General features: G+C 37.3%; 79 protein-coding genes and 1 tRNA gene (2 of these 80 only partly in view). 11 read left to right on the top strand and 69 right to left on the bottom strand.

All coding sequences use genetic code 11. The features are described from left to right. The 3 genes from ACFYKT_RS16860 to ACFYKT_RS16850 all read right to left on the bottom strand — a co-directional run. Window positions 1–396: the start of a methyl-accepting chemotaxis protein gene (locus ACFYKT_RS16860; RefSeq protein WP_389221997.1), read on the bottom strand. It extends 1,407 nt beyond the left edge of the window; 396 of the gene's 1,803 nt are visible here — the first part of the coding sequence; its start codon is at window positions 394–396; the stop codon falls past the left edge of the window. A gap of 334 nt (window positions 397–730) precedes the next feature. Then, on the bottom strand, window positions 731–3,025 hold the full coding sequence (locus ACFYKT_RS16855) for a thiamine pyrophosphate-dependent enzyme (RefSeq protein ID WP_389221995.1): 2,295 nt from the start codon (window positions 3,023–3,025) through the stop codon (window positions 731–733). Beyond that, complete coding sequence (locus ACFYKT_RS16850) at window positions 3,025–4,038, bottom strand: 2-oxoacid:acceptor oxidoreductase family protein (protein ID WP_389221993.1); 1,014 nt, start codon at window positions 4,036–4,038, stop codon at window positions 3,025–3,027. The genes ACFYKT_RS16855 and ACFYKT_RS16850 overlap by 1 nt, the downstream gene beginning before the upstream one ends. A 354-nt stretch (window positions 4,039–4,392) precedes the next feature. Between ACFYKT_RS16850 and ACFYKT_RS16845 the strand changes: the two genes are divergently transcribed. Further along, window positions 4,393–5,433 (top strand): acyltransferase family protein, encoded by a 1,041-nt coding sequence (locus ACFYKT_RS16845; RefSeq protein ID WP_389221991.1) that lies wholly within the window; start codon window positions 4,393–4,395, stop codon window positions 5,431–5,433. 85 nt (window positions 5,434–5,518) lie between these two features. Further along, window positions 5,519–5,592 (top strand) — tRNA-Arg (locus ACFYKT_RS16840). 120 nt (window positions 5,593–5,712) lie between these two features. Here ACFYKT_RS16840 and ACFYKT_RS16835 read toward each other — a convergent pair. From ACFYKT_RS16835 to ACFYKT_RS16825, 3 genes are read right to left on the bottom strand one after another with little or no spacing between them, the layout of a single operon-like run. After that, window positions 5,713–6,132, bottom strand: coding sequence for a hypothetical protein (locus ACFYKT_RS16835; protein ID WP_389221989.1), 420 nt, complete (start codon window positions 6,130–6,132; stop codon window positions 5,713–5,715). Next, window positions 6,129–6,698, bottom strand: a complete 570-nt coding sequence (locus tag ACFYKT_RS16830; protein ID WP_389221987.1) for a replication-relaxation family protein — start codon at window positions 6,696–6,698, stop codon at window positions 6,129–6,131. The genes ACFYKT_RS16835 and ACFYKT_RS16830 overlap by 4 nt, the downstream gene beginning before the upstream one ends. Continuing rightward, window positions 6,646–7,917: an FtsK/SpoIIIE domain-containing protein gene (locus ACFYKT_RS16825; RefSeq protein WP_389221985.1), complete on the bottom strand. Its 1,272-nt coding sequence runs from the start codon at window positions 7,915–7,917 to the stop codon at window positions 6,646–6,648. Before ACFYKT_RS16825 ends, ACFYKT_RS16830 begins: the two co-directional genes overlap by 53 nt. Window positions 7,918–8,181: 264 nt before the next feature. On the opposite strand from ACFYKT_RS16825, the gene ACFYKT_RS16820 reads away from it, so the two are divergent. Then, window positions 8,182–8,379 carry a helix-turn-helix transcriptional regulator gene (locus ACFYKT_RS16820; RefSeq protein WP_389221983.1) on the top strand — a complete coding sequence of 66 codons (198 nt, stop codon included), beginning with the start codon at window positions 8,182–8,184 and terminating at the stop codon, window positions 8,377–8,379. Window positions 8,380–8,391: 12 nt separating this feature from the next. Here ACFYKT_RS16820 and ACFYKT_RS16815 read toward each other — a convergent pair whose 3' ends face one another. Then, window positions 8,392–8,694, bottom strand: coding sequence for a DUF4359 domain-containing protein (locus ACFYKT_RS16815; protein WP_389221981.1), 303 nt, complete (start codon window positions 8,692–8,694; stop codon window positions 8,392–8,394). A 77-nt stretch (window positions 8,695–8,771) separates the two neighbouring features. On the opposite strand from ACFYKT_RS16815, the gene ACFYKT_RS16810 reads away from it, so the two are divergent. Further along, window positions 8,772–8,921: a hypothetical protein gene (locus ACFYKT_RS16810; RefSeq protein ID WP_389221979.1), complete on the top strand. Its 150-nt coding sequence runs from the start codon at window positions 8,772–8,774 to the stop codon at window positions 8,919–8,921. 22 nt (window positions 8,922–8,943) lie between these two features. On the opposite strand, the gene ACFYKT_RS16805 is transcribed toward ACFYKT_RS16810, so the two are convergent. Then, entirely contained in the window at window positions 8,944–9,183 is a 240-nt protein-coding gene (locus tag ACFYKT_RS16805) for a YolD-like family protein (RefSeq protein ID WP_389221977.1), read from the bottom strand. A gap of 2 nt (window positions 9,184–9,185) precedes the next feature. Then, window positions 9,186–9,404 (bottom strand): hypothetical protein, encoded by a 219-nt coding sequence (locus tag ACFYKT_RS16800; protein ID WP_389221975.1) that lies wholly within the window; start codon window positions 9,402–9,404, stop codon window positions 9,186–9,188. Window positions 9,405–9,509: 105 nt separating this feature from the next. On the opposite strand from ACFYKT_RS16800, the gene ACFYKT_RS16795 reads away from it, so the two are divergent. From ACFYKT_RS16795 to ACFYKT_RS16775, 5 genes are all read left to right on the top strand, one after another. Then, window positions 9,510–9,839, top strand: coding sequence for a YolD-like family protein (locus ACFYKT_RS16795; RefSeq protein ID WP_389221973.1), 330 nt, complete (start codon window positions 9,510–9,512; stop codon window positions 9,837–9,839). Window positions 9,840–9,850: 11 nt separating this feature from the next. Then, complete coding sequence (locus ACFYKT_RS16790) at window positions 9,851–11,116, top strand: Y-family DNA polymerase (protein WP_389221971.1); 1,266 nt, start codon at window positions 9,851–9,853, stop codon at window positions 11,114–11,116. 412 nt (window positions 11,117–11,528) lie between these two features. Further along, entirely contained in the window at window positions 11,529–14,132 is a 2,604-nt protein-coding gene (locus tag ACFYKT_RS16785; RefSeq protein WP_389221969.1) for a lipase/acyltransferase domain-containing protein, read from the top strand. A gap of 29 nt (window positions 14,133–14,161) precedes the next feature. Beyond that, complete coding sequence (locus ACFYKT_RS16780) at window positions 14,162–14,710, top strand: hypothetical protein (protein ID WP_389221968.1); 549 nt, start codon at window positions 14,162–14,164, stop codon at window positions 14,708–14,710. A 105-nt stretch (window positions 14,711–14,815) separates the two neighbouring features. Next, window positions 14,816–15,091 carry a hypothetical protein gene (locus ACFYKT_RS16775; RefSeq protein WP_389221966.1) on the top strand — a complete coding sequence of 92 codons (276 nt, stop codon included), beginning with the start codon at window positions 14,816–14,818 and terminating at the stop codon, window positions 15,089–15,091. A gap of 253 nt (window positions 15,092–15,344) precedes the next feature. Here the strand turns inward: ACFYKT_RS16775 and ACFYKT_RS16770 are convergent, their stop codons facing one another. From ACFYKT_RS16770 to ACFYKT_RS16745, 6 genes are all read right to left on the bottom strand, one after another. Continuing rightward, window positions 15,345–16,076: an N-acetylmuramoyl-L-alanine amidase gene (locus ACFYKT_RS16770; protein ID WP_389221964.1), complete on the bottom strand. Its 732-nt coding sequence runs from the start codon at window positions 16,074–16,076 to the stop codon at window positions 15,345–15,347. Then, a complete protein-coding gene (locus tag ACFYKT_RS16765; protein ID WP_389221962.1) occupies window positions 16,076–16,483 on the bottom strand; it encodes a phage holin family protein in 408 nt (135 codons plus the stop codon). The genes ACFYKT_RS16770 and ACFYKT_RS16765 overlap by 1 nt, the downstream gene beginning before the upstream one ends. A gap of 105 nt (window positions 16,484–16,588) precedes the next feature. Beyond that, on the bottom strand, window positions 16,589–16,777 hold the full coding sequence (locus ACFYKT_RS16760) for a hypothetical protein (protein ID WP_389221960.1): 189 nt from the start codon (window positions 16,775–16,777) through the stop codon (window positions 16,589–16,591). A 12-nt stretch (window positions 16,778–16,789) separates the two neighbouring features. Next, window positions 16,790–17,638, bottom strand: coding sequence for a hypothetical protein (locus ACFYKT_RS16755; protein WP_389221958.1), 849 nt, complete (start codon window positions 17,636–17,638; stop codon window positions 16,790–16,792). After that, the gene (locus ACFYKT_RS16750; protein ID WP_389221956.1) at window positions 17,638–19,473 is read right to left on the bottom strand and encodes a phage tail spike protein; all 1,836 of its coding nucleotides are present in this window, start codon (window positions 19,471–19,473) and stop codon (window positions 17,638–17,640) included. Before ACFYKT_RS16750 ends, ACFYKT_RS16755 begins: the two co-directional genes overlap by 1 nt. Window positions 19,474–19,510: 37 nt before the next feature. Further along, window positions 19,511–20,503: a tyrosine-type recombinase/integrase gene (locus tag ACFYKT_RS16745; RefSeq protein ID WP_389221954.1), complete on the bottom strand. Its 993-nt coding sequence runs from the start codon at window positions 20,501–20,503 to the stop codon at window positions 19,511–19,513. Between the two features lie 122 nt (window positions 20,504–20,625). On the opposite strand from ACFYKT_RS16745, the gene ACFYKT_RS16740 reads away from it, so the two are divergent. After that, a complete protein-coding gene (locus ACFYKT_RS16740) occupies window positions 20,626–20,838 on the top strand; it encodes a helix-turn-helix domain-containing protein (RefSeq protein ID WP_389221952.1) in 213 nt (70 codons plus the stop codon). Between the two features lie 104 nt (window positions 20,839–20,942). Here the strand turns inward: ACFYKT_RS16740 and ACFYKT_RS16735 are convergent, their stop codons facing one another. The 23 genes from ACFYKT_RS16735 to ACFYKT_RS16625 all read right to left on the bottom strand — a co-directional run bounded on the left by ACFYKT_RS16735 (window position 20,943) and on the right by ACFYKT_RS16625 (window position 39,997). Continuing rightward, window positions 20,943–21,095 (bottom strand): hypothetical protein, encoded by a 153-nt coding sequence (locus ACFYKT_RS16735; protein ID WP_389221950.1) that lies wholly within the window; start codon window positions 21,093–21,095, stop codon window positions 20,943–20,945. After that, window positions 21,096–21,245, bottom strand: a complete 150-nt coding sequence (locus ACFYKT_RS16730; protein WP_389221948.1) for a hypothetical protein — start codon at window positions 21,243–21,245, stop codon at window positions 21,096–21,098. Window positions 21,246–21,255: 10 nt separating this feature from the next. Beyond that, window positions 21,256–23,628: a hypothetical protein gene (locus tag ACFYKT_RS16725; protein WP_389221946.1), complete on the bottom strand. Its 2,373-nt coding sequence runs from the start codon at window positions 23,626–23,628 to the stop codon at window positions 21,256–21,258. Between the two features lie 12 nt (window positions 23,629–23,640). Beyond that, window positions 23,641–25,107: a distal tail protein Dit gene (locus tag ACFYKT_RS16720; RefSeq protein WP_389221944.1), complete on the bottom strand. Its 1,467-nt coding sequence runs from the start codon at window positions 25,105–25,107 to the stop codon at window positions 23,641–23,643. A gap of 1 nt (window position 25,108) precedes the next feature. Continuing rightward, window positions 25,109–28,132: a phage tail tape measure protein gene (locus ACFYKT_RS16715; protein ID WP_389221942.1), complete on the bottom strand. Its 3,024-nt coding sequence runs from the start codon at window positions 28,130–28,132 to the stop codon at window positions 25,109–25,111. A 24-nt stretch (window positions 28,133–28,156) separates the two neighbouring features. Beyond that, window positions 28,157–28,372, bottom strand: a complete 216-nt coding sequence (locus tag ACFYKT_RS16710; protein WP_389221941.1) for a hypothetical protein — start codon at window positions 28,370–28,372, stop codon at window positions 28,157–28,159. 104 nt (window positions 28,373–28,476) lie between these two features. Beyond that, complete coding sequence (locus ACFYKT_RS16705) at window positions 28,477–28,866, bottom strand: hypothetical protein (RefSeq protein ID WP_389221939.1); 390 nt, start codon at window positions 28,864–28,866, stop codon at window positions 28,477–28,479. 49 nt (window positions 28,867–28,915) lie between these two features. Then, window positions 28,916–29,452, bottom strand: a complete 537-nt coding sequence (locus ACFYKT_RS16700) for a hypothetical protein (RefSeq protein WP_389221937.1) — start codon at window positions 29,450–29,452, stop codon at window positions 28,916–28,918. Beyond that, window positions 29,452–29,868: a minor capsid protein gene (locus tag ACFYKT_RS16695; protein WP_389221935.1), complete on the bottom strand. Its 417-nt coding sequence runs from the start codon at window positions 29,866–29,868 to the stop codon at window positions 29,452–29,454. Before ACFYKT_RS16695 ends, ACFYKT_RS16700 begins: the two co-directional genes overlap by 1 nt. Window positions 29,869–29,882: 14 nt before the next feature. Beyond that, complete coding sequence (locus tag ACFYKT_RS16690; RefSeq protein ID WP_389221933.1) at window positions 29,883–30,332, bottom strand: HK97 gp10 family phage protein; 450 nt, start codon at window positions 30,330–30,332, stop codon at window positions 29,883–29,885. After that, the gene (locus tag ACFYKT_RS16685) at window positions 30,325–30,660 is read right to left on the bottom strand and encodes a hypothetical protein (RefSeq protein WP_389221931.1); all 336 of its coding nucleotides are present in this window, start codon (window positions 30,658–30,660) and stop codon (window positions 30,325–30,327) included. The genes ACFYKT_RS16690 and ACFYKT_RS16685 overlap by 8 nt, the downstream gene beginning before the upstream one ends. Beyond that, on the bottom strand, window positions 30,657–31,025 hold the full coding sequence (locus tag ACFYKT_RS16680) for a hypothetical protein (RefSeq protein WP_389221929.1): 369 nt from the start codon (window positions 31,023–31,025) through the stop codon (window positions 30,657–30,659). The genes ACFYKT_RS16685 and ACFYKT_RS16680 overlap by 4 nt, the downstream gene beginning before the upstream one ends. A gap of 10 nt (window positions 31,026–31,035) precedes the next feature. Further along, on the bottom strand, window positions 31,036–31,293 hold the full coding sequence (locus tag ACFYKT_RS16675; RefSeq protein ID WP_389221927.1) for a DUF7210 family protein: 258 nt from the start codon (window positions 31,291–31,293) through the stop codon (window positions 31,036–31,038). Between the two features lie 61 nt (window positions 31,294–31,354). Then, on the bottom strand, window positions 31,355–32,434 hold the full coding sequence (locus tag ACFYKT_RS16670; protein WP_389221925.1) for a major capsid protein: 1,080 nt from the start codon (window positions 32,432–32,434) through the stop codon (window positions 31,355–31,357). Window positions 32,435–32,495: 61 nt separating this feature from the next. Then, window positions 32,496–32,867 carry a head decoration protein gene (locus ACFYKT_RS16665; RefSeq protein ID WP_389221923.1) on the bottom strand — a complete coding sequence of 124 codons (372 nt, stop codon included), beginning with the start codon at window positions 32,865–32,867 and terminating at the stop codon, window positions 32,496–32,498. Between the two features lie 31 nt (window positions 32,868–32,898). After that, on the bottom strand, window positions 32,899–33,609 hold the full coding sequence (locus ACFYKT_RS16660; RefSeq protein ID WP_389221921.1) for a scaffolding protein: 711 nt from the start codon (window positions 33,607–33,609) through the stop codon (window positions 32,899–32,901). Window positions 33,610–33,718: 109 nt separating this feature from the next. Further along, the gene (locus tag ACFYKT_RS16655) at window positions 33,719–34,750 is read right to left on the bottom strand and encodes a phage minor capsid protein (RefSeq protein ID WP_389221919.1); all 1,032 of its coding nucleotides are present in this window, start codon (window positions 34,748–34,750) and stop codon (window positions 33,719–33,721) included. Then, complete coding sequence (locus tag ACFYKT_RS16650; RefSeq protein WP_389221917.1) at window positions 34,747–36,258, bottom strand: hypothetical protein; 1,512 nt, start codon at window positions 36,256–36,258, stop codon at window positions 34,747–34,749. The genes ACFYKT_RS16655 and ACFYKT_RS16650 overlap by 4 nt, the downstream gene beginning before the upstream one ends. 36 nt (window positions 36,259–36,294) lie before the next feature. Continuing rightward, entirely contained in the window at window positions 36,295–36,594 is a 300-nt protein-coding gene (locus tag ACFYKT_RS16645; protein ID WP_389221916.1) for an ImmA/IrrE family metallo-endopeptidase, read from the bottom strand. 13 nt (window positions 36,595–36,607) lie between these two features. After that, window positions 36,608–37,939, bottom strand: coding sequence for a PBSX family phage terminase large subunit (locus tag ACFYKT_RS16640; RefSeq protein WP_389221915.1), 1,332 nt, complete (start codon window positions 37,937–37,939; stop codon window positions 36,608–36,610). Next, entirely contained in the window at window positions 37,911–38,822 is a 912-nt protein-coding gene (locus ACFYKT_RS16635; RefSeq protein ID WP_389221913.1) for a terminase small subunit, read from the bottom strand. Before ACFYKT_RS16635 ends, ACFYKT_RS16640 begins: the two co-directional genes overlap by 29 nt. Window positions 38,823–39,240: 418 nt before the next feature. Continuing rightward, entirely contained in the window at window positions 39,241–39,420 is a 180-nt protein-coding gene (locus tag ACFYKT_RS16630) for a hypothetical protein (protein ID WP_389221911.1), read from the bottom strand. A gap of 115 nt (window positions 39,421–39,535) precedes the next feature. After that, a complete protein-coding gene (locus ACFYKT_RS16625) occupies window positions 39,536–39,997 on the bottom strand; it encodes a helix-turn-helix transcriptional regulator (protein WP_389221909.1) in 462 nt (153 codons plus the stop codon). Window positions 39,998–40,058: 61 nt separating this feature from the next. Between ACFYKT_RS16625 and ACFYKT_RS16620 the strand changes: the two genes are divergently transcribed. Next, window positions 40,059–40,244: a hypothetical protein gene (locus tag ACFYKT_RS16620; RefSeq protein ID WP_389221907.1), complete on the top strand. Its 186-nt coding sequence runs from the start codon at window positions 40,059–40,061 to the stop codon at window positions 40,242–40,244. Window positions 40,245–40,421: 177 nt separating this feature from the next. Here the strand turns inward: ACFYKT_RS16620 and ACFYKT_RS16615 are convergent, their stop codons facing one another. The 31 genes from ACFYKT_RS16615 to ACFYKT_RS16465 form a co-directional block, all read right to left on the bottom strand. Beyond that, a complete protein-coding gene (locus tag ACFYKT_RS16615; protein ID WP_389221905.1) occupies window positions 40,422–40,619 on the bottom strand; it encodes a hypothetical protein in 198 nt (65 codons plus the stop codon). 39 nt (window positions 40,620–40,658) lie between these two features. Continuing rightward, entirely contained in the window at window positions 40,659–40,934 is a 276-nt protein-coding gene (locus ACFYKT_RS16610) for a hypothetical protein (protein WP_389221903.1), read from the bottom strand. Between the two features lie 26 nt (window positions 40,935–40,960). Continuing rightward, window positions 40,961–41,173 (bottom strand): hypothetical protein, encoded by a 213-nt coding sequence (locus ACFYKT_RS16605; RefSeq protein ID WP_389221901.1) that lies wholly within the window; start codon window positions 41,171–41,173, stop codon window positions 40,961–40,963. A gap of 16 nt (window positions 41,174–41,189) precedes the next feature. Continuing rightward, window positions 41,190–41,612: a hypothetical protein gene (locus ACFYKT_RS16600; RefSeq protein WP_389221899.1), complete on the bottom strand. Its 423-nt coding sequence runs from the start codon at window positions 41,610–41,612 to the stop codon at window positions 41,190–41,192. A gap of 28 nt (window positions 41,613–41,640) precedes the next feature. Further along, a complete protein-coding gene (locus ACFYKT_RS16595) occupies window positions 41,641–41,877 on the bottom strand; it encodes a hypothetical protein (RefSeq protein ID WP_389221897.1) in 237 nt (78 codons plus the stop codon). Between the two features lie 27 nt (window positions 41,878–41,904). Beyond that, window positions 41,905–42,141, bottom strand: a complete 237-nt coding sequence (locus tag ACFYKT_RS16590; RefSeq protein WP_389221895.1) for a hypothetical protein — start codon at window positions 42,139–42,141, stop codon at window positions 41,905–41,907. A gap of 37 nt (window positions 42,142–42,178) precedes the next feature. Then, window positions 42,179–43,183: a DNA cytosine methyltransferase gene (locus ACFYKT_RS16585; RefSeq protein WP_389221893.1), complete on the bottom strand. Its 1,005-nt coding sequence runs from the start codon at window positions 43,181–43,183 to the stop codon at window positions 42,179–42,181. Window positions 43,184–43,215: 32 nt separating this feature from the next. Beyond that, window positions 43,216–43,713 carry a YopX family protein gene (locus tag ACFYKT_RS16580; protein WP_389221891.1) on the bottom strand — a complete coding sequence of 166 codons (498 nt, stop codon included), beginning with the start codon at window positions 43,711–43,713 and terminating at the stop codon, window positions 43,216–43,218. Further along, entirely contained in the window at window positions 43,710–44,231 is a 522-nt protein-coding gene (locus tag ACFYKT_RS16575) for an HNH endonuclease (protein WP_389221889.1), read from the bottom strand. The genes ACFYKT_RS16580 and ACFYKT_RS16575 overlap by 4 nt, the downstream gene beginning before the upstream one ends. Before the next feature lie 48 nt (window positions 44,232–44,279). Beyond that, window positions 44,280–44,414: a hypothetical protein gene (locus ACFYKT_RS16570; protein ID WP_389221887.1), complete on the bottom strand. Its 135-nt coding sequence runs from the start codon at window positions 44,412–44,414 to the stop codon at window positions 44,280–44,282. A gap of 38 nt (window positions 44,415–44,452) precedes the next feature. Next, on the bottom strand, window positions 44,453–44,995 hold the full coding sequence (locus ACFYKT_RS16565; protein ID WP_389221885.1) for a site-specific integrase: 543 nt from the start codon (window positions 44,993–44,995) through the stop codon (window positions 44,453–44,455). Window positions 44,996–45,016: 21 nt separating this feature from the next. Beyond that, on the bottom strand, window positions 45,017–45,202 hold the full coding sequence (locus ACFYKT_RS16560; RefSeq protein WP_389221883.1) for a hypothetical protein: 186 nt from the start codon (window positions 45,200–45,202) through the stop codon (window positions 45,017–45,019). A 3-nt stretch (window positions 45,203–45,205) separates the two neighbouring features. Beyond that, the gene (locus ACFYKT_RS16555) at window positions 45,206–45,616 is read right to left on the bottom strand and encodes a RusA family crossover junction endodeoxyribonuclease (protein WP_389221881.1); all 411 of its coding nucleotides are present in this window, start codon (window positions 45,614–45,616) and stop codon (window positions 45,206–45,208) included. After that, complete coding sequence (locus ACFYKT_RS16550) at window positions 45,616–45,771, bottom strand: DUF6011 domain-containing protein (RefSeq protein WP_389221879.1); 156 nt, start codon at window positions 45,769–45,771, stop codon at window positions 45,616–45,618. Before ACFYKT_RS16550 ends, ACFYKT_RS16555 begins: the two co-directional genes overlap by 1 nt. Beyond that, entirely contained in the window at window positions 45,768–45,965 is a 198-nt protein-coding gene (locus tag ACFYKT_RS16545) for a hypothetical protein (RefSeq protein WP_389221877.1), read from the bottom strand. Before ACFYKT_RS16545 ends, ACFYKT_RS16550 begins: the two co-directional genes overlap by 4 nt. Then, entirely contained in the window at window positions 45,955–46,551 is a 597-nt protein-coding gene (locus ACFYKT_RS16540; protein ID WP_389221875.1) for a dUTP diphosphatase, read from the bottom strand. The genes ACFYKT_RS16545 and ACFYKT_RS16540 overlap by 11 nt, the downstream gene beginning before the upstream one ends. A gap of 86 nt (window positions 46,552–46,637) precedes the next feature. Beyond that, entirely contained in the window at window positions 46,638–46,904 is a 267-nt protein-coding gene (locus ACFYKT_RS16535) for a hypothetical protein (RefSeq protein ID WP_389221873.1), read from the bottom strand. Next, a complete protein-coding gene (locus ACFYKT_RS16530) occupies window positions 46,904–47,122 on the bottom strand; it encodes a hypothetical protein (protein WP_389221871.1) in 219 nt (72 codons plus the stop codon). The genes ACFYKT_RS16535 and ACFYKT_RS16530 overlap by 1 nt, the downstream gene beginning before the upstream one ends. A gap of 228 nt (window positions 47,123–47,350) precedes the next feature. Beyond that, window positions 47,351–47,554, bottom strand: coding sequence for a hypothetical protein (locus tag ACFYKT_RS16525; RefSeq protein WP_389221869.1), 204 nt, complete (start codon window positions 47,552–47,554; stop codon window positions 47,351–47,353). Continuing rightward, a complete protein-coding gene (locus ACFYKT_RS16520; protein ID WP_389221867.1) occupies window positions 47,555–47,746 on the bottom strand; it encodes a hypothetical protein in 192 nt (63 codons plus the stop codon). A 1-nt stretch (window position 47,747) separates the two neighbouring features. Beyond that, window positions 47,748–48,566 carry an ATP-binding protein gene (locus tag ACFYKT_RS16515; protein ID WP_389222036.1) on the bottom strand — a complete coding sequence of 273 codons (819 nt, stop codon included), beginning with the start codon at window positions 48,564–48,566 and terminating at the stop codon, window positions 47,748–47,750. Beyond that, window positions 48,487–49,464: a replication protein gene (locus tag ACFYKT_RS16510; RefSeq protein WP_389221865.1), complete on the bottom strand. Its 978-nt coding sequence runs from the start codon at window positions 49,462–49,464 to the stop codon at window positions 48,487–48,489. The genes ACFYKT_RS16515 and ACFYKT_RS16510 overlap by 80 nt, the downstream gene beginning before the upstream one ends. A gap of 172 nt (window positions 49,465–49,636) precedes the next feature. Next, entirely contained in the window at window positions 49,637–50,569 is a 933-nt protein-coding gene (locus tag ACFYKT_RS16505) for a recombinase RecT (RefSeq protein WP_389221863.1), read from the bottom strand. Next, window positions 50,569–51,510 carry a YqaJ viral recombinase family nuclease gene (locus tag ACFYKT_RS16500; RefSeq protein WP_389221861.1) on the bottom strand — a complete coding sequence of 314 codons (942 nt, stop codon included), beginning with the start codon at window positions 51,508–51,510 and terminating at the stop codon, window positions 50,569–50,571. The genes ACFYKT_RS16505 and ACFYKT_RS16500 overlap by 1 nt, the downstream gene beginning before the upstream one ends. A gap of 505 nt (window positions 51,511–52,015) precedes the next feature. Next, on the bottom strand, window positions 52,016–52,321 hold the full coding sequence (locus tag ACFYKT_RS16495) for a hypothetical protein (protein WP_389221859.1): 306 nt from the start codon (window positions 52,319–52,321) through the stop codon (window positions 52,016–52,018). Beyond that, window positions 52,318–52,830: an XRE family transcriptional regulator gene (locus ACFYKT_RS16490; protein WP_389221858.1), complete on the bottom strand. Its 513-nt coding sequence runs from the start codon at window positions 52,828–52,830 to the stop codon at window positions 52,318–52,320. Before ACFYKT_RS16490 ends, ACFYKT_RS16495 begins: the two co-directional genes overlap by 4 nt. 70 nt (window positions 52,831–52,900) lie before the next feature. After that, entirely contained in the window at window positions 52,901–53,596 is a 696-nt protein-coding gene (locus ACFYKT_RS16485) for an ORF6C domain-containing protein (RefSeq protein WP_389221856.1), read from the bottom strand. Beyond that, the gene (locus tag ACFYKT_RS16480) at window positions 53,596–53,784 is read right to left on the bottom strand and encodes a helix-turn-helix domain-containing protein (RefSeq protein ID WP_389221854.1); all 189 of its coding nucleotides are present in this window, start codon (window positions 53,782–53,784) and stop codon (window positions 53,596–53,598) included. The genes ACFYKT_RS16485 and ACFYKT_RS16480 overlap by 1 nt, the downstream gene beginning before the upstream one ends. Before the next feature lie 4 nt (window positions 53,785–53,788). After that, on the bottom strand, window positions 53,789–53,944 hold the full coding sequence (locus ACFYKT_RS16475) for a hypothetical protein (RefSeq protein ID WP_389221852.1): 156 nt from the start codon (window positions 53,942–53,944) through the stop codon (window positions 53,789–53,791). Between the two features lie 11 nt (window positions 53,945–53,955). Beyond that, window positions 53,956–54,108: a hypothetical protein gene (locus ACFYKT_RS16470; protein WP_389221851.1), complete on the bottom strand. Its 153-nt coding sequence runs from the start codon at window positions 54,106–54,108 to the stop codon at window positions 53,956–53,958. A gap of 11 nt (window positions 54,109–54,119) precedes the next feature. Then, window positions 54,120–54,214: the 3' end of a helix-turn-helix transcriptional regulator gene (locus tag ACFYKT_RS16465; protein ID WP_389221849.1), read on the bottom strand. It continues 130 nt past the right edge of the window; 95 of the gene's 225 nt are visible here — the last part of the coding sequence; the start codon falls outside the window, past its right edge; its stop codon occupies window positions 54,120–54,122.

The raw sequence follows: 54,214 nt of genomic DNA, 5'->3' as shown, positions 1-54,214 counted from the left end.
TATTTCCTTCTTTAATACATCAAACTGTTTCGTCAATTCATCAAAACTTTTTAAATGCTTTGGATTAGAATCAATTATAAAGTTCCCAATCGTACTGCCCTTATAATGAAAAATAGCAGTAGCTTCTGAAATCTTAATTGCTTTATCACCAGTTTCTTCAACTGATTCCATTTTCGAATTCGCACTGCTTAATAATACAAAAGTGATAATTGTAGATATAGAAAAAAGACCAATAGTTATAAATAAGGCCACACCATATTTCTGCCCTAGCTTTAATTTTTTCCATATAGTTAATTTCGTTAAGGAAGTAAGCAAATTAGGATTTAAACCTTTTACCTTTTTGATCTTCTTTTCTTTTTCTGCTTTCTTAACCCTTTTCCTTTTTATACCTTTCATCCTTTCCCCTCCCCTTTTTTGATTGAGCAAATTGTCGTTTAATAGTACTAATTATGTAAAGATATGAAACTTTTATATTAATTTATTATCTTATTATAATTCAATCAATTATACTTTTGAAGGGAATCATTGTTTTTTAGCAAGAATTTAAAAAATATTCATGAGTATCTGCCTACTACGAAGTATGTAGTTATTCGGTTTGCCTCTTTTCATTGTGCTGATTATTCCTTCGTACATATAGGGTTAGGATTGTTTAACAATCAGAACGACTGCTTATTTTTCACAAAAAAAGACAAAGTACAAGTACTCTGTCTTTTTTCCTGTTTTATTTAGTTTATAGATATGGATTTTCATGTTTTGCTAGAATCCGCTGCCATCTATGTTCAATTTCTTCCTCTAATTCTGCTAGCAAGTCGCTATTTTCTTCTTTCAGCAAATGTTTTGTTTTCCCCATATACTTCAGCCATTCTGGCAGTGATACTCTTTTCTTTTTCTCATCTGGGTTATAAGTTATGGTTGTTATTCCTTCTTCAACCTCATATAGCGGGAAGAAACATGTATTTACAGCCGCTTCAAGAATTTTCTCTCCATAACGATCCTCTGATTTCCAGTTTAGTGGACAAGTAATAAGAATTTTCCCATAAACTGTACCGACGTTCTGAGCATACCATTGTGCCTTGGCCGCTTTCTTAATTAAATCTTGTGGGAAAGCCTCCACACCAGTAAATACATAAGGGATGTTTGTTGCAGCCATAATTTGCGCTGTGTCCTTATGGTGAAACCCTTTTCCTTTTTGTGTTTTACCGACATTACTCGTGCTCGTCATATGCCCTTTTGGTGTAGAATAGGACATTTGCGAGCCTGTATTCATATAACCTTCATTATCATACTCTAACATGATTAGTTTATGATTTCTTAACGCCGTTCCAATCGCCGAGCCCATCCCGATATCCATTCCACCATCACCAGTGATCATAACAAATGTCGCATCATCGGAAACATCAATTTCTCCACGTTCTTTTAATTCAAAAAAGGCTTCAACCGTTCCTGACAGGGTAGCGGCACCATTTTGGAATAGGTTGTGAATCATCGTTTGCTTATGTGATGAATATGGATAGGAGGTTGTTGTTACGTAAGCACAGCCTGTTTGGTACAAAACAACAACATCACCTTCAATTCCCTTAAAGAATAGCTCAAGCCCAGTAAATATTCCACAGCCCGGACATGCCCCATGCCCTGAGGCAATTCGTTTTGGTTTTGAAGTTAATGAGCGTAATGGCGGAATCTTTACTTTCAGTTTATTTGTTTCAGGATCCTTTTCAACATGAATCAGGCCAGAATTATACACATCTCCATGCTGTGGTGTAATCACAGGTTTAAGAATCTTCTCTTTATCACCAGGGACATGGCCATAATAGTCAAATGGCTTCACAGCATAACCTGTTTCCATAGCCTCTATAGCAGCAGTAAAGAAATACTCAGCATCATCCGCGTAAAAATCTTTTCCTCCGAGACCAAATACACGGCTTAAGACGATTGTTTTATTTTCTTTATCGTCCTGAAGGGCCGACTTTACTTCATGTGTTAGATTAGGACCATTACCGCCATAAGAATCCGCTCTTTCACCGATAAGCAATGCTTTGACATTTTTTAAAGCTTTGCGGATTTCTTTTGCTGGGAATGGACGAATAATATTAGGACTGATAACTCCCGCTTTAATCCCTTTTGCTCTTAAATCATCAACAACATCTTTTGCCGTTTCTGCAGCTGAATTTAATAAGAATAGAGCAACTTCCGCATCATCCATTCCATATAAATCAAGAACAGGATAATCACGTCCTGACAACTCTGCATATTCACTTGCCACTTCTTGAAAAATATCGCCTGCCGCATACATGGCCTCAGACTGTTGGAAATGATTATTCATTAAATCTTCACCATTCATATGGGCACCGATTGTTACAGGCTTTTTCGGATCACGAGCAAAATTATAGTCTGTTGGACAATCCCCTACAAACGTTTGAACAACTTTGCGATCCTTAAAATAATTCACCTTACGCTTTTGATGTGAAGTGAAAAATCCATCATACGCAACAATGACAGGTAAGCGTACTTTTGAGTGCTCGGCAATTTTCAGAGCCATGATATTCATATCATAAACCGCTTGTGGTGTTCTAGCTGTTAGAATAACCCAGCCCGTATTGAGGGCATAGTACAAATCCGAATGGTCTCCGCGAATATCTAATGGTCCACTCACTGCACGTGTCACAAGATTCATGACCATAGGAAAACGAGTTCCAGCTTGAACTGGCATTTGTTCAAGCATATACATGAACCCATTTGCACTTGTTGCGTTAAATACCCTTGCACCAGTTGCAGCAGCCCCATAACATATTCCTGCTGAACCATGTTCCCCATCTGCTGGGATCAATTTAATATCATGTTCCCCACGTGCTTTCATCTGGTCTAAATATTGGGCAACTTCTGTGGATGGGGTAATTGGGAAATAGCCCATAATATGATAATTGATTTGTCCAGCAGCCATCGCAGCCATTTCATTTCCGCTTTCAAATGTAGTCAGCTGCTCTGCTTTATTTATAACTTTCAAATTCTCTTCTACCATTGCCATTATGAGACCCCTCCTGCTATATAAGGAAAGTTATGCTTTACACGATTCGATTCAGCATAGCCAATTGTTTCTCGCAAGTCACTCAATGCGGTTGTTGGACATGCCTCAACACATTTTAAACAGCCCTTACAATATTGATAATCAATTCCTTTAAGGAACATTTGCTTCCGGCCCCGTTTATCCTCGCCTTCTTCCCAGACAAAGCATAAATCTGGACATACCGTGTCACAGGCCGCACAGTTAATGCATTGTTCGATTTCAAACTTAGGAAGAAAACCTTGTCTAGATCCACTAAGGTCTTTTAGAATACTATTTGCCTGTGTAGTAAGGACTCCGCCAATTTCCTGTGTTTCATATCCAAGGAGAGGCATTGGTCTAGAAAAAGCTTTCCCTTCTGCTTGATCAGGCGTTTCATAGGTTTTAAATTGTACTTCATTATATCCCCGTTCAAATGTCCGGATATTTGGTTCTACTAAATGAGGATATTTTTTTTCAAAAGTTTTACGTATGATATTCTTCATCGACTCAGGATCTAGAAAGTCGCAAATCCGGAATAATGCACCAAGCATAGCCGTATTTACTTTTGTCTTTTCCTCAACTGCAATTTGCAAGGCATCAACAATGGCTAATGTCCCGTATTCAAGTCTTAAATCATTCTTTATTTCATCAAAATCACGAATTGAATTGACTAATAATATGCCATCTGGTGTTAATCCACTAACGACATCAACCGTTTTATATAATGCTTCATGAAATACGCCCACAATATGCGGCTGTTCAATTGGACTATGCGCACGAATTTCCACATCAGGATCGCAAAAACGGATAAAGCTTTTAACTGGAGACCCTTTCTTTTCTGAACCGTATGATGAAAAGTTCGATCCATTTAAACCAAGTCCAAGTACACCAGCCTCAGCTAGCATTTTCCCAGCTAAATTTGCCCCCAATCCGCCAATCGATTCCAATCTAATTTCAAAAAAACCAAGCTCATTTTTCTTTGATAAGATTGACATATTCTCCCTCCCAAATTTTCTTACTGTTTTATCGATTAAACAAACAATCCCCAATTTTTATTGTAGGTGAACGATTTGCTTATTGCTGTGACAAAAGTCAAACATTTGACAGAAAATTTGAAACAGATTTTTTAAACCTTGGAAAACACCATTCTTATCAACAATGAAAACGCATTCCTAATTATATAACAGGATAAACTATGTATTATAACAGAAGTAACAGCATCGACTTATTACCACATTTCTCCATAATTTCCTTCTATTTCATACTTTATTTTTGTTTAGTTCATGTTAATGTGGGTAAGTAGCATAGAAAGGAATCTATTATAGGGGGTCTATAATAGAGGAGGAACTATGAAAGAACGTAATTTTTACTTTGACAACGCCAAATTTATTTTGATTTTCTTTGTTGTTTTTGGCCACTTATTACAATCCTTTACTGCAGAAAATGAATGGATTTCCACCTTATATAAAGTCATTTATACGTTTCATATGCCTGCTTTTATATTCATTTCAGGTTTTTTTGCTAAAGGTTATCTCCAAAAAGGATATCTGCCCAAAATTGTTAAAAAGCTCATTTTGCCATACATTATTTTTCAATTAATCTACTCTATTTTTTACTACTTTTTATATAGCAAGTCTGACTTCCAAATTGATCCGCTTACACCGCATTGGTCATTATGGTTTCTAATCAGCTTGTTTTTCTGGAATCTTTTTATTCTGCTGTTCGCAAAGTTTAAAGCTGTCTATTCCGTTTCTGCAGCAATATTACTCGGATTAGCCATTGGGTATTTTGATTCCTTTTCGAGTTTACTAAGCTTATCAAGAACCTTTGTGTTTTTCCCATTATTTTTGATTGGTTATTATATGAAAAAAGAACATATTTTCTGTCTATTGAAACCCAAAATAAAAGTGGCAGCCATCAGTATATTTGCCATTGTTTTTGCAGGTTTTTATCTATTCCCAGATATTAATTATGAATGGCTTCTCGGATCAAAAACCTATTCAGAAATGGAAGTAACATCAATAAGTGCACTATTTACTAGATTGGGCTTCTATATATTAAGCTTGGTCATGGTATTTAGCTTTTTCTCACTTGTACCAAGAAAACAATACTTCTTTACTAATTTAGGAAAAAACACTCTTTACGTTTATTTATTACATGGATTTTTCATACGTATTTTCAGGGAAAGTGATTTACAAAATTACTTTACAAAGCCTGAAAATTTCCTAATTCTTGCTTGTGCATCTTTAATACTTTCTTTGCTCCTATCAAGCAAACCTATCACTTCCTTAGCCCAGCCGCTTATCGAATTAAAAACGTCAAATATGAAAAGATTAAAATTAAAAATTCGATTCCTTTTACAATTTTACAGAAAAAAATTATTGAATTAAGTTACACGGACGCCTCTCGCGTCCTTTTTTCATTAATCGAAATAATTGACTAGATTAGAAAAATAGGTTTATAATAAATTTTGTTGTCTCAGTAGCTCAGCAGGATAGAGCGACAGCCTCCTAAGCTGTAGGTCGTGAGTTCGAATCTCGCCTGGGACGTTTGAAGAATCCTTGTATATCAAGGATTTTTTTTATTCCCTTTCAAAATTCGCCTTTAATAATCTATTGATTGGGAGCGAAATGGGAGCGAATTTAAATTAAGGCTCAATTTATAGATTTTTAAACTGCATTTCCAACTTGCTTAAGCACGTTCAATATTAATGGCGAGACTTGAATAAGCACATAACCAAGTCCTGCATTTTGAATCATGGTCCATGCTCTTTCAGCACTACCAAACATGAATAGAAAACACGCCCCTACGATTACAACACTGGCAACTGGAAATGCCAAAGCTACTAATATATCAACTACCGGATCAAGTACATGAGCCAGTGCTGATAAAGTTTGTTCTCCCATCCATTCTTTTGCTGTAGCCGGAATAACTTCTGTAGTAGCTGCAAAAGCTGGCTTAGCCATAATTAATGGTACCGCAACAGATGTTCCAACTCTGCTAATTAATTTCCCAACCTTTTTCGGTTTCTTTTCATCTATATAGTTGCCAGCCATAAAATCCTTAATCGACATTGTTTGAGCCCTCATTTTAAGTCCTCCCAAAGATAGATTTTAGTTGATAGCCCTTCACATAACTGCTGAAGCTTTTTCTTTCGATATGGCGTAATCGTCACCCAAATCAGTGCGAACTGTGGATTAGATGTGGATAACTTTTTATATCTTTTGATTTTTTGAATATTTTTTGCCATGGATTGTTTGTAGTCGATCTCTATAAAATGGTGGAGTTTATTGGAGATAAATGCCGCGTCTGCTATGAGGGATATGTCATTAACTGAAATCTTCACTTCATTTTTCCAAGTGGATGGTCTACCTTTCACAATATACAGATCGTTTCGCATTAAATAATGATTCACTTGGACATTTTTCGTCCTTTTCTTTTCAGCCTGCACCATTTCTCGGCCAGCTGCATTTAAATAGTAGATTTTCATTTTATTTTCAAGAAAGTGGGATAAATATTCTTTCATATTGCTTAAAACTCGCTGTGCGTTCCTGTCTTGCCCAAGCTTATGCATCCTTTGAAGTTGCTCTCTTGATAAAAAATCACATTTCTTCAAGCTTAAAAGTATTTCCTCCACTCGTTTTTGGTTTTTCAATTGAATCTTCCTCCTCTCGTGGTCTAATCGTGATAAAAGGAGCAATTTGCTTTTTAATTTCTTTATTACTAATAAACGGTGTTTGCACAATCTGCGTTTTTACATTTTTGTATATCCCTCGTCCTGGTATCATCGGAAGTGATTCTGCACCAGTTTGACCAAGTGCTGTATTTGATGCAGTGGCATCATCCAATACAAAGCATAACCGTACTGGAATATTTCTCTTTGTCTGTTGGGGAATGGATTGACTCGAAGGATACTGCGTTCCGTAAATTAAATAGTAGCCTGCGCCCCTTCCCTTCCTTGCAATATCGGTTACGACTTCCATGGCCACTGCATCATCTGCTATATCTGCGGCCTCATCGATAATTATAAAATGGCGATCCTTGATCCCGGACTCCTTAATGTCCTCGTATCCAGCATCAACTATTTCTTTATACGCTTCTTCCATTTGCTGCTGAATGTCCTTTAATATTTCTTTTGCTCCTTCTGGCTCTCGAGTGAAATTTCTTGTTTGCTTCAAGTTCTTGAAGCGCTGAAAAGCTGAACCGCCTTTTAAATCAACCAAATGTAGATTTGTATGTTCTGGCTGCTGGCAGACTAATGACGTAACAATTAATTTAAGAAGTGCACTTTTCCCATAACCAGTGGCACCAGCTATAATCAAATGCTTATGTTCATCGAAATCATGCCTTATAATATTTGAACGTGTTTTTCCAATTGATACAGACCAACTATCTCGCTTAAGATAATCTTCGCTCCAATCATAACGTTCCTGTAATCCTTTATTAAACACTTTTATCTTCAGCATTCCATCAAATTCAATTTCAATTTCCTTTTTAGATTTTTTACCAGTAGAAAGACTTTTTATTTGTTTTATCAGTGTTTTGTCAAACTTAATTTGAAATAAATCTGATAACTGGAACTGAAATATTTTGTCCTTGATATTCAGTCCATCCTCTAGAACATGCTGCTTATCAATAATTTCCTGCGATGACATCCCCAATGGCAACTGATAAATGTACTCCGTTCCCCCTTCTATTTTTCTTTTGCGCTGCAAGCGAATTGTCTTTACTTGACCATCCTCCCTGATCGTCATTCCTGCATTTTTAAAAATCCTTTGAATTTTGTCTGCATCATTTGAAATACCAGATTTTTTTATGAAAGAATAACCTGCCAAACCACCCATTAAAGTTGTAGTAAAAATCTCAAAGATCAACGCCACCCCTCCTTTGGATATTACGTAGTAATAGTTGCAAGATAAACGCATAGATAGATTCCGCCTAGGTCGCCGTCACATCAATGATGGATCACTTCGGTTATTCGTTCAGCTACCGACTTTTAAAACGTCTACTGCTAACGAAGGGAAAAACGTATATCTTGCTGAATGGTATAGGATATGTGGCTATATGTTTGTCCTAAAACTAAATAATTTAGAGGACAAGCATTTTTTTTATAGAATTTTAAAGTGAGGTGATTGTTAATGGAGACGAAATTGCAAACGTATCATAAGGAAACTGGTGTAAAACAAGCATTTATTGCACAAAAATCAAAACTAACACCTGGAGCATATAGCTTGATTGTTCGAGGTGAATCACTCCCCTCCTTGCCAGCTGCTATCCGGATTGCAAGAGCACTTAATGATACAGTAGAGAATTTATGGGGGGACCAGATCGATTAAAAAGACCCACCATTATTTTGGCGGGTCTTCTGGGAATCCTTTTATCCATATGAAATTGTTAAGCAATCCTATTGCAACTAATTTATCTTCATCATTTTTATCAATTGATGTTTCGAATACAGTAAATACTCCATAGCTTTTCTTAGTTGTGTAACCATTCAGTAGAGGTCCACTTATCATTCCAAGCAGAAAGCCTTCTTCCTCTTGAATTCCCTCCTTAACCCAAGCAACATAATCACTTTTAGAAGGATTAGATGTGGCAGCAAACAAAACTAAAATTAATATCAGTAATGAAAGAACATAGCCTTTTTTCATATCTTCACCCAAATACTTTTTGGTAATATTATTTACAATCTATTTGTTTTTATACATTTTTTAAAGGGGTGATTTAGTTGACAAAAGATGATGATTGGAAGGAATTAATTGAGGAAATGAAAAAAGGCAGTAAGACACCTGAGGAAATAAGGAAAATTATAATGTTTTATGACATTACAATTGCCCAGCACAAAGCATTAATGGATTTCGACTTCAAAGAAAAATAACCGTCTCATTAGGAGGCGGTTTTTATATAGTATTAACTTTCATAATGTCCATAAACGGAACTTTAGTAATTACAGAGTTTTTTTCTATATGAATTAACCTCGTACGGCTATCCATCTTTATAATATTTCCTTGAACAGGTTCTTTTTCCCAGACATCTAATATTACTTCTGATTTTTCATCATGTGCCTCTACAAGCGTATTACCAAGCTCCTCGAGCTCGAACTCGTCTCTTGTTGGTCTTTTTTTCTTTACTTTAGCCATTATTATGCCCCTCTCCTCATTTTACGTGCTGGTCCTGCCGACAAGACATTAGCAAACTTAAAGGTCCTCTGCTGCTTCCTCGTGTAGCAATATGCCCTAAATGACTCTTCTTTAACTGATAACACTTTAATCCTGCGCTGGCTAACATTTCCCTTATTGTCCAAGTATATCATTTCTAATATTGCTCCACTTGCTGAAGCCCTTATAAGTAAACTTCTCATCAATCTGACCTCCCTTTACCAATATTTTATACGAACATTTGTTTGAAATCAAGTTGAATATCGAACGAATGTTTGTATATAATATATTAAAAAGGAGTTGGAATTATGATAAAAGACCGTGGGACTATTAAATGGACAGCTATGATGCTTCCAGAACATGTGCAAGAACTTAAGAAAGCAGCACTAGATGAAGAACGGATTAAACAACCTGAACTAGACGAACAAGCTATAGAAGAGTTCGAACTGATAATTTGTGGGGCTATGGAATCCGATGAAACTCTAGTCATTGATATATTCGATAATGGTTTTACAAACAAATTGACTGGTACAGTTCATTTTATAAATCACCTTAAAAGCCAATTAATTCTGAAAGATAAGCTTGGCTATTTCCACCACGTACCGTTTGAAAATCTGATCAACATCCAACCAGAGTGAGGTATGACACTATGATCGACTACACACAATTTCCTGAGCGACAAATATTATGCATCGACATGAAAAGCTTTTATGCAAGTGTGGCTGCAGTAGAAATGGGATTAGACCCTATGACTTGTTACCTTGCTGTGGTTGGCAGTATTGATCGGCAAGGAAGTGTTGTCCTAGCTGCTTCCCCTGCTCTTAAGAGGGACTTCGGCATCAAGACAACAAACCGTTTATTTGAAATTCCTAACGATCCGAGGATAATAATTGTTAACCCTAAAATGAGCTTGTTTATCAAAGTGTCAACAGAGATCACAAAACTGTTTTATCGATACGTGCCGCCTAATGCAGTACACACTTATTCCGTGGATGAATCTTTTCTTGACGTAAAAGGCTTAGAAAAGATCTGGGGAACTCCGTTTGAGATTGCTCAGCAGATACAGTCAGATCTTATGCGTGATTTTGGACTGCCATGTACTGCCGGCATAGGACCAAACATGTTGATGGCTAAGCTTGCACTAGATCTTGAATCTAAGAAGGCACCTGGAGGGATTGCTAAGTGGACATATGATGATATTCCCAAGAAATTATGGCCAGTCTCTCCCCTTTCAGAAATGTGGGGCATCGGCCGACGTGTGCAAAATACACTAAATAGCATGGGGATATTTAATGTTGGCCAACTAGCTAACTATCCACTAGAGTCGTTAGAGAAGAAATTTGGCGTCATGGGGAATCAGTTGTTTCACCATGCATGGGGTGTGGATCTATCCGAAATCGGTCCACCTATTTTAAAAGGGCAAGTTAGTTTCGGGAAGAGCCAAATTTTAATGCGGGATTATAAAGAAGAACGCGAGATAAAGACTGTTATACTCGAAATGTGCGAAGAGGTAGCGAAAAGAGCAAGGGATAAAAGGAAAGCAGGAAGGACGATAAGTTTTAGCTTGGGATATAGCAAGGATGAATTTGGCGGTGGATTTAATCGTTCCAGGACAATTGAGAATCCTACAAATGTGACGATGGATATTTATAATGTGTGCTTGCAGCTTATGAAAGAAAACTATAGAGGACAAACGGTTCGCTCTGTTTCACTCTCGATAACCCAACTAGTTGACGATTATGAAATGCAACTTGATTTGTTTGATGTGGACGGGTGGAAAAAGCGAGAAATTGGATATGCGATGGATAAGATTCGTAATAAATATGGGGCAGCTGCTATTCTGCGCGCTGTCTCTTATACGAGGGCAGGGACAACTAAACATCGATCGGGTCTTTTAGGTGGACATAAAGCTTAACTCTTTAGTTAAGCTTTTTATTTTCCCATACAATATTAAAATCATGGATTAGGTACTGTTAGTGTGATGTTAAAATGGCACCTTGAAAAGTGATGGAATTGTTTTTGATAGTACTTGAGAGATTACAAAGGAGGAAATTGCTAAATAGATTAAAGAAACATTAGTTGTAACTCCTCACTCCGTAGGGTGTTATAACTAATTTAAAGTATGTTGTAAAAGCATTGGAAATTAACAAATATGTGGTATTATAGTTTTTGACAAAATCAAATAAATAAATACAAAAAAAGACACGTTCTTATTAAGAACGCGCCAGGCTCAGTCGCCTATTTAATTTAAATTCACTATTAATCTAGCATAATATGTATTAATATGTCTAGGACTGAGCCCTACTAATTTTTAGGGGGTAACAATTTTGTCAGATTTACGAGTTGGTGTAATTATTATTCATGGAACAATGGGTAGCGTATTAAAAAAAGAAGGTAAAAAAATTTGGCCCTTACATTATGGATCTCAAGAGCATTATCTAAAGAGTTTAACACCAATTACAAATTCTGTTGAACCCTCTCATATGCTTGCAACCTACCAACCTTTAAAAACTGTATTAAAGTTAAGCTTTGATATTGTTGAAGAGTTTGTATATGATTGGCGTTTAAATAACATTGAGCATAGTAGTCTACTAAAAAGTAAAATTGCTTCCATGAATGTTGATGAAGTACACATCGTTGCACATAGTATGGGAGGTATTATCGCCAAACTCTGCTTAGTTGAACATGAGGGTGATTCTGATTTAGAAAAGGTAAAAAAATTAATTACTTTAGGTACTCCATGGCAAGGATCAATGGATGCCGTTAAAACACTTTTATATGGCTCACGAATTCCAGACAAATATCTAAAATTTATCGACAAAGAATCTTCGAAAGAAATTTCAGTTCATTTTCCGAGTGTATATCAATTGCTGCCCAACGATAAGTATTTAAAAGAATTAAAAACACTGAATTGCGTGCCTTATTATCTTAATGACAATTATTATGATCAGTTTGAAGTTTTTTTCAAAGATGTTTTACAAGAGAGATTTGTGGAAAACCATAGTTATGAAAAAGTTTTTTCCGAGTTCTATGAAATCTTAAAAAAAGAGGTACCATCTCATATTGACCTGCATGAAGTAATTGGGACAGGAAAACCTACTATTAAAATAATAAGTGAAAATTCGAGAAAAGAACCATATGTAAGTTACGACGAGGGAGATGGAACCGTACCATTATTAAGTGCTTACTCAAATTTACAGGATAGGCAAAATTATTTCCCGTATTTTGTAAATAAAGCCTCTCACAATGGCATGACATGTAATCCAGATATCATTAGTTTAGTTAAGGATATTATTTTAGGTATTGAATTTACTCCAAACTTTGCTGTTTTTAATGATTTAGATAGCCAAATGTACCGTAAATTTAGTGGGTATATAAGTAAAGTAGCTTGTCCAGTTGACATTTCAATCCGCGATAATGACGGTAACATTATTTACGGTAATATTGAATCAATGTATGATGAAGAAATTCGAGCATTAATTCAAAAGGATTATCAAGTAGAAAATATTGGTTCAACTACGTATGTTATTTTTGATGAAAATGATAATACTAACATTAAAAACTTTGATGGTCTTGTTATTGACGCATATGATAAAGGGCTTACATCAATTAGTTTAGATAAGTATGAAGATGGAAAAATCACCCAAAGGCAAGCGTTTAAAACGTTTGAAATTGACCCTAATCTTCAAGCAGAATTAATCCTAAAGGATGATACTAATAAAAGCTCCCTAGTTATTACAAAAAAAGGTGAAATTGAACAAACATTTCATCTAAATGATATTGCAATTGATGAAAATAAAGTTAATACACCTTCTACTTTAATTAGTCTCTCTGGTGAAAGCATCATTCAATTGGAAAATAAAAATATTTTCTTTGGAACAGATAAAATTTCCTTCCGAATAAAGGAAGTTATCCATGGAGATTTTGAACCAAAACAAACTTTTATAATAATAAATGGAAAAGAATTTACAATTAAAAACAATGAATTTAACTTAGATATTCTATTATTAAAACATGGCGAAAACGTTATTGAGTTTTTTACGATAGATGAATATGACTATAGTGAATCAAAAAATAAAATCATATTATATTATTTTCACCAAATAATGTCAAAAGTCGAAATTTCATTTAATGACAAAATTTATTGGGTCCAACTATCCGAAGACCAAACATATAGCCATATAGCAAATTTATACAAATTAGAACGTACCCAACCGATTTACCGCTTCCAGAATAATGAAGGAGTAACAGGATATCAGGTAGTTTATAGTGGTGTTGAAAGACAAATGCAAGTACATTATACTGATATTTTTGGTAACATGAATAGTTATGAGTACCTTATCGATGAATTATTGGCTAAAAAAATTATAAAAGGTGCTGCTACTGTATCAGATGTAGAATTATTTGTTCGAAAACTAAATTTGACTAACTTAACGTATCAATTCCATCTAAATAAAAGCGGTAATCATAAAGTATTAAATGATAATAACTTGAATCGTAGTACTGAATTTGAGATTTTCAGTGACACATCAATTATTGAAATTACTAAAAATGTTGAATTAGATGTATCTTTTGAAAGCTTTTCTGAACACATTAGTGTAACTTCAGAAATTGATCAATATAACTTTATCTTCAAAGTTCTCGATATTGATCAACAATATGTACGAGATTTAAATCTAGTAGCTGAAATTATATTTTCCATTAATCCTGAAAAGGGACTCGAAGGTAAGCAATATAAAGAGAATTTTGAAGTGGAATATATGGCGAGCACTGGGTCATATAAATTAATATTAAACTTAAATGGCATTAAAAAAATAATTGATGGTTATTGGAAACCACAAGACAAAGTCCTAAGTACAGCTAAACTGTATATTACAAATACTAAAAATAATGCGATTATTAGAGGATTGGATCTTAAAATAGCGAAGTAATAAATAACGGATTAGGTTTGGGAGGTGAAATGGTGCTTCTTATCAATATTATTACAATGAGTGTTTTAATAATAATATTTATTCTATTAGTATTGGGATATTTTAAAAATGGTTTCTTCAGTATTACCATACTATACCGATTCACCATTTTGCTTGTTCCAATAATCCTATTTATCGTAAATCTGATTTTTCTTTATTTAACCAAATCGTCTTTGATATTCTTATCTATCCTGCCACTGCTTATTCCATTAATTTATAGTTCAATAGTTAAATTTCAAGATTTACATGGCCATAGAACATATAAAGAGTTTAAGGAATTTTCAAAAGTACTAGTAAGAGCAGCAAACGAAAGTAAAATAAAAATTTCCCAGGATGATGTTAGAATTAGAGTAAAACAAAGGAATAATATAAGCATTATATTTAATGTTTATTCCACTAGCGACGAACAAAAAATCAAATTTCTAATAACTGATTTTCAAAAAACAGTTAAAAATGCATATGAAAAATATAACGTAGAATTTTTAATCGATAAAAAAAAAGTTAATAATTCACCATTTGATATAATCCAGTATAATTAATAAATATAAATAAATTTAGAATAAAAAGATGTTTTTTATTTCACAATACCGTCACAAGGACTTCCCTCCTCTTTGCCTAATATATGGGTAAAGGAGGGATTTTTTATGAAATCACCGTTAGAAAAAATCATCTTCCAGAAGAAAGGTACACCAGGGATAATTGGATTTGACTCAGGACTTATGCTTTATAAAGAGAAAGAATTGATGGAGTGGCTTTGCATTAAGTATAAAAAGCGTTTTGAAATCTATCTATTGTTGGATGATCTGGAGGAACCGCCTTATCGCAACCATTTAACGTCTGGTGTTGGCCGCACCCTTGAAAATGCTCGGTATGCTGCAGTTAGGAACATGGAAAAATTGATGTTTGATAAGGTTCATTGATCCTTTAACATTGGAGGGTTTAAAAAGCTTGGAGGATATAATAATTTGACATTTTATTTGAAACTAGTATGGATATGTACTTTAATTGGGCTAGGTGTTCGATTTTGGGCTATTAGTATAACCAAAGATAATTTCTTCAGCTTTCAAAACATTGACATATTCATCTTATTCGCAATACTAATTATCAGTTCTGCTGGTCTCTATAACTCTAGATTCAAAGGATAAGCCCCTCCAACTGGAAGGGCTTTTATTATTAATTAACAGAATACAATTTTGTTGTTTTACTCTCGTTGTTATAAACGATTTTTAACCCTAACAAGTCCGCAATCTCTCTAACTTGCACATAAGTCCTGCCGTCTTTAATAAATGCAGGAATAGATTTGTTATCATTAAGCATTACTTTAGCTTCTGCAGTTTCTGCGGTTTCTGCCACTTTAACTTCCTCCTTAATCGACTTGCCTAGATAAGTAGCTAACTCGTTAGCAATTGCTTGACATATCTTTTCGAAATTTTGCCGATATGCAGCTGCATCCACACTAGAATTAACAAAACAAACCTCGATCAAAATAGCCGGCTCATAAGTTTTAGCAAGTACAGCTAGATCATTACGTTGCTTTGCCCCACGATTAATTAAGCCACTAGCGTCTGAGATAGCATTTGCAACTTTAGCTGCTAACTCTTTTTGAGTACTATAAAGTACCTCTGTGCCGATACCTTTGCTAGAGTCGCCCCCTGCATTAAGGTGGATAGATACGATCAAGCCATCACGATCTGCGTTATGATGGTTAACCAAGGTATTAAGATTTTGATTTTTATTGCTTGAAGTGTTGTCCTCAAAGTAAGTGCAAGGGACGCTTGAACCCTTTAATATCTCATAAACACGCTTTGTTACCTTTCTAGCCTCCGTAACTTCGTTCAGGATCCCATTAGCGCCTGAACCTGTGTTTTTCCAATGACCAGGATGAAGTTCAATTTCGTGTACCATTAATTACCCTCTCCTTTATTACTAGAAAAAATTTTTTGAATAAAATCAGCAAATTTATCAACACTTTTATCATCATCAGACATCTTAAGGTGGCTTAATATTGAATTAATTTCACTCAGCAAATACCCGAGAAACAAAACATACAATGCGCCAATTCCGATTGGATAAGGAACAAGTAACGAAACTGGAATAAAGAAAACCAATAGAATAAACAAAACTAGTTTCCTAGCAATACCGTAAATTGCCTTACTACTTGAAAATTTCACTTTCGAATTAAACTTTGCATTTAACCAGCCTAGTAAGAAATCAATAATATTTGCTATTAAAATCAGTGCCAATAAGTAAACTACCTTACTGTTATCATTTTCTAACCACGCTTGTAACCAAGAAAACATATCTAATTGCATACTGTTTACCTTCTTCCAATAGAATTAGCCCCGATCGGCTCGGAGCGTACTTAAGTCCTGATGCAAAATAAAAAGGACTACATTAGCCCTCTGATGTTTCGTTTATTATTGATAATCCTCCATATCTATTGTTTCCCGCCACCCTATTAAACTATTTTTATGAAATCCATTGTTACCGATAGATACGAAAGTTAACTGTGGGTTGTTTAATTCCTTTGCAAATTTTGCAGAATCAAAGCCGTCTATCTTTGCAGTAATCATTTGTCCTGTATTAAGCGTAAATGTTATGTTCATAAATATTTCCTCCTACGTTATTGAATTTAATGAGTCTCTTAATCTGTTGATCTCGCTTGCATATATTATTTCTTTGCTATTTCTGTACATTGGGATAGTTGTTGTAGGATTCATCCCGAAGATTGCATTCCTTACTTCGTTATAGTGCGTAGCATAAAAGATATTCCCTTTACTCGGGACAGAAAAATTATAAGCAATTAATTCTTTATAGAGCCTAAACTCATTAATCTTTTGCTGTAATTTCTGCCACTCTGCTGCTGAAATATTAAAATTGAATCCACTCGTCTTCGATGAATCCCAAACGAAATCGACTGGCTTACCTTGAGGTGTTGTAACATAAGTCCAACTCGACCAATCAGACCAACCGCCAGAGCTAGAGTATGCTCTTACATAGCCATAATAAGTTGTGGAAGGAGATAGGTTACCCCAACTAAGATAAGAGGTTGCAACCTCCCGTGACATGCTAAATGGCGAATATATAGCTACTTCGTATTTAGTTGCACCACTTACACTACTCCACTCAAAATATATCTCCGTACTTTTAGTCGCAGTCATTTTAAAATTAGTTGGTGTTGCAGTCTTAGGTGGAGATGACGTTGTAACCCATTTAGCATCTACATCATACCAAGCATTCGTATATGCTTGTCCCTCAATATAATAAGTAGTCCCTGCTGACAAATTGTAGAATGTATAGTTTCCGCTGTCATACCCAGTGTAGCCAGACTGCACACTAATAGATTGCCATGGACCATTATTAATTCTTACTCTAAATCCACCATACTTATTTTGAGCTTGACTTAATCCTGAAATATCAACTGTAATGTAATTTTGACCAAAATCTATCGTGCTAACGTAGGCCATTAGCCAAACCTCGCGGTAATTGGATCAGCTTCTGTTAAAACTTTGTATCCATTCGCGTAAAAGTATTCAGCAGATATCTCTATTCCGCTACTAACAGCTGGGCTTGTTATTGTAGCACCACTTTTAAATCTGATCATTTTTTCGGGGATGTGAGATTCTCCGCCAAGATATATATTGTTGCCCACTCGAATATCGGTTGCCACATCGATGACACTTGTTGACGTGATCCTCGCACCTACTAGATCACCAGTGAATGTACCACCAACCCCAGCCAACGTCCCTGTGATAGTCGCATTTTGAATATTTGCATTGATGATATTGCCTGTCTCTATTGTCGCATTTACAAATGTTGCATTTGCTGCAGCGATGCGCCCTGTAATCGTTGCGTCCTGGGATATGATAGGACCTCTTACTATTAAACTATCAGCTATTAAATCTCCTGCAAATTCACCATTATAATTCTGTGGATTTGCTAGAGTATCATCAATTAAGGCTTGAGCATTTTCTAAATCCAACTTAGTTTGCTCGATCTCGTTAACAGCTTGCTGGATTTCTAATTTAGCTGCATCAATTCTTCTTTGCGCTTCCTCGATAGCCTTTTCAGCTTCAGCAATTGCTTTGGCATGAGCTCCCTCAGGTGTTTCTTTGTTATCCCAATTACCTTGTTTTCGTTCGATTACTTTTTCTGTGTTTCGAATCCTAACAGCTGAATCAAATGAGTTTCTGAAATTGCCAACTGTGACCTCATCCAGCTGGTCATCATTAAGGTTTTGACGATATTCAATGATATTGGCCGAAACTTCAACTTTAGGTTGAATCTCTCTATCTATTAAAATGACCGTATCACCAAGGCGCACCGCTTCATGCTTATAACCAGCTACTTTTTCTAATAGAGCAACCTTAAAATCATAGGTTCTTACCGCATCATTTAATGTCTGTAAATGATTCCACGTGCTAAGAAGCAATTCAGCCGGATCTTCTTCTTGGCCAGAGTACTCGCCAAATCGATGCCTTGTCCCTCGATCATATCCCCATTGTTGGAGAGCATCCGGATCCCCAATCCAAGTTTGTCCAATAGGTTTGTCAATTGGATCGCCATTAGCAACTGACCACTCTACGCTTGCAAAGGTAACACGAGGACCATCATTTATCCCACCTGCTCCGTAACCATACAGGGCTGTTTTAATGCCTGTACTATCAATCGTGCGCCTCACACTTTGAATGTCTTTTCCATGCTCAAAGCGTTTCCCAGTGTTTTCTCCCCTCCTTGACAAGACATCAATATAGCGATTAACAATTTGATTTACACTAGTGTCAACACGGTATCTTCTTTCACCGCCAAATAGATTGATTAATTCAACCGTTGCTGCCTTTACTGACATAGGTGCAAGATCGACACTTTGTGTACCAAAGTCATGCACAATACCAACAGAAATTCTTGTTTTAGAAAGTACTGCTTCTAAGGCTGTCTTTAATGTGACGTTATCTGCTTTATAACCTGTCATCCACTCATCGATGAGCTCGTAGTCTCCACCCTCAGCGAATACTCGCTTAATAGGACCGTTAATATCGTTAGTGTCCTCTGGCTGACGGATAATAAATTCTATCAAATTCCCATCTTGGTCACGGATAACCGCGCGGCCATCATTTTCAATGGCGGTAACCCTTGGATCGTTTGCCGGGACAGAAAATTCTAAAGTGATGGCTCCATTTAACTGTTCTGTATACCAGGAATCGAAATGTGGAAGATCACCTTTTGGGTCTAGGATTAGTTTCAATTCCTCGTCAATGTTGTAGATCCATATTGGGGTTGATCGATTTAGAAGTTTCCTCAAATTGTCACCTCCATAAAAAAAGAGCCCTAACGGACTCTTATATGACCAAATATTTTTTATGTTGCTCTCTTTTTCGCTCTTCTGTGATACGAGCATACCTTAGGGTTGTTTCCGGCGATTTGTGTCCTAATAGTTCTTGAACAGCAACTAACTCTGCACCGTTATTTAAAGTAAGTGTACCAAATGTATGTCTTAAAACATGCGGGCTCACCTTGTGCCTCAACCCTGCGAATTCTGCGATTTTCCATATTTCATCCTGAATCCCGCGTTTTGACAATCTCCTATATGGACGTCTTTCGGTGATAAACATAGCTTCACAATCATCTAAACGATTCATTAAGTATTTTTTCAAATGATACATGGTCCTTGGACTAAAATAGACTATTCTCTCTTCATTCCCTTTACCAATTACTCGACAGCTCGAGTCTTGATAATTTATATCTGATTTATTTAACCCGTAAACTTCGCCTAGGCGACATCCGGTAGCATAAAGGACCTCAATAAATGCGCGTTGCCTAATTGTTTCGCACGATTCACGAAGCATCTCTAATTCTTCGATATTTAATGACTTTCCAATTCTTTTTTCTTCTTTTGGTGGTTTTAATCTTGCAGTCGGATCCTGCCTAATAACTTCTTCAGCAGCTAGAAATCCGAAAAAAGTACGTAACACGTTTAACTTCTTGCCGATCGTACTCATTTTTAGCCCTTCAAGAGAGCCTAAATAAATCCTAATATCTGCAGAAGTAATGTGGTCAACTTGCTTTTCGATCTTCTTAGTAAAGAGCCCTAATTCAATCTTGTAACCGTCCAGAGTAGCTTGACTTAAACCTTCAACTTTCTTTGCGGTGATAAACAGCTTTATTTTTTCTTGTAAATCGGAAGTATATTGATAATCTTCTTGAACATCAATTTTATATTTTGATAATACCCTCGATAAGGAGTGCTGGACTTTGCCAGAATCAACACCTGGAAAGAGATCGTACATAGCAATTACCATTTCGGACAATAGTTGTTCAGCTGCATCATTCATCTCATACCCTCCTATTTGATACGTTTATCGTAGTCGATAGATAAATGATACAACGATACTATTTACGTTTCAATAGGAAAATGATACTATATTCGTAGTTATCCCGAAATAGGAGGGCCAATATGATTTTTATTAAACTTGATGAATTACTGAAGCAAAAGGGTATTTCACAAAGAGAGTTCTCTAGGCGAACAGGAATAAGGCAGCCGACTATCAGCGAAATGTGCTTAAATAAATCAAAGTCATTGCCTGTTGAAAATCTAAATCTGATTTGTATAGAGCTAGATTGCAAAATTGAAGAACTAATTGAATTTAAAAAAGAGCAATCGGAGTGATCCGGCGGCTCTTTTTTATGCTTTATTTTTAACTTCTCTTACCGAACAGTTTCATCCAATTGCGAATTATTACCATACTAATTTATATCGTTTATAAAATCCGCTTATTTTGTAACAGACATTATTTTTTCTATGATACTTTCTGTCGGTTCACCATCTTCCACTTCAATCTGCATATTTCGCGCTTCGTCTACTAATTCGTAATGTTGCTTATTTTTTAAGTGTTTGAAAAAAGTTTCTTTCGTACAAGTACACATTTAATGACCCCCATCATTCTTTTGACGTTGTTCACTTGCTTGCTCTTGAATTTTATTGACAACATCCACAACAGTTATATAAGGTTCTTTAATCAAAGCATCTAAAACCTTTTGTGCTTCTGCTTCTGTTAATTTAAAAGTAAATTCCATTGTCATCCTCCTAAACACTTGTCGCTAATACAGTTGTCTTTGCGCCTAATCTAACGCAAAGTCGCATATTACCTGCACCATCGTCCATTACAAATAATCTACCTGTATCTGCTGGAACGGTTGTTGGTTCAGTAACTTTTTTCATTTCAATATGTCTTGCACCAATATTTAACTGTTCGCCTGCTGTTGTGGTAACATTTGCCCCAAGAGCGATAGAGTTTAAATGGTTTGCTTTAGCACTTAGCCCTATTGCTACTTGTTGAGTACCAGCACTTGCTAACCTTCCAACAGCAACAGAACTCGTTCCAGCGTAAGCGCTACTTCCTACCGATACACCGTTTGTTGTGCCACCACCCGTTGTTGCTCCAATGCCAATTGCAATGCCTCCTGTTGAAGCTTCCGTTCCACTTCCGATTGCGATTGAACCTGTCATTCCTGATGGAATCTCAGCGTCGTTTCCGATTGCGATACCGTTTGTAGCAGCTACTTTAGCAGTATTCCCGATTGCGACAGCATCCCCGCCAAGACCATATACTTGTGCGTTATTACCAATTGCAACACTTCTTGCAGTCCCTTTTGAACTATTCCCAATAACTACATTTCCAGTTTTTGAGGATGTCGCTTCTAAACTTGCGTTCGTTCCAATAACAACTTCATTTGCACTTGATACTTCTACATTTTTGCCAATTGCAATAGAAGTTGGGTTGTTCGATTTCCCATTAGTTATATTTCCACTATCGAAAGATGCGACACCAAATGTTGGCTTTTTAGCTGATATTAATTCATTAACGGAATCTATTGTGATTAGACCAAATATATTTTCATTAGTAACCGCCAAATTAGTGAACACTGAAAATCCAACTGTAGGAGATTTCCATAACTGTGACCCTGTTGTTGCTGTTCCTGCCATAATAGCCGAAGCAACTCCGTTATGGTCTGATTTAAAACTCACATATACTTGCCCTGTTTTTTCATCTCGGACACCTCTATAAGCGAATCCCGTAACACCTTCTACCTCAATATCCCAACGTGCAATAGGTTTCATTCTCATGTCTATTGGGTTGTTTGTTCTAGCAATCCCATATAATCCAGTATCAATAGAATCAGAACCACACACAATACCGTTGTCTGTTGCAGTTAAGGTTGTAGGTGCAGCGTTAGGTTGAAAAGTACCGCCGATTTTATTCCAATTAACTCCATTGTCATCAGAGTAGTAAACACCGTAAATATCACCGTGACCATGCGATAAGAAGAATCTATCTTCCCATTTGTCATAGCAAACACCGTGCATATGTGATAAGTTGTTCGGGTCAATTGTATATTTGTCTAGTACAACATTCCATGTGTTACCCATATCCGTACTTATCCATACATACCGTGATTCTGATCTGTCACTCGCTGAATATTCAGTGGCAATAAACTTTGTGCCGTTTCCGTTAATCCCCCAAGGTAAAATACCAACACCTGTTGACTTTGATTTTGTGACTTTTTTACTCCATGTAGCAGTCGCAGGATTAACAGACCATCCTGATGATTTTGATATCTCTGCACTATTTGTAATAACTATTTCTCCATCATTAGTCCAAAAAATACTATGAACTGAACCATACGGGGCTGTTGCAATATCAATCCATGTTTTACCTTCATCATTCGATTTAACAATTGTTATATTATTTTTAAACCCATATAACCATCCATCATGAAATACTAACGGTACAACACCTGTATAGTTGTTTGTGATTGTTACATTAGATAAAGGTGCTAGTGGTATTCCTTGCGAAGTTCCTTGTATTTCTGTCGAAGTTTGAGCCAACTGTTCGCTAACTGCAGTTAACCTAGAATCGAATTGAGCAGCATCTACACCGACCAATCGATCTGTCTCAGCCTTCGCTCGGTCAGCCTGTGTTTTTGCATTAGCAGCCTGCTGATCTACATTCACAAGTTTCTGATTTACTTCTGTTTTGAAGGTATCAATTTGTTGTTGGTATTCCTGCTTAATTTTTTCTACTGTTACAACTGCAACAGTTCCGCTTGAAACATCATCCAATGATGGGGTAATACGAATTTCTTGCCATCCTGCCGCTGGAAACTTCCCTACCTTTCCGTTTGCATAAGTTACTGTAAATTCAAGACGCATATCTCCATTTCCAGCGACATCATTTTTTGATAGGAAAAAAGATAAGGTATTATCCGAATTGATTGTAGCTGTTTTTTCTAAAACAACCACTTTTTCATTTGCAACTTTAACCTTTACAGTAGCACCTTGTATTTCAATTGGTTCACCAGTTTCATCATTTAATTGAAATACAAAAGGGGTCTCGTCACCTTGTTTGATAACGTTACCCCCGCTGATTAGTTGCACACTATTTGCTACAATTTGCATTTTATCACCTCTCTACAAATAGGCTCTTCTGTATCTAGCTGTCACATTGACTGCATCGCTTGGAATTATTTGCAGCATATTATGTCCCTTTGCAAATGGAAACATCTGCAAAGATAAATCAGCTAATTCATTTGCAAACTCCCCATTTTTTAAAATCAGACTTTTTTTCGTATCGATCGTTAACCTATCGCCAGCTTGAGCAACGAATGGAACACTTTGAGATGCCCCGCTGCCTGTTGGTTTATTAATCTTGTATATTTTAATATTTTTTATGTGCATATCCGTTCGGACCGTGCCTGCCCACAACCTAAATGCGACCTGTATGCTTGTTACAGGAGACATATACCTTCTAGCATTGTCTGTAATTCTTGTGCGAGAATGCACCCAATTATGTGTTCCACTCTTATCAATCTGTGCAAAGTAAAAATTCCACACATTATCTACTCTGATCACACGGATAATTCCGCTAAAATTATTCCAGCCTTTTGGATCGTCTGCAGTAGCACTCATTTTCAGAGTGGAATTATAATCTCCTACTTGAGCATTGCCGAAGTTTTCGGTTTTCCCCTTCCAAGCGTCCCCGAAGCTGATTTTTGCCAATACGTTGCTGTTTGAATCTCTTAAATATACATCTAACATGCCTGTCTCTTTATCGACATTAAGATTTTCTATATAGATATCTGCTTTAAAATCTTGTAATGAGGTTCCAATACCTTTAATTAATGATGGCCCTTGCCAATCAAGTGGATAGATTGCATTGCCATATGTTGCAGGGTAAAACCCCTTGGAATCTACACCAACTGTTCCAGCTATATGCCCGGCATCAACTTCTACTGCTGTTTGCCACGTCTGTGTACTTTGCATGGAGTCCTGGAAGATTAATTCTTCCTTTGCGAATTCCTCTTGCTCCATGCTAGCAGCTACCCCTAAAACAATTGATGGAGAAGCACCTTGACGATCTGATAGAGACTTATTTATCACTTCTAATCTAGTGATATTTTTTAAAACATCTATATCAAATATTGGATAGGTTTCCGCTGTGCCACTGTTTATCAAATTATTATTTGATGAGATATTCTGAGCGATTTCTTCACTATATCCATATGGATCAGGACAGATGAATTGAATGGTCCCTTGTCTAATAGACGCAATTCTTTCAAAGTCATCAATCGTATTTTGCACAACAGCATAGTAGATACGACCAGGTTCATCATCAAAAGTGAGTGGTACAGGTTCATCCGTAACCAACCATTCCGCGAGCTCGTCCTTATATTGTAATGCGTTGTAATCATCATTTACGATAAAGCTTATCGGTTGATTGATAACAAGAGGCTCTTTGGTACTCGTATGCAAAAACGCTCCATGGCGCCCAGGTATAGATAATAGATTGCGTCTAACTGTTGAGAAGGGGGGCTTCTTTCGGCCGCGAAGTAAAATGAGCCATGGTTTTCTAGTGCCGTTGAATGTTAGTGATTTCATACTATTCCCCCCTTGCTCTTAGTTTCCTTCTTGTATCTGCTTCCTTCATCTCATTGATATAGGGATAGGTTCCACGAGCAACTTCCCTGCCGTCTAATACCATTACTGGATTCATGCCTTGTGATATCGCACTTTCTATCTGCCGAAGAAGATTAATAACTTCTGGATCTGTAATGCCTTGATTATTATTGCCCCCAGACATCCCCGCATCGATCATCCGCATTAAATTAGCCTGCTGAGCTTCGGTAAGGACCATTTCATTTCTTAGTAGACGGACATCAATCTCGTTATGTTTAGGGGCATTCATAAACTGAGATACCAATCCACCAACATGTAGGTTAGGCATTTGACCACGTCCTACAATTCCGCCTGTATGGTGGAGCTCTTTCGGAATTCGACCTGACCCTCCAGTAGTATTAACGACTTGTTTGTATGATTTTTCTTGTATAACAATATCTTTGAAGATTGCTTTTCCTAGAGATGAGTTTAGTGTAGCAGATACTCCAATTAATTCATCAATCTTTAATTTAACATTTTCTAAATTAGTAATTTGAGTTTGAATTGCCGACGCTGATTTTCGATATTCTTCAGTATTTCTTTCGTTAAGAGGTGTTGTTTTCTCGAGCTCGGATTTTTTTGTTTTTAATTTTGATATTTCCACTTCAATCGTTTGAAGTTCTTCTCCACGTTTGGCGTTGATGTTAACCTGCTTTAACTCTATATCGATCATCTGGCGCTTAACTTCATCCAAAGCACCAATTTGTTTTTGAATTTCTTTTAATTCTGTAGATTTTTCAACGATTAATTCTGCAGCTTCTGCTCTTTGTTTTTTAATCGCTTCTAGTTTGTGCTCTTCCCGTTCAATTGTTTGATTAATGCGACCTTGTTCAAGAGTATCTTCGTTTGCTTTAGCAGCGGCAAGCTCTCTTTGAAGATCACTTATTTTTGTTCGTTGATCATATTCGTCTTTGTCAAGTTGACTCATCTTCTCCTTTTCTTTATTAATGGACTTTATGAGCCTCTCTTCTTCCTTCAAATAATCCGCCATATTAGCTTCAGCTTTAGCCTTCTCGGCTTCAAGCTCTAAACGAATCATTTCGATTTGCTCATTATTAAATTTTTTGGCTTTATCTGTATTTTCAAGAAGGATATTTCCTTGATCAGTTAAAACAGTATTAGATTCAGGGACTACCTCAATAATTTGACCATTTAGATCTATCAATCTTGTCATTTGATCATTTGATAGACTTGATTTCTCTCGAAGCTTCTCCTGTTCCTCTCTTAATCTAGCAATAATGGTTGGATCCGAAGTTTTTTGAAGCATAGAATTTATATCAACAAAACGCGCCATCTCATCAGCAGTTAGCTTAGAATGAGCTTTCAGGCGATCATATTCAATAATATTGTCTTCTAATGCTTTATGTTGTTCGCGCATAGCAAGTACATTATCTAGAGTGATTTTTTCCAAATCCTTATGGTAAACCAAGGAACTCGCTATTGCTCCCCCTAAAAGAGAGACTCCTGCAATGAGCCAGCCTGCAGGACCCATCGAGAACATTAGTGATTTTATTGACATTGCTAACTTCCCGACTGATGAAATAAGAAATGCTAAAGCTGCAGTTGTCCCTGCAAAAGTAATGTTTGCTTTTACAGCAGACATATCCATCTCGCTAATGGCTTCTACAACGTTTGCTCCCTCTCGCGCAATATCTGTTAGCATTGGTAAGAATTCATTTCCAACTTTTATCCCGAGCGTTTCTAATGCACCAGTAAATTCCTCGTATGCACCATTAAGGTTGTTCATCATGATATCAGCAGCTTCTTTGGAAGCACCACCTGAATTCTTTAAGGCTTTCGTAAACTCATCTAACTGATCTACTCCACCCTCCATTACAGCAATCATTCCAGAAACAGCTTCTGTTCCTACAAGTTTTGCCAATGTGGCTACTCTTTCAGTGCTTGTCATGTGTTCCGTGCCTTTGATCAACGCCTGAATAGTTTCGGATAAGCTATAAGCATTTCCTTCTTGATCCTTCATGGCTATTCCAAGGTTAGCCATCATCTTTCTTTGCGTATCTGCAGGATTTTGTAAAGCTAACAAAGCAGCACGTAAGGATGTACCAGCTTGACTTCCTTCCAATCCAGCATTGGTCATGATTCCGATGGCAGCTGAAACTTCTTCAATACCCATTCCCAAAGCATTTGCAACAGGAGCCGCATATTTAAATGCATATCCCATATCTTCAACACTCGCAGCAGAAATATTAGCTGTCATGGCTAGAATATCAGCAACCCTTGAAGCCTCCGATGCCTCCATTTGGAAAGAGTTTAATGCCGCAGCCATAATGTCCGCTGTTGACGCTAAATCACTTCCAGAAGCTTCTGCGGCCGCAATAACACCAGGCATAGCCGCCATAATGTCATTCGCATTGAATCCCATTGCCGCCATATCTTCAAAAGCAAGCGCAACTTCGCTAGCTGATTTAGATGTTGACGCTCCTAAATCGAGGGCCGAGTCTTTAAGTTTTGTGAATTCTTCCTCAGTTGCACCAGAAATTGCTTTAACACGGCTCATTTGCTGTTCAAAATCTGCAGCAGTTTTTACACTTAATCCTAAACCAGCTGCAATGATTCCACCTATAGCTGCCGATGCAGTTTGGATTGTTGATAGCATTTCTTCTATGCTAGCTGTTGTATTTGATACACTTTCTTCTGCAACTGGTCCCAGTTCTTCAACTGCAATTCCTAAATCAGTTACCGAATTGACAGTTTCTCCAGAAATATCATTGACGTTCCCTAGTTGTTCCTCCAAGTCACTTGCTAACTCTGTTGCAGGGACAATACCTGATTCTGCTGCATCCCTCATTGCTACAGTAGCGCTTTGCAGGTTGTTCATTGATGTATTAGTCGCATTGGTAGAATTCGTTATATTTAATAGTTCTGTTCTGGTTTGCTGCATACTCTGTTTAAATTGCTGTGCTTCAAGCGTTAAGCGTGCTCTTAACTCTCCTAAATCAGTAGCCATATATTTTTAATTACCTCCCTTCCTTCAAGATTTGTTGGCTCCCATATTTGTCATTAAGCGAAGCTCTTCAAATTTTTCACGATTAAAAGTTTCATTTGTTTTTTTATCTAAACTCTGGGTAAGGCTGTTCATTAATTCCTTGTAATCCTCTTCTTGTAATGATCTATTATTAGTAGCAAGATGAATCATAATCTGCTCAAGTATTTTTTCGTTTTTCTCTTTTGCTTTTTCTTCAAGCATTTTAGGTAAATCTTTGAAATAGTACTGGGTTTCAAGCACTTTGGGAGGAATATTTAAAATGAATGAAGCTCTATATATAAACTCGTCAAATGATAGTTTGCCTTCTACTTCTCTATCTTTTTCGGCAGAAGGCTTTTGAGGTTTTTTCCAATTTCACCTAACTTATTTCTCTGAATTGTTTTAGTAATAAATTCAATAATTTCATATAGCGCAACGTTTTCCCGAATGTATTCAGGTTCTATATCACTTAATAAAGCAACAATCTCTATCACTTCATCCAAAGCTAACTGGCATACCGAAACTACAACTGAATAAAATTCTTCCTTAGGTGCTAGCATCACTTGTACTATTAGCCCAGGAAGCATATCTACTTCTTCAAATAGCCGTTTCCACCGATCAGGAGTTAATTTAGGGATATCTACTTTTTTCTCATGGAGGTACATTTTATTTTCATTCGATTTTAAGATATTCATTTTCTTTAATTGATCTATCATATTGATTCCTCCAATAAAAAAAGAGAGACTAAGCTCTCTTAATTTGTTATTATGCAATGACTACTGAAGCATCACCCAGAATGTACAAAAGACCTTTGTCATCTGGATATCCTACGAACACAATATTTGCAATCCTTTCGTTATCCGCGTTATAAGTATACTCAGGGTCTGCTATCGATCCTGCAATAGGAATGGTAATCCAATCATTCTCTGTTGTTCCGGAAGATGTTGGTTTAATAACAAGTTTTTTTGCATCCTTCAGCAAATCAAAACCAGCTTGGGCATATACTTCTAATTTTTTCTTTTCATTTGGACTAGTACCTGATTTGCCATATTTACTATTTGGAGTAACTTTACTTAGCTTCTCAAGATCATTCAAAGCAAACGGGACCTTAACCTCGCAAGTCCTCCCCTTCATGACGGATTTCACTGGAGTGTCCCCGTATTGATCGACTGTAATATCCTGTTTTGTGGTATTTACACGAAAAGTAATTCCACCTTTAGTGATATCGAAAATTGTAGGACTCGTGTCTCCATATTCGACTTTTGCTGGGCCAATTGGAACATCAATAATATTTAAGGCCATTATTTTTTAACTCCCTTCGATGGTTGTATTTTCAATTTAAAATTCGTGGAATAGACAGGTCTGTCAAAAGTATCTAAGCCAATCGGAATAGGATTACTTTGCATTGACCGAACATAATATACGAGATTTGACCCTATTTCCTGATGATTAATAGAGTGTAAATGATTAATCAATGACTTCGCTAACTGCTCTGTTTTATCCATCTGATTAGAATCCTTTTTGTAAGACTTCCCCTTCACAATGATTTGGAAAGTTGGAAATTCCATTGGTAAATCACTAGATGACTCAGCGCCACCTGAACCAAAAACAAAAAGAGCCGGCAGTCGGCTCTCATCTACATCAGGCATGAAATTTGCATCAGGATAGACATTAAATCCCTCTAAAGAAAGATGATTAATTATTTCTTTTGCCCTCATACCATCACCTCTTACTAAAACGAGAAAGCTCTTCTCAGTTCGGAAATAATTAATTGTTCATTAATTGCAATAGCATTCTCAAGATACTTCTTTCCAGGCATATATCCTTTATGCATTGGCTTTGATCTAGTGATTGGACCAGGAGACATATGAACTACTCGACCGTCTGCTGTTTTTCGAAATCCTTCATGTTGAACGGTAGCATAGTGATCAACTTCGGGGCTAACGCCAAAATCAATATACTTGCTTTTTAATAGTGTTTTCACTTCTCCAACATGAAGTGAAGCCTCTAAATCTCCACTACCCGGTGCAACTGGAGCGAGCCTTTTCGCATCTTCAATCACCTTTTGAGCGAGTTCAATTAATATCCGGTCAACCTTTCGTTCTGTTTCGATTTCGATCTGGTCAAGTCGGTCAATCATCGCTTCAATACCTTCGATAGTAAAGATTTCACGATTAGCCATACACAATTACCTTCTTTACTTCATCAGTTCCAAGATTCTTTTTTATTTCGATATGTTTGATGTCATAACGAACCTCTTTACCTAATGCATTTGTGTACAAGAAGTAATCCTGCATTTTCAATTCTTGAGTGCCCTCTAAATGTATCTCGGCAATTGAATGTACTTCTTCGCCCTTATCGTTTTTGATAAGTTTTTGCTCTTCAATGACTTTCACTTTCTTCGGTATTGGCTTAAAACCGGTTAGATAATTTTGAGTATCTACCCTACCCCAGCTGTCTAACATTGCAGAGTAATGCACGATATCGGCTGGATATCCAAATAGACTCATAGCAGCATACCACCCTCAAGGATAACGCTTGGTTCTGATTCTTCTAGTTCATAAAGTGGAACACCAAGGATTTCACGAACCTCGGGAGCTACTTTGTCACGAGTCGTATACTCGATTCGGTCACCCGATTCACTGATATGTTTAATTCCTTGCTTTCCATATTTGAGTACAGGATCCAATCCTTGTAGTTCCCAAATCACCTGATAGCTAATAATTTCATCTGAAAATACTACCTCTGGAAACCAACGCTTGATATTTCTCATTGCTTGGACAACAGCAATGTCCTTTTTTGATGAGTCATCCCAAGCTTTTGAATCTAGAATATTAGCTTGAATCCATGTATTTATTGATTCAATTGTAGGCATTATCCCTCACCTACTTCTTATCAGATTCTTTTTTAACAGCTTCTTCTTGCTTCTTCTTTTCCTCGGCTTCTGCCTTTTTACGAGCAGATTCTCCAGCTTTTTTCTGGGCTTCCTCTTCTTCTTTTAAACGTTCAGCAATTTCATCAATTTTCGCAGTCCCGAGATTAATAAGACGTTCCCCATCTTCTTTCTTAACCTTCTTCATTGCGTCACCAGCTTTAAACCATTTCCCGTTGTGTTTAACGGTTCCTAGTGCGATTAAATCCATTTATATTCATCCTTTCTTTCAAGGCTAAAATAGGGCATCAGCAGAGCTGACACCCATATAATTAAATTACTGTCGCAGATACAACAGAATCATTATATCCGAATGAAGGAAAGGCAAGGTTTACTCCAATCGTTTCAACACGGATAGGATGCTCGTTAATCTTACGGAAAACATAGATTCCATTAGAGTCTGTTTTCTCCGTTTGGATATCACTAAGCATTTCCTCTGTTGATTCAGCCCACAAATAATGACCAAGTGCACTATCTGGAAGCATTACAAAGCGATTCTGTGGTGCCATGCGAATAGTTGAGAATGACAACTTACTGTTTGACAATGCTTTGTTCTCAACACGAGCCTGTGTATCGTATTGAACAATTTTAGGAAGACCAAGAGAAGCAAATAGGCTATCTAATTGCTGCTTATTTAATTGTGGTGGATTAGCTGAACCTGATGGATCACCATGGTAAGCAATACGAACATTCTTGTTCTGCAACAAGTAAGAAATAACCTGTCGTGAAGCTAATGCGCGGGTAAGGTTAATACCCTTATCTTGCATTGCACCAACCCAAGTCTGAATATCATCAATAGGATTGGAGTTTGTTGTATCGCTCCATAAATCCGTACCAGAAAGAACTGGTTTTTGATCATTACCATAACCAAAGTCCACAGTTAATTGTACTCCACCTTCTGTATAAGTAACTTTCCCAGTGGAGATAGCTTGCATGGCAATCCATTCTTTACGTGCTTTGATGGAATCTACCGCATAATCAGCATCATTTAACTGCGTACGACGCAATTCAGCAATCTCATTTGCACGTAAACTGCCTTGGGATGCTTGAAGCAACAAACGTACTAGCTTTTCATCCATTGCACGACCTCGCTGAATTTTGGGAATTTCTATTTTTTGTCCTGTCGTTCCCTCGCGGCTGCCATAATCAACTTGTGAGCCAAGCTCAGCGATTTGAGCCATTACAGGTAATCGAGATCCCTCACGAATTACATCAACGCTTAATTCGGATGTTTCATGAGCTGGGAATAATAAATCATGTAAATAAGTGTTAGGTGTTGCTAGATTACGAGAATATACTAATAATTCTTGACCTGATAACGCTTGTTCTAAGCCTAGTAATTCTACTGGCATTTATATCATCCTTTCAATTTTGAGTAATAAAAAACCATCTTGTTGATTTCAACAAAATGGATTAAGCAAAATGGATTTGTGGCATTTTTCCTTTTAAGGTAGCATCTACAGTAACCGGAATACGTTCTGAAATAACTTTGGCCATCTCATATCCAGCTGCAACGTGATCGCCTTCGGTAACATCATAAGTATGCTTTAGGATTACTGTAGGGTTTTCGCGGCCGTCTGTGGCATCTGCTTTGTAAGGACCATATTTACCATTAGCCAACTTCCCCATCGGCATGCCTTTCTTTACAATTTTCTTTCCATCAACTGCAGTTACGACACTAGAATCAATTGTGATTCCATTGACTACCTCACGAATCACATCATATGAAGCTAAGATTTCGATATGGTCATCCACTTCAAATCTTTGTGTAGGTTGTAAACGCATGAACAATTCCTCCTTAAAATTAAGCTTAAAATTAAGCCCATGGATTATGGGCAGTAGTTGTTTGAGCCCCACGAGTGGAAGCAAGCTTTTTAATGTTTTCCAGTGTTTCCTTTTGGTTAGGGGGATTATTAGGAATTGATGCACCAAATCCTCCAGACCTCTTAAGAAAATGCGGTTTTTTCTTAGCAAGTTCTTCTAGAGCTTCTTTCACTCCGGTGATATTTCCATTGTCATCTTCTTTTGCCTTGGATAGATCAGCGAGCGCTAAGGCGTCTTCCCAGTCTGTGAATCCAAGTTCATTCGCAATTACTTTAACTTCTGAATTTAATAATCTTTTAAATGTTTTTTCTCGCTCTTCTTTAAGCTTTGTTTCTAGAAGTGCATCTACATCAATTGGATTATCTTTCTTATCATTTGGCTTGTCCTTATTTAAAGCCGTTGTCATAGCTTCAACTGATTCAAAGCCTAATTGTTTTGCTAGTTCTTTCTGTGCCTTCTTTTCAGCCCGTGAAACCCTATCCTGGACGATTTTATTTACGTCATCCTGATTGAATGTTTTTTGCGGGTCTGCCGGTGGATCAGCAGGAGGGTCTGCTGGCGGATCATCAGAAAACATTTGCAGATCACCAATAGATAACAGAAAAGGCTTTCTAACTTCCTCTTTCCTAACCTCTTTTTCCTTGGCAAAGAGTAGCCAAAATGAAACTAATAACGAATAAATGTATGTTGAGATATTTTTCATGTTAACCTCCTAATTTTAAGCCTCAGTAGGCTGTTTCCGCGTTGTTCTTTTACGCCTGCAGCACGTAAAAAGGCATAATAAAAAGCACTCAAACAAGTGCCAAGTCGATCTACTTTTTGATTTCCAAGCCCATCCTTCTGAAATCCCCCAACCATTCCTGATACTTCTTAGTATTTCTAGCCTTATGACTGGCAAAGGTCCTTAAATCAGGGAGATCAGGCATCCTAGACTTATAACGAATCCATTGTTTGCGAGTTTCGTTTTTTTTTGATTTCTCTCGTTGAATTTCTTCGTACTTTTTTATATTTTGCTCAGTTCGATTATCGGTAAAAACACGATTAGAATCCTTCAAAGCTTGCTTAACATCGTCCTCATCTTGATACCTTTCTACCCAAGGTGTAGCGTTGTGCACACAATGTCCATGATAAGGCGGCCTAACAGTAAGTGCAGGGAACCGTTTATCTTTACCACTAACGCTATAAACTCTTCCTTGGTACTTGGAACATAACTCACAGGTAATTCCAACAAAATTGACATAAACAAGATCCTGTTCATTTTCAATCATCGAGTTTATCGCACCATCTACGTGTGCTTTTCGCTGATGATATTGAATAACATTGGCCATATACTTTTCAGCAGGCATTTCAGCACCATTTTTGTAGACAATTCCTGTAATCCCTTTATCAGTGAGCTCGCTAATAGCTTGCATCGTTGCTTGCTTACGAGATACCCCTTGAATTAATGAGCGTTCATTTGCCGTTTTTATTACTTGTGAAACCCGATTCTTTGTATCATTAATCATAAAATCAGTCGCTTCAAGTATACGATAGAATACCTCATTAGAAATTTCTTGAACCGCCTCTCGATGGATAACAGACTTCAAAATAGTACCTGCTTCTTTGATTCCTTGTTTAATTAGTTCCTTAATGGATTCACTTGAACCTTCTTCGTAAGACTCTTCAACGATTTGGGCACCTAATTCAGTACTATCGCCTTGTAACTTTGCGATTATAGTAGTTATCTGTCTTAAAATGGATTGTTTATGCCTTTTATTAGTCCCTTGTTCTAAACTACGAATCTGGTTTAAAAGTTCATCGCTCGCATTAGTATACATTTGTATTAGCTTCTCAGATTTGTTCATTCTTCATCACCGGAACCAATACTTGTTTTGGGTGGTTGAATATAAGTAGGCGAAAAGCTATCTGTTGCTTGTTCCTCTTTAATCTTCTCTACCTCAGCAAGAATTGCTTCCTCCGACCAATCGGGATGGAGATTTCGAACCGTTGTTTCAAGCGACTGAACACCTTTTTCGTATTTTTCGCCTTCTTCCGTATCACGCTCAGAGTCAGCTTTTGGCAGCATATCTTGCCATTCGACTACTGGTTCCATGATAGGATAATTGGTACTACCCAATGCATTTTCAAGCATGATACACTTACGAACAGCCTCTTTGATAGCAGCATCGAACTTTTCTTTAATAGCCTCTGCTTTAATTACCGACTGGATCCACTCATACAAAATAGAGATAGCTGATCGTCCACCATTCTCAGTATTGATTCCAACGGCTTGAGCAGATGTTTTAGAGATTGCTAGCATATAATCTATCAATCTTTCAACGTGTTTGAACGATTCTTCTACTTTAGCATCCCATGTGATATACATCGGCACAGCTCCGTTTTTCTCATCGTAGGAAACAACCTCAAGGTCGGCATTACGGACAAAGCGTTCACCGTAATATGCACTATTTCTATTTGCCACCGAATCCCACAAAGCCCGTGGAATAGCAAGTTTAGGCTTCCCGTGCTTTTCAAAGACTATCGAGTCACGAGTGATGGTCCAATTGATTTCTTCTTGGATACTATCGATATTTCGTAAACCTGATCGACCTCGAGGAATAAGCAGTGTATCATCATTAGGGACATAGCCACACATTAATTCATTGATGCCAGATAAAATTTGATTGTCCGGAACATACAAACCATATTGTTTTAAGTATTCGCTGATATCTAATTCTTGATTTACTGTTTCTCCATCCATTTTGAACACGAGTTGCTGAATGCTTAATTGATTTTCTTCTAATCGCTGTCTTTCCACTCGAAGAAACTTATCGTCACCTTTATACTCAATCCATGAAACATCTGCCCCTAGTTCATCCTCGTGCTCAAAATATAAGTCAGCTGGCTTCCATTCGAACCATGTTCCCTTTGCATCTCTACGGATCCTATAAGCTACCCCGCCATCAACCTGATGTTGCACAACAGCCGACCATATCTTTTGTTTGATTTTTGAAATGCGATTCACATCTTGAACAAAATCAAGCAGCTTATTATCACTCTCGGTATCAGCCGAAATATTCCCTATTGCCCTGTTAATTAAATCCGCAGGGAGCTCAGCAACAGCAGAAGCAAAGTTTACAACAACATAATGATGCATTGCTGCCTTTTCTACTGCTTGTTGATTTCTCCTCAAGTAATGCTGTCGAGGTTTTCTAATGAATTTTGTTACTTGTGTTTCCTTTGCCAGCTCTTGAGCTCTCGGAAAAATATTTTCATGGTTCCCTTCGTACAGGTCACGATAATATTTAATTTGTTCCACTTCCACATCAAATGGCGGTGGAGGGAATTTCTGTTTAATATAAACAATTGTCATGATTTCACCTGCCTTTCATTGCAAAATAAAAAAAGCCTAATCGACTTGTAGTTTAGAAAAATAAAATTGATTATCTTTCAAGACTTGATAAAGAACAGCACTCACTCGATTAACAGCATCTTCATCCTGTTCCGTATAGCCAGCTTCGAAGAAGCAAGCGTGTAGCAACTCATGTACAAATACCTGCTCTTTTCGTTCTTGGCTCATTTCTGCATCCAGTTCGATTTCTGCAGGGCCGTAGCGAACACATCCCATTTTTTCATGTTTATTTGCTAGTCCCTTTACCTCCATAACGGAGTATTCAATTCCAGCAACATTCACTTTTTCAGGCACCATTCAAATTCCCTCCTTACCATCCTGCCGGGCGTTGGTTTGACCATTCTAACGTTCTACCTATGCTAGAATGAACGCAATATCGCAATCCATCTAAGCAATGATCATTTTCTTTTACTGGCTTATCTTCTCCACGTTGCTGAGCCTTCTCGTCCCAAATGTAAGATGAAAGCTCTCTTAGAGTCTCAATGCAGTCTTCATGAACAAATAACCTATCATTCTCAAATAAGTTACTAAGACTTTGAATTCCATCTAAAACAGCATTATCAGCATGCACCGGATATATTCCATCCTCTTCTAATTGTGCAATTAGAGGAGTGGCAGACGGATCAACATAAATAGAAGCTCGTATATTTCCTATGAACTCCCTCAAATCCTTCGAATAAGCGCTGACTGTTTTTTGTTTACTCTGCTTACGGCCATTGTAGTAATACTCTTTTAAAACGTAATATTTATCACCTGCACGTCCAACAAGAATAAAAGTTGTTGGGTTATTTGTTCCGAAGTCAATCCCAATTAAATATTCATCAATTCGCTCCTGCAAAGTTCCAAAAACATGTTTATCTTGATTAAACATGTCATAGATAATTCCTTCTGCAAGCACCCAAAGCCCTAGAATAAAACGTTGATAGAAGATACCTTTGTACATCCTCTTATAACGTTCCTTGACGCGCTTTGACAAAGAAAGATTATCATCCATCGTGAAATGGATATGCAGCAGGTTCTTATCTTTTAATTGATCGAGATATTCAACCTTGAACCAGTGATGAGGTCCAGCCGGGTTGCAGTTAAACCAGAACTTTGCTCCATCAACCGAACAACGAGCAGTTGCTTGATTGACAAATGATTGCGGCATTAGCGCTACTTCATCAAAAAACATACCAGCAAGCGTGATACCCTGAATTAGATCTTGTGACCCTTCATCTTTTCCACCGAATATATAAAAGTAGTTAGTTTTGCCTTTATATGAAACGGTCAAAAAATTATCAGCTCGATGATCCTTTACAGTATATCCCCTTGCTTTAAGCATTCTTTTCAAAGGAGTAATAACATTACGGCGAAAAGAACCAATTGTTTTCCCTGCCATGCCAAGATTAACCTCATTAAAAGTATCCATTCCCCACATTACATAGGAAAGAGACATCACTACCGTTTTACCTGCACGGACAGAACCATCGCAAATTATCCCGTCTTTATCCTTTACTGGAGACCCTTCTCTCCACCAGGTAAGTACTTTCTTTTGCTTTTTAGAGAAAGGTTTGAATGTGAAAGGAGCAGGCTTCTTCTTTTTAGGTTTCTCAGATATTAAGGAAAAACGATTAACTATCTTCTTCGGTAGAGTGATCATCTCCCCACACCTCCGAAGTCGTTGCATTTAATGCTTCTTCAAAACCATCACTCTCATACTCTTCCTCTTCATTTCCACCAAATACTTTATGATGGGCAATCTTAAGTTTTTCTTCTTCAATCTGACGCTTAAACTTATCAGGGAATAAATCAAAGTAAAGGGACAGTTTATCCAAAGCTTTCATACGGTCTTCAAGCTTGATTGATACGCCATCTTTGCCTTGCTTAACCTCAGATATGATTGTTCCATCAACTATTCCTGATTCCTTGAAATCAACGTAATTGACCTCTTCCATGACTGGTTTCCCATGTTCATCAGTTATAGGTCCCATCATTCCAATAACAGGCACCATCTTCTGGCCGAATGTAAGGAAGTCTGTAATATCCGAGAAAGCAATCTTAATGTATTTGTTCAACACATCCATAGCTTCAAGGTATAACTCACTGGTCATTGTCTGCTTAATTCTCTTAATTTCATCTCGAACCCTAACATTGCCTAACAGCCTTGGTCCCTGAACATGAGCAGTAACTTTTGAATATCCAGCATTAATAGCAGCCTGTGTCGCATTAAAACTTCTCACATAATAAAGACAGAATAGCCTTTGTTTCTCTGTTAAATCACTGTCTTCAAGAAAATTATCAAGAGTGATTTCCTCAGTAACCTTCTCATTCTTGACTGCTGCTTTTTGGGGTTGCATCCTTTGTCTCGGAGTTGCATCCTTTTCGTTATTGGTTGCATCCTTTTTAGTAGATCCGCGAGACCAACCTTCACGGCTTTTTCTGCTTTTTAATGTTCCTAGCTTAATACCATGTTTCTCTGCTAATGCAGAAAGAGTAATCTTAGAGCTTTCAAATTCATTTCTTACTTCATCCCAATTAGGCATCACATATCACCTACACCTCCATGGTTGTTTTAGACAAAAGAAAAAGCACCCATTAGAATGAGTGCTAAAAATATTAATATCCACCAGTACCTGGGTCTACAGTTTTCATACACCACCACCGCCTGGATCTGTTATAGTTTTATATCCACCGCCACCTGGATCTTTTGAACCTTTATTCCAACCGCCTCCGCCTGGATCATTCATTGTCATTCCTCCTTCACACTTTTAGTTTAAGCTTATTCTTAATCGGGATACAATAACAGTCATCACACACACCGTTGTTATCTAGATATTCACGTTCATCTGCGATTTCTATGTTGCAATTCGAGCAAATCAATTTTTCAACAACCTGCTCCATTGCCTCATCTCCTTTTTAATTACATATTTCGGGAGATTCAAGCAAATTCCTGCAACAATTTTACTTATTTCTAATCGCGCCACGTACTCTTTTATAAGTTGGTCGGTTAGTACCCATTAATTCAGCAAGGTCACGACTAGAGAATTTTTCATTTGATATATTATTAGTGGATTTATCTTTATCCTTGAGGCTATTCATATGTTGTAGTTCTTTTGAAGAAAGATGATCAATGATTTTCATAAACATCACCTGATTTCATGAAATAAAAAAACCCCACCGAAAGGTGGAGCTCAAAAAGGGGGATAGATTAACGGCCAGTGAGAAATTTTCCGCGCCGATCCTGCCTCCCATTTTATCAAGCTGATTTCACTTCTGTACACAAATCGCCATTTGGAACATTTGGAACATTTGTATCAGATAGCTGTTCAACAATACTCTCTCTAATTCTTCTTATATGTGAGTGAGATAACCCCATATGCAGAGCAATCCAACGATAACTCTTTCCCTCAAGTAACCAGTGAAGCACTTCTTGCTCACGGTCATTCTTTATTCTATGCATTCTGTCTTGTATCACTGAAATTTTTTCCTCATACTTATGAATGACTGTATAGCGCTTTTCACGTCGTTTAACTTCTCTATACACTGGATCACTTGTAGTTCCTTGTGGTTTAGGCATAGATGATTCGTCTCCATATTGAGCAGTAAGACCTTCTCCGGCTCCTTTCATGGAATCCCTCAATACCTTTATCGAGTTCATCATCCAATGATAATCCTTTAGTATGGATTCAACTTGTTGTTTGCTGGCAGCTTCTTTCAAGTGGACCCCTCCCATGATATAATTTGAGTGGGTAGGTCAGGAGGAGTCCTGGCTTTTTATTTTGACAAAAGGTGTGATCATCATAGAAAAAGAAATTGATTCATCCGTCATTTACGATATTAACGAATATCCTGATAAAAATAGTGGCCGTTGTGATAATTGCAATAAAGGGCATTTCAAAAGTATCATTAGTGAAAGAAAATTAATTAGAGAATGTCGTAATTGCGGAATGAAGAAGAGTATTTAGCTCTTTATTTACACCTTACGCATATTAAATTCCAATACGGGTACTTTAATTTATACCGAGTAAGGCCAATCCTCCACATATTCGATTACCTCAATAGATTCAGGTCCTTGCTCGGTAACAGTGATTAAATTGCGACATTTTCCATTATTCAACTCGCTCTATCTTTTGTTTCTTTAATCAGTATCCTAATGCTCTTTTGCTAATATCTATAAATTCATAAGCCGTTGTTTCATAATTCTCATTCTCGCCAATTGGTGTGGCAACATGATAAGCAATCTCTTCCAATGCAGTTTTATACCGTTCAATTTCGTTCTCTTGCTGCTCTAGTTTCCGGAATACCTTCATCAGGAAATTTTTATGACTGTTCTTAGGCAAGGAAATTGCAACTTCTTTAAGGCCTCGACGATCTCATTCTTATCCAAATCTACACCCCTCCTGCAACTCATTTAATTTAGCCGCCAACCCCCGATTAGCTTCTTCGAGAGTTCCTTTAAGATTTAGAAGGCGCTCGTTATCATCTTTTAACTGATCAATTTTATCCCTTAACTCACTTTCGATCTTTAGACTTTCTTCAGCATAGCCGATTAGCCATTCAAAATTCTCATACGGCATTTCAGTGAAGAAGTCATGTCGTTTGGTTGTTACGACATCTTCCTTAATTTCTTGCAATCTGGCTTTCAAATCCTCCAAATTTACTCCTCCTACCTTTTGTTTACTTAATCCCATATATCGAAAATATCAATGTTTTCGCAATAATCTTCCAGTGAATCCTCAATTGCACCTGAAATATCTTGAAGAAATTCGTAATTGTTAGAAAGGTATTTGACTAATTCCTTAACTTTTCTCTTTGGAATTTTTGCCCCCTTTTCCTCGATCATGATATTGATTTCATTTTCAATAACCATTTCATATGCTTGTCTTAATTCCAAGGTCATTCCCTCCTAATCAATTAATAGGTCCCAACGGCGCCGTAATAAGTGTCTCATCAAAATCCTCAATTTTTGGCATTTCTCCAAGAAGTTCTTTTTGCTTTGCTTGCACAGAAGCCAATTGCTGTTTCAAAGTAGGTTCTTTTTGGATTATTCTTTTTAATCGTTCTCCTACATAGTCACGATAGAACTCCATCGTTTGTTCTTTTGTATCAGTGACTATTAGGTCCACAATTGTTAATGGGACTTCAAATACTTTATAACCAGTTGTTACTTCTGATACATTAAGAATGTTATTGGGCAGTGCTGCTACAAAGAAAGAAAATTCTCCCACTTTGATTTCATGACCAACTACTGGTTTCCACTCATGTTTGCCATTATCCGGGAACTTTCTGGCCATCCAAAAGCGTTTCGCCTGTTCGTTAACTGTAACTTCCAAGATTCTCCCCCCCTAATCAACTGATCTATCAACAAGTTTCATAAATCGCTTTTTCATATTCCTCTTTGGAGACTTTTTTCATTCTGCTTTCCAGGCCGATTTCCGTTTTCAAATAGCGTCTAGCACCATCGTAGCTAGGAAACCATATAGCATCACGATTCTGTAATACACTGTATAAACGATAATAAGCATCGAAAAATCCCTCTTTCGTTTCAACGATTCCAAAATCTTTGCAATTACTTAGCCAAAAAGTTTTACCATCCATGAAATTCCCCCCTAATTAACATTTTGCTTATTTTGAATCATATAATCGTTCAACCTCTTGCCAAATTCTCACAAGGAACATACTTTTTGCAGATTCTAAACCCATCACAAAACCTTCATGCCGATAATTGTTTCCTGTTAAGTTCTTATTCCATTCGATTTCTTTTGTTAGGAATTCTTCATATTCAACAATTAATTCAAGTAATTTATCATTTTTTCTTTTTTCGAGTAAATAAGCTTTTACTGCTCCCGTCGTTTCGCTCAACCATTTCACTCCCTAGTGACTTGATTTACTCTTTTGTTTAGCAGATCAACTGTAGCTGACCTGTTGAATCCGTAATTAAATCCATTCCGTAATTCCCATCTAATATCACTTTGAATATTGCTTCTAATTTCTGTACAACAATGCTATTGCCAGCTAATGCATAGAGAGTAGCATTTCTCTTTCCGAACTTTGTCGGGAATTCTTTTAACATAAGATCAAAATCTTCATCATCAAATCCAAACAATCTCCAACACTCACGCTCCGTTAGATAACGATATTGTGGTCTATTTAATCGGATAATCCCTGCGTTTGGACATCTATCTTGCCTTTCAGTTATCGTGTAACAAAAATCTTGAATGACATCTAATTGTCTTTTATAACTGCCTGTGGGATTAGGATTAAATTCTTTGATCTTGTTTAGCATTGAAGGAATGGTAATTAGATACTGTTCTGGAATATCATCATCCGGGCCATACTCCAAAAATGATTTAATATCCTTCATCGGCTGGTGCTGCATCTTGCCAAAATCAAATATTTCTTCACCTAATAATGAAACGCAAAATACTCTTTCTCTTGCATGGGGAACTCCAAAATTCCTAGCATCCAGTACATCAAATGAGTTTGTATATCCTAAATCCTTCATTTGCTCTAGATAGTAATTGAAGATAGACACCACATCTTTATCTAGGACTCCTTTAACATTCTCCCAAATCACCACTTTAGGCTTCCAATCGCCCATCTCTTTAATTATCCTCAAGGTTTCAAGCATCAGCTTTGAACGAGAACCATCAGTATTACCTTTCCGATCTCGATTCCCCCTACTGTTATCCTGGCATGGCGATCCATGAACCAAAATATCCGGCTTTAAATTCCAGCCTCTTATATCCTGCGGCTTATGAAGGTGATCATATAAAGCGTTATATGCTTTAACCCTGTTCGCCTGCCATTCGACATAATCGATGCATTTATGATCTACACCAAGATTAATTAATGCTTTTCGGGGCGCGCCAATGCCTCCGAACAATTCTAGTATCTTAATCAATGGAGCCACCCCTTTCTAGTAAACTTAATAATTCAAGAGTTGAGTAACTCTTGATTTTCGTAAATATTGCCGATGACTTCAATATTCGTATATTCAAGACGATCATCATTAAAAATTAAGGATTTCAAGTCATGATCGTAAAGATCTATGAGTAACCCACCTGTGTAACCTTTTGGAAGTTTGAATCCTGTTTCGCTTTTTAGGTACTGAACAATCCAAGTTCCGTTCCTATAAACGATTTCTTGAAAGGAATATTCACCGTGGATAGAATCTTCAATGTCACAAGGGACTTTAACAACATCCCCCTCATAAATCTCCTTGCCGTTCTTGTCTTTTAGGCCTGTGTATTGCATAACATGAATAGTTGAATCATCGACTGAACCCCAATACAAAGGTTCGAAGTCAGTATTATCATCGATATATCCTTCTCCATTGTGTTCAAGTACAACAACCTTTCCAACAACCCCGGCATTATTAAACATCTTTTTATCATCATCTAACCAAACCCGAAACTTTATCTCTCTACTCATGAGACCCCTCCATACTTCCAGACATATCCACCGGCAGTTCCTTTGTATTTAATAGCCCGTCTGATGTTATTTTCTCTTACACCTGTTTTTCTTTCTGCTTCTCTCAAAGCTCCGTATTCAGCAAGAAATTCTCCATTTTTAGAAAACATAATTACTGACTTACTGTTAAAATTAGAAGCGCCATATAATCCTTCTAGCCATGTTTTTCTACCGAGTTCTCTATAAGCATGCAAATGATTCTCGGAATGACTTGCCCACTCTAAATTTGATAAGTCATTATTTATCTTGTTTCCATCAATATGATTTACAGTTTTAAGATTGTTAGGATTAGGAAGGAAAGTTTCAGCAATCAATCTATGAACTAAAAAGGTTTTTCTATGTCCATTCTTATAAAGACTAACTGACATATAACCAGAGTTTTGCAGAGTATGTTTTTTGATTTTTCCAGTTCTCACATTTCTGATTACACCCTGCTCATTGATAGAATAAAACCCTTCATATCCATTTATCTCACGCACGTTCATTCCTCCTTTGTTAAAATCGATAGGGCGAAACAATATCGCCCCCTAAATCGTTTCTAGATATGCTTCTGCTTCTTCTTGGGTGTCGAAACGTTTGAAAGGAGTATGCATCCCTTGGTAGTCCAAATACGCAACCCACTTTTTACTCGCTTTACCAAAAAACACAACTTTATTGAACATTATTATCCCTCCAGTAATTAGTAAACTTAATACAAAATCTATAAACTAAACCCATCCACTGCCTCATCCATAATATCCTGGTTAATACCGATGTACCTCATGGTCACGGCAGGACTGGAATGATTAAATATCTGTTGCAGAACGGCTACATCTTTATACTTTTGATAAAAGTGGTACCCAAATGTTTTTCTTAGGGTATGGGTGCCTATCTCACTTAGCCCAACTTCCTTTGCAGCAGCATTGAGAATCTTCCATGCTTGAACTCTGTGTATACGATCAGTACCCCTTCTTGATTGAAAAAGATACGCTGCCACTTCCTTATCAATCGTAAACTTGCTAATGTGTTCCTGGAGATCGTTATTGATTCTAAACCGTTTATATTTACCTGTTTTTTGCTCAGTGATGACGATATGACTTTTGCCCTTTACGTCGCCCACACGAAGTGCGAGTAAATCACTAATGCGAAGTCCAGTGTTAATACCCAAAACGAAGAGAAAATAGTTTCTGTAATGCTGACGCATCAAAACTTCCTTCATTGCCGCAATCATTGCAACATCTCGAATTGGTTGAACGGTTTTCAACGTCCTCACTCCTTTAAGATATTAGTTAGCTACTAACCCCTTAAACTCGTAAGCTCCAGCTGACTGATACAATACACCGTGCTTTTTGCTATATGGATTTTCTTTACGGATATCTTGCTTGGATACGCCTTCCTCATAGATGACAATCACTTGAAGTAGTTCTCGATCAAGGCTAGCTGCGTTTGTTTCGACAACTCTTCTTGCCAACCGTTACCCCTCCATCTCTTCATTCAATTCCCAAATTTCTATTCCGATACCAGGGTTAAACGAATACATCTTTTTGCTATGAACCTCGTAAACTTGATTATCATCTTTCCAGGCTATTGTATTTAAACTGTCAAATAGACCTTTTATAAGATTGTCTATATCAGGTTTTGACCTATGAATATACCCGTTATAGCGTTCTTTTTTCTTTTGGCTCCAACTCTTGGGAATTGGCATATAAAACGTAATATCAGCTAATATTGGACAATTTGATGGCGTTCTAATATGTTGATTAGCTAAAATTGCAATTTGCTGTTTGTATGCGTGATATCTTCTTGCCCTTTCATCAACATATTTCTGTTTTTGTGTAGTGCGTACAGCCCCCATTGGAATGATGGGGATAAATAATTTATTCATTACTTAATCACCAATACCGTTTCTTCAACGAATGACAGCTGCCCCTCTGGCGGTTCATTCTTTGATTGTTCTAGTTTCTTTTCGCAAACAGGACCTATCCCTTTTGCAATGCTTTTCTTACTTTTTAACGGCCGATTACATACTGGACAGTTCATAATTCAACTTTCCTTTCTGAAGAAAATATCATTAAGCATCCTAGCCCATAGCCATGCTTTTTAAATTCACTTGCCTGCGCCCAGCCACGTTCTTCATGGGCTTTGATTACTGACTTCAATTTTCCCTCAGTCAATGCATAGGCAATCTTTTTTAACTGGCGCGGTTGCTGTGACTTCCATCCATTAGTAGCCATTTTCTTGCCTCGCATGATTCACAGCATTTTTCACATAATAAGCAGTTTCGATTTCTTCCCTTGTGAAGCCGAACATTTCACCTAATACCAAATATTCCTCAACTAAAATGGAATAATGAACTTTGTTTCGAGTATCTTTAACTAAAAGAGATGTGCCATAAATATCAGTGAACAATTCGTGTATTTCATAAGAAGGCATTGCGATTGTTCCAATTAAATGTAATTCTGTAAAATTCAACTCTAAACCGATTTCCAAAACAAAATGAAATCCGTCCACATATTCTTCAAGGAGTGGGTTTTTTTGTTCTTCAAATCCTGTTCCTCTGCAAAAACCACATGATTCTTTTTTGCTTGTATAAATATTTGTTATAAAATAACCCTTACCAGTACAGGAATGGCACTTTCTCTCATACCATTTTCTTGGCTCCTGATTCTTACTCCAAAACTTAAACCCTCGCCATTCATTCGCACATTCTCCAAGTTCTACAAGCAATGCTAGAATCAATTTATCGAATCTATCAGGCTCGTTATATCCTATCCGATCACGAAGGATTCTTTGTTGATCGAACAATTTTTTCAGATTCATCTTCAATCCTCCTGTCCATTTCTTCTAAAGCAGCCGCCTTGAAATCTGTATGCCGCCCTATGTAGTGCAGCTGGCTTAAATTAGCTTCACTCAGATTCAATAAATAGCCCGCCTTTTCGTCTGGTAATCTTGTCTTGTCGAGCAAGATGTATAAGAGCGAATAATACCTCATCCGGATCCCTATCAAAACGATTAGCGATCAATCTGACATCTGCACCTTCTGACCACATTTCTGTAATATATATAAGCTCTGGTTCATCCCAAACGAAATTCATTTCCTCACAGACAATGACTCTCTTTTTACGAGAAATTTTCATGTAATGATCCCCAGAAGCAGCAGCTACTCTAGCCATTACTCGCCCTCCTTGAAATACTCAGGACCGAATATCGCTTTAATCTTGGCAGCTGTTTTAGGACCAATACCAGGTGCTTCTGACAGCTTTTCAAATCTCTCAGCAACATAATCAACAGTCTTTTGTATACCGCGAGTTTCACCATGTTTAAGACCTAATTGATAGCCTTCCAACTTGCCTTCTTCCCTAGCCTTTTGGATGACTGGATTCTTTCTCATGACGATTTATACCAGTATGAGTAGCAAGGAGAACACGGGCCTTCTATGGCATAGCCATTAGGTTTTCCACAGCACTTGCAAGTTTTAGAAACTGTCTTCCACCGGACATTACAATCAGCACATTCTAAAACTAGAATGCTATTATTCTGCCTAATCACACCGCCTTTTGTTCCACATTTCGGGCAATTTGGCTTTGTATTTTCTTCACTCATGATCTTTAACTCCTTTCTAGAACCACTTATTTTGGTCATTTTGAGTATCAATTTGGCGAAATGAAGCCATTACCAGCTCATACTTCAATTCCTCGTAATCTAGCTCGTAAATTGAGGTTCCTTCCTGTGATTCTGTGATGCCAACTTCTAAGAGTTTTTCAATGACAAATTTATGTTTCAACTCCTGCTGCATTTTGACAGAATCATAGAGAATACCCAATCAGCACACCTCTTTTACTAGATTTAAACGATCAAGTTCTACCTTTCGTGCAGTAGCCCATTCATAAACAGCCTGAATTCTTGCAAGCCATTGTTCATCTGGAATCGGGCCACAGTTCGGACAACAATGGTATATCGTGCAGTAGTCACCTTCGTCATGGACAACATGTGTTCCGTTACATAGCTGGCACATCTTATTCACCTGCCAATCTATGATTCAGGATTTTACGATCACCTTTGATCACAACAGTAAAGTCCTTGCTCATTTGGTAGATTCGAGTGCCAAGAGCTTCATCGATATCGCATAATTCATCTACTGTTTTTTCAGAAGAAACCATGATTGGTAGATGATTTAGATAACGATAATTGATGACTGCAAACATTTGCTCAAGCTGGAATTGTGTCGGAAAGTCCCTGCCTTTAAACAGGTCATCGATAAACAAAACCTTAACTCTTTTCATCTTTGTCAGCTTTTCCTCTAGGAGATTGAAGTCATCTTTTAGATTGTTGAAGCCCTCCACGAAAGGGAAATACAATACGCTGACTTGCTTTTTTTGAATCAAATTGTTAGCTAGTGCTGTTAATAAATGCGTTTTGCCACTACCTGGTTGACCTAGCAAGCTAATACTGTTGCAACGGTCGGTTTTTATTTGGTCATAAGATTTGTAGTAATCAATTGCACACTGGTGGGCTTCATGAATCACTTCATGCTTGCCTTCTAACTTAAATCCCGAAAATGTCATACTTTTAAATTCATCAGTGATTTCACTAAATTTCATCAGATGAGCCGAGTGACGCTTTTTGGCACATTCACAGTTGTATAGTGTCTCGATGAATTTTGGCTGCCCGTTTGGCCATACCCTTTGATTACAGTCATCATCCATATCAGGAATATTTTTCAGGACAAACCCCTTATCTTTGCATTTAAGGCAATCAAACTGTCTTTCGTTTTCCGAGCCTTCCAATCTGCCCGCCTGTGATCGATTCATTGCCTTCTGTTGAAGATCTGACATTACCTCTGCGATACTGCTGAACTTTCTTTCCACTGTCAGCACCTCCTTTAGAGAGTCTTTCATCAAACTTTTTGTTATATTCTTTAACGGCCTCTAAGGAAAACAACTCCATGTTGTGTAAGTCTCTAAGAATCTTAGAAATATATTTATCTGGAAATCTCGGGACCTGTTTTTTAGCCCTTTGAATAACTTCTAAAATAATTTCTTCTGGTTCCGTGAACTGACTATCTTCACTGCCAATCCAATAATCGAAATCTGAGATTAATAATGCAGGAGGATAACCAAATGCTTTTTCGTATTCGGTAAAATAAGTTTGCTTCGGCACTATATCATCATCCTTATCTTTTATCTTTAAATAAATATCTATAATACTATCTTTAAGGACCTCTTCGCTCTTACTCTCCCAAGACTTCCCAAGCACTTCGAGTAAGTGTTTTACTAACTCGTTAGTTAGTAAATTACTAACTTTTTCACCTAAATCAGTTAGTGTTTTACTAACTAGCTTTTCTAAATCAGTTAGTGTTTTACTAACTTTTTTCTTGAGATTTTGGTGAATTAATTGGTCAAATCTTTCCTTATCAAACCCTTTTGAAGGAGTAATTTGCCATTTTTCATAATCCTTGTTTATAGAAAAAATCATTGTAATTTCATCCCAATCAATTACTTCGCAGGACCTTAAAAACTTCAATTCTTTCTTTACATCAACTTTATTAATTCCAGCTATTTCAAAAGCATTAAATTTATCAATATGACAATCCTTTCGATGGCAGCCATACGAAAGACGGATGATGAAGTGCAGGACGGCTAGCTGCCGCTTAGAAAAATCTCTCCTAATGACTTCGTTCATTAGCTCCGTTGCAATCCGTATGTAGCCATTTTCTAGTTGTACATCAGCCATCCATGATCATCCCTCCTGCTCTTAGTTCCTCTCACAAACTGCAAATCTATTTTTAATACCTTTAACGGCATACTCTGGGTATCTCCGCATATACTCTAGTACAAGCTGTTTTAAATGTTCTTTATCCTTTGCCTGCTCGAATATCCAAGCAGGCAACAGGACATTTGTTTTGTTATTGTGCATCTTCAAATTCGATATCTAACGAGTCTTGAGCAGACATCTTATTTGCAACTTTTTTCTCTAACTTCTTCTTTGGATCTGCATCAATAATTTCAGCTTCAACAGATGGTTCATTATTACTATCAGAAGCTCCAGTGTTGAAATCATCCATTTCCTCAGCTTCGTTTGTAATATCCTTAATCTCCCTTTCTTGTTCATCTTCCGAAAAAGCCTTTTGCATTTCGATAGAAAGAATTCCCCATTTACCAAGCATATTTCGAAGAACTGTTTTCATAGCCATGGCATCATAATCAGATTTCCAAACATTATTTAGAGCTTTCTTATCCTTCATTTTGTTATGCTTAATCCGATGTGCTTCGACCTGATCTCTAGTCCAATAAACTGTCTTTTCAAACCCATTGGAGAGTTTAAAGTATCCGCAATATCCGATGACCTTCTCACTTATTGCAGCATCCAAATCAATATCAATCTCTTCAGTGAGGCGGTTCCATTTTTTCAATTCGCCTTCTCTAACCTCGATGACGTTTATCCCTTTATATTGACCCGTCCTTAACGCCAACTGAATATATCCTTTGTATCCGAGTTGAAACTGCGCGGCATGGAAGCCTTTCTTCGTGTCGTAAAAAGGTACGATCCAGGCATAACCTAAATTTTTATCAACCGGCAGATCAAGCGAAGCAGCTACCATCGCACTGGATATAATAGACATTGGTTCAGCTTTTTGGAGGCTTACATCACCGTTGTACAAATTTAAAATAGATGCCATAAACTGTGGTGCTTTCTTTGCAAGTACCTGTTCAAATTTCTTCTGCATAGTAGGAGCATTCAACAAGCCTTTCAGCCCCAATGATTGTGCGGAAACTTGCTTTGTTACTGATTCCTGTTTATTAGCTAATTGATTTTTTAAAGCAGAATTAGTAGCCATTATTTAAGCTCCTTTACAGCAAATTTTCGGAAGGAAGTTTCTTTTATCACTTGCTTATAGATATCAGGGAACTGTTCTTTCAGCACCTTTGAATCCACTCTGTTTTGGAATTGATTTTTCCAAGTAACCATGAATGTGTCAGTTAACCCGGTTTCAGCATCCTTCAACTCCGCTTTAATTTTGTTTTCAATTTCTGTTTTTGCCATTTTCAGTAGCTTTTCATCTTGTTTGACCTGTTCATAATGAGCGATTAAATCTTTATATTCACCAGGTAGAACAATCTCCTTATCCTTTTCAGCCTGAGCGTATTTCTCTTTCAAATATTGTTCAGCTGCACTGGAGCCATCTAATTCGGGAGCATGTCCTTGCTGTACGTGATAGGTCCAGAAGTGAATCTCTGCATCAAAGATTATTTTTATTAGTTCTTCATCTCGTTCAACTTCTTTCCAGATGAACCGATTACCACCAATGAGTACAGCGATATATCCCTTCTCTTTTCCAGTGACTCCAAGATAATGTTGAAGTTGTATAAGGTAAGTAGCAGGGATCTCTTCCCCCTCCCATTCCTTAGCCAGATATGCACTAGCAGTCTTACATTCCAAAACGGCAGATTCCCCTACAACTAAACGGTCCACATTTGCTTTGATGAATGCGTACTCTGGATGGCTAAACATAAAGTTGGTTCGACGGACTTTTTTGCCTGTACGCTTTTCAAATTCTTTAGCAACAACGTTCTCCATTTCGTTTCCCCAATAGATCGCTTCGTTATCAAGTTCGATTGGATCAACTTGTCCAGTTTTCTCAAGCCACAATTCAAATGCTGTCCGATATTTGTTTAAACCTAAGATTGTACCTGCATCACTGCCACCAATTCCTTTTGCACGTTCCATTAGCCATTCATAACGGCTCATCGAAAGAGTCGATACTGCATTTTTCGCCATGATTATCCTCCCTTTACTGCCATGGAGCCATATGCTACAATGACGGTAATTAATAGTTTTTTTTAATGATTGACTCCTGCCGCTAACAGGAGTCTTTTTATTTTTCTTCTTCCGCATCTTCTAATTCCCAATCAAGATACTCTTTATCAGGAAACCCAGTCCGTTCCATTTGCTCAATTACCGGATGATCACGCATCCTTTCAACCTCCTCTCTATGTACTTTTCAAAGAACATGGTGCTTCATTCGCACCGTGATAAGTCGGGTGGTAGATATCAAATATTTAATAGAGGGCTTGATAAACCGACTCATCACGGCAAGAACAAAGGTTCTTGTCGATTCATCCTATGTGTGATAGAATGAAATTAGTTGTTGATTCTGCAGTTAGTTAAGTGTCCGCTTAGCTAGCTGCTTTTTTATTTGAAAACATTTTTAGTAGTTCGTGCTTTGAATAGCTCGATAACATCATCCAAACTCCAGCTTTTATTCTCATTTCCTTCTCCCCCTCTAGCAATATCTCAACTTAATTGCTTCCATGACTAACTTTTGATTATGATCATCCAGGTAATCCATATTTGATAGGTCAACCTTTCCATCGTTGCTATACAAATGAAGTGCAAGATAAAGCATGAACTTTTCGGATTGTGACCATTTGCTAGCTGCCCTTTTTAGAGCTACTATTTCAATTAAGCCATTTTCCATGTCAAAATATTTTGTTGTAAAAAGTGTCTTGAGCTTCCAGTTGTTTTGGAATAAATGAATAACGCCTTTCCAATAACGATCTTGATAGATCTCTTTTGGTATTGTATTCATTGGATCCACCCCTTCGATTTCCAAATAGGTACTCTTTTCTTATAGGAATCTTTCCAAGAAATTTTGTATTCCGAACAAAGTAAAGCTGCTAAGTTCCTTGCCCAGGCTTCTACATCAAGTAATTCTCCAATTGCCTGCTTTACCCGATCTCTCTCCTCTTTATTTATTTGAGAAGGATTCCTAACGAAACTTACTTCGTTAAGAATATCAATCGCTTCTAAAGCTTCATGAATAGTAACTTCTTCGAAAGCTAATCTGTGTTGTTCTACCGAGTTCCCCCGGAATACAGGAGGGGAACAACGATCTCCAAACTCGTGTAAGACATCAATTGAGTAAAATGGATTATCATATATTTCTAGCGAACGCTTTGCGACATCATCGACCATCTTCCTCCGGCCGTTCTTAATGTGACTCACTAATTGCTCTGAAACAAACAAATCTAGAGCCATTTGAACCTGTGTCAAGCCTTCTTCATCAAGAAGGCGTTGGACAGCTCCTGCAACAGACATTTCATTACCCCCTTGTAGTGATTGGTATATTTTTCTATACACTCTTATTTGATAGATTATAGGTAGAAGGTTAAGAGACTTTCCTAGGAATCCAATTTTCTATGTAGCGAAGAGCCGATTGCAGCTCTCTTCTCTTAACATCTTTGTAGCTAGCCACACCGAATCTATCTTTGATTTCTCGATAAACTTCTCGGAAAAGCCTGGCAGCTTCTTGTTTATCTTGAGTAAATTCATAGACTCGGTGAGCTACACCTTTTTGAACACGGCGCTGTTCACCACTGGTGAGTGTGATCTGCTCCTCTACTTTAATTTCAAGCTCCTGAAGCTTATGAGAATGTTGGTTGGTCACTTGCTTAAGTTCTTCTGTTTCCTCAGCAGTTATAGCCGATAATTTCATTAGTGCGATCAGCGACTGCTTATCATTAAGTGGAACGATATTGTCTTTTTTGTAACTGCCCGTTTTCCGAATAGATGGTATAACTTCAATTGCAAGCCAATCTTGGAATTGCTCAGCAACTTCATTCGAAGCTTTGAATGCTAACTTATAAACTAACGGTTCAGGAATTAGATCGCCTTTCCCCACTTCTGGGGAATTTTGTGGAAGGTATTCATTAACTCTTTCCCAGCGAATATACTCTTTGTCATTTTTTAACTGAGTGAATCCTAAGCATTTTGCAACACGTTCAACATCGAATAACACTTGACCATGTTCGATAGTTGCAGCAACTTGGAATAGATTATTTTTGAATATTTGTAGTTGACTCATTACATAGCCTCCAAACTTTTTTGTTCTAGGTCTCGCATCCAAGTATCAAGTGATTCTACCGAGAAAAAAATCCTACGCCTGATGCGAATATGAGGAATTTCTTTTTTCCTAGCCATGACATAAATCGTTTCAACGTGAATTCCGATATAATCAGCTGCTTCTTGCGCTGTAATGGTTTTTCTTTGCAAGTGATTAACCTCCTTTCGGCTCTGTATTTTCCAAAATCTCAACGACTTCCATCAGCTTTGCGATTACATCATCTGTGGCGTACTCATCATTTAGCATCATGGCTGATTCGAGGACTTTGAGTTTGATTTCAGCCCAGATGACTTTCTGGGTGAAGTTCATTAGTTACCTCCTTATGGAATCTGAATAACTTGCTGCTGTGACAACTCGTTTAATTCTTTTTCCAAGCTTTTAAGCACTTCCGGCACTTCTGCGAAAGTTACATTGTTATTTGCAAGTACTTTTAATAAATCGTGGATGAGTTTTTCTTTTTGTTTGGTGTTCATGGGTTGGCTCCTTATGCAGTCGTGGTTTTTAGACACGAATTGTTTCTGTTTTTATTAAAAAAAATCTCATCTACTGACGTCTCATAGTAGTCAGCGATACGCTTCG

The organism is Cytobacillus mangrovibacter, assembly GCF_042865275.1.
GTDB classification, from domain to species: Bacteria; Bacillota; Bacilli; order Bacillales; family Cytobacillaceae; genus Cytobacillus; species Cytobacillus mangrovibacter.
Note: the sequence above shows the minus strand (reverse complement) of the source record. Positions and strands in the feature narration are given on the sequence as shown.

Excerpts from the sequence above, each read along its gene's own strand:
- ACFYKT_RS16520 (WP_389221867.1), bottom strand. The coding sequence starts at position 47,746 with ATGTGCCAGCTATGTAACGGAACACATGTTGTCCATGACGAAGGTGAC.
- ACFYKT_RS16725 (WP_389221946.1), bottom strand. The coding sequence starts at position 23,628 with ATGCAAATTGTAGCAAATAGTGTGCAACTAATCAGCGGGGGTAACGTT.
- ACFYKT_RS16740 (WP_389221952.1), top strand. The coding sequence starts at position 20,626 with ATGATTTTTATTAAACTTGATGAATTACTGAAGCAAAAGGGTATTTCA.
- ACFYKT_RS16580 (WP_389221891.1), bottom strand. The coding sequence starts at position 43,713 with ATGAGTAGAGAGATAAAGTTTCGGGTTTGGTTAGATGATGATAAAAAG.
- ACFYKT_RS16710 (WP_389221941.1), bottom strand. The coding sequence starts at position 28,372 with ATGCTTGAAGAAAAAGCAAAAGAGAAAAACGAAAAAATACTTGAGCAG.
- ACFYKT_RS16505 (WP_389221863.1), bottom strand. The coding sequence starts at position 50,569 with ATGGCTACTAATTCTGCTTTAAAAAATCAATTAGCTAATAAACAGGAA.
- ACFYKT_RS16640 (WP_389221915.1), bottom strand. The coding sequence starts at position 37,939 with ATGATCACTCTACCGAAGAAGATAGTTAATCGTTTTTCCTTAATATCT.
- ACFYKT_RS16835 (WP_389221989.1), bottom strand. The coding sequence starts at position 6,132 with ATGAGGGCTCAAACAATGTCGATTAAGGATTTTATGGCTGGCAACTAT.
- ACFYKT_RS16570 (WP_389221887.1), bottom strand. The coding sequence starts at position 44,414 with ATGTTCAATAAAGTTGTGTTTTTTGGTAAAGCGAGTAAAAAGTGGGTT.
- ACFYKT_RS16850 (WP_389221993.1), bottom strand. The coding sequence starts at position 4,038 with ATGTCAATCTTATCAAAGAAAAATGAGCTTGGTTTTTTTGAAATTAGA.
- ACFYKT_RS16550 (WP_389221879.1), bottom strand. The coding sequence starts at position 45,771 with ATGAACTGTCCAGTATGTAATCGGCCGTTAAAAAGTAAGAAAAGCATT.
- ACFYKT_RS16845 (WP_389221991.1), top strand. The coding sequence starts at position 4,393 with ATGAAAGAACGTAATTTTTACTTTGACAACGCCAAATTTATTTTGATT.
- ACFYKT_RS16645 (WP_389221916.1), bottom strand. The coding sequence starts at position 36,594 with ATGGTGCCTGAAAAAGTGAATGTTGCTGGAATTGAATACTCCGTTATG.
- ACFYKT_RS16670 (WP_389221925.1), bottom strand. The coding sequence starts at position 32,434 with ATGCCAGTAGAATTACTAGGCTTAGAACAAGCGTTATCAGGTCAAGAA.
- ACFYKT_RS16815 (WP_389221981.1), bottom strand. The coding sequence starts at position 8,694 with ATGAAAAAAGGCTATGTTCTTTCATTACTGATATTAATTTTAGTTTTG.
- ACFYKT_RS16685 (WP_389221931.1), bottom strand. The coding sequence starts at position 30,660 with ATGAGTCTATTTGGATATCCAGCCGATATCGTGCATTACTCTGCAATG.
- ACFYKT_RS16760 (WP_389221960.1), bottom strand. The coding sequence starts at position 16,777 with ATGAACATAACATTTACGCTTAATACAGGACAAATGATTACTGCAAAG.
- ACFYKT_RS16775 (WP_389221966.1), top strand. The coding sequence starts at position 14,816 with ATGAAATCACCGTTAGAAAAAATCATCTTCCAGAAGAAAGGTACACCA.
- ACFYKT_RS16770 (WP_389221964.1), bottom strand. The coding sequence starts at position 16,076 with ATGGTACACGAAATTGAACTTCATCCTGGTCATTGGAAAAACACAGGT.
- ACFYKT_RS16535 (WP_389221873.1), bottom strand. The coding sequence starts at position 46,904 with ATGGCTAGAGTAGCTGCTGCTTCTGGGGATCATTACATGAAAATTTCT.
- ACFYKT_RS16795 (WP_389221973.1), top strand. The coding sequence starts at position 9,510 with ATGATAAAAGACCGTGGGACTATTAAATGGACAGCTATGATGCTTCCA.
- ACFYKT_RS16800 (WP_389221975.1), bottom strand. The coding sequence starts at position 9,404 with ATGAGAAGTTTACTTATAAGGGCTTCAGCAAGTGGAGCAATATTAGAA.
- ACFYKT_RS16595 (WP_389221897.1), bottom strand. The coding sequence starts at position 41,877 with ATGGATGGTAAAACTTTTTGGCTAAGTAATTGCAAAGATTTTGGAATC.
- ACFYKT_RS16745 (WP_389221954.1), bottom strand. The coding sequence starts at position 20,503 with ATGAATGATGCAGCTGAACAACTATTGTCCGAAATGGTAATTGCTATG.
- ACFYKT_RS16755 (WP_389221958.1), bottom strand. The coding sequence starts at position 17,638 with ATGGCCTACGTTAGCACGATAGATTTTGGTCAAAATTACATTACAGTT.
- ACFYKT_RS16665 (WP_389221923.1), bottom strand. The coding sequence starts at position 32,867 with ATGCGTTTACAACCTACACAAAGATTTGAAGTGGATGACCATATCGAA.
- ACFYKT_RS16510 (WP_389221865.1), bottom strand. The coding sequence starts at position 49,464 with ATGGCTGATGTACAACTAGAAAATGGCTACATACGGATTGCAACGGAG.
- ACFYKT_RS16820 (WP_389221983.1), top strand. The coding sequence starts at position 8,182 with ATGGAGACGAAATTGCAAACGTATCATAAGGAAACTGGTGTAAAACAA.
- ACFYKT_RS16700 (WP_389221937.1), bottom strand. The coding sequence starts at position 29,452 with ATGGCCTTAAATATTATTGATGTTCCAATTGGCCCAGCAAAAGTCGAA.
- ACFYKT_RS16485 (WP_389221856.1), bottom strand. The coding sequence starts at position 53,596 with ATGAGTCAACTACAAATATTCAAAAATAATCTATTCCAAGTTGCTGCA.
- ACFYKT_RS16475 (WP_389221852.1), bottom strand. The coding sequence starts at position 53,944 with ATGAACTTCACCCAGAAAGTCATCTGGGCTGAAATCAAACTCAAAGTC.
- ACFYKT_RS16780 (WP_389221968.1), top strand. The coding sequence starts at position 14,162 with ATGGTGCTTCTTATCAATATTATTACAATGAGTGTTTTAATAATAATA.
- ACFYKT_RS16490 (WP_389221858.1), bottom strand. The coding sequence starts at position 52,830 with ATGTCTGTTGCAGGAGCTGTCCAACGCCTTCTTGATGAAGAAGGCTTG.
- ACFYKT_RS16765 (WP_389221962.1), bottom strand. The coding sequence starts at position 16,483 with ATGCAATTAGATATGTTTTCTTGGTTACAAGCGTGGTTAGAAAATGAT.
- ACFYKT_RS16530 (WP_389221871.1), bottom strand. The coding sequence starts at position 47,122 with ATGAGAAAGAATCCAGTCATCCAAAAGGCTAGGGAAGAAGGCAAGTTG.
- ACFYKT_RS16720 (WP_389221944.1), bottom strand. The coding sequence starts at position 25,107 with ATGAAATCACTAACATTCAACGGCACTAGAAAACCATGGCTCATTTTA.
- ACFYKT_RS16695 (WP_389221935.1), bottom strand. The coding sequence starts at position 29,868 with ATGAGGGCAAAAGAAATAATTAATCATCTTTCTTTAGAGGGATTTAAT.
- ACFYKT_RS16470 (WP_389221851.1), bottom strand. The coding sequence starts at position 54,108 with ATGAACACCAAACAAAAAGAAAAACTCATCCACGATTTATTAAAAGTA.
- ACFYKT_RS16650 (WP_389221917.1), bottom strand. The coding sequence starts at position 36,258 with ATGACAATTGTTTATATTAAACAGAAATTCCCTCCACCGCCATTTGAT.
- ACFYKT_RS16655 (WP_389221919.1), bottom strand. The coding sequence starts at position 34,750 with ATGAACAAATCTGAGAAGCTAATACAAATGTATACTAATGCGAGCGAT.
- ACFYKT_RS16705 (WP_389221939.1), bottom strand. The coding sequence starts at position 28,866 with ATGATAGATCAATTAAAGAAAATGAATATCTTAAAATCGAATGAAAAT.
- ACFYKT_RS16690 (WP_389221933.1), bottom strand. The coding sequence starts at position 30,332 with ATGGCTAATCGTGAAATCTTTACTATCGAAGGTATTGAAGCGATGATT.
- ACFYKT_RS16495 (WP_389221859.1), bottom strand. The coding sequence starts at position 52,321 with ATGAATACAATACCAAAAGAGATCTATCAAGATCGTTATTGGAAAGGC.
- ACFYKT_RS16660 (WP_389221921.1), bottom strand. The coding sequence starts at position 33,609 with ATGAAAAATATCTCAACATACATTTATTCGTTATTAGTTTCATTTTGG.
- ACFYKT_RS16635 (WP_389221913.1), bottom strand. The coding sequence starts at position 38,822 with ATGCCTAATTGGGATGAAGTAAGAAATGAATTTGAAAGCTCTAAGATT.
- ACFYKT_RS16540 (WP_389221875.1), bottom strand. The coding sequence starts at position 46,551 with ATGAATCTGAAAAAATTGTTCGATCAACAAAGAATCCTTCGTGATCGG.
- ACFYKT_RS16715 (WP_389221942.1), bottom strand. The coding sequence starts at position 28,132 with ATGGCTACTGATTTAGGAGAGTTAAGAGCACGCTTAACGCTTGAAGCA.
- ACFYKT_RS16855 (WP_389221995.1), bottom strand. The coding sequence starts at position 3,025 with ATGGCAATGGTAGAAGAGAATTTGAAAGTTATAAATAAAGCAGAGCAG.
- ACFYKT_RS16555 (WP_389221881.1), bottom strand. The coding sequence starts at position 45,616 with ATGAATAAATTATTTATCCCCATCATTCCAATGGGGGCTGTACGCACT.
- ACFYKT_RS16680 (WP_389221929.1), bottom strand. The coding sequence starts at position 31,025 with ATGCCTACAATTGAATCAATAAATACATGGATTCAAGCTAATATTCTA.
- ACFYKT_RS16630 (WP_389221911.1), bottom strand. The coding sequence starts at position 39,420 with ATGAAAATCATTGATCATCTTTCTTCAAAAGAACTACAACATATGAAT.
- ACFYKT_RS16675 (WP_389221927.1), bottom strand. The coding sequence starts at position 31,293 with ATGGATTTAATCGCACTAGGAACCGTTAAACACAACGGGAAATGGTTT.
- ACFYKT_RS16730 (WP_389221948.1), bottom strand. The coding sequence starts at position 21,245 with ATGGAATTTACTTTTAAATTAACAGAAGCAGAAGCACAAAAGGTTTTA.
- ACFYKT_RS16805 (WP_389221977.1), bottom strand. The coding sequence starts at position 9,183 with ATGGCTAAAGTAAAGAAAAAAAGACCAACAAGAGACGAGTTCGAGCTC.
- ACFYKT_RS16515 (WP_389222036.1), bottom strand. The coding sequence starts at position 48,566 with ATGTCAGATCTTCAACAGAAGGCAATGAATCGATCACAGGCGGGCAGA.
- ACFYKT_RS16790 (WP_389221971.1), top strand. The coding sequence starts at position 9,851 with ATGATCGACTACACACAATTTCCTGAGCGACAAATATTATGCATCGAC.
- ACFYKT_RS16735 (WP_389221950.1), bottom strand. The coding sequence starts at position 21,095 with ATGTGTACTTGTACGAAAGAAACTTTTTTCAAACACTTAAAAAATAAG.
- ACFYKT_RS16545 (WP_389221877.1), bottom strand. The coding sequence starts at position 45,965 with ATGGCTACTAATGGATGGAAGTCACAGCAACCGCGCCAGTTAAAAAAG.
- ACFYKT_RS16500 (WP_389221861.1), bottom strand. The coding sequence starts at position 51,510 with ATGGCGAAAAATGCAGTATCGACTCTTTCGATGAGCCGTTATGAATGG.